This is a genomic window from Spirochaetota bacterium, from assembly GCA_030154445.1.
Classification (GTDB): Bacteria; Spirochaetota; Brevinematia; order Brevinematales; family Brevinemataceae; genus Brevinema_A.
This window is the reverse complement of the sequence record JAGUQW010000013.1, coordinates 57672-115342: the sequence shown is the minus strand read 5'-3', so window position 1 is coordinate 115342 and position 57671 is coordinate 57672. Positions and strand designations below refer to the sequence as shown.

Annotated in this window: 57 protein-coding genes, 1 tRNA gene and 1 riboswitch (2 of these 59 cut by a window edge); of the genes, 23 read left to right on the top strand and 35 right to left on the bottom strand. The window is 29.1% G+C overall.

The window, feature by feature from the left end; all coding sequences use genetic code 11:
- The 4 genes from KFW21_06805 to gatC form a co-directional block, all read right to left on the bottom strand.
- Window positions 1-1488: part of a tetratricopeptide repeat protein coding region (locus KFW21_06805; GenBank protein ID MDK2819140.1), annotated on the bottom strand (this coding region is incomplete at its 3' end). The annotated region extends 664 nt beyond the left edge of the window; the window shows 1488 of its 2152 annotated nt.
- A gap of 208 nt (window positions 1489-1696) precedes the next feature.
- Window positions 1697-1867: a 4Fe-4S binding protein gene (locus KFW21_06800; GenBank protein ID MDK2819139.1), complete on the bottom strand. Its 171-nt coding sequence runs from the start codon at window positions 1865-1867 to the stop codon at window positions 1697-1699.
- 35 nt (window positions 1868-1902) lie between these two features.
- Window positions 1903-2496 (bottom strand): methyltransferase domain-containing protein, encoded by a 594-nt coding sequence (locus KFW21_06795; protein ID MDK2819138.1) that lies wholly within the window; start codon window positions 2494-2496, stop codon window positions 1903-1905.
- Window positions 2496-2777, bottom strand: coding sequence for an Asp-tRNA(Asn)/Glu-tRNA(Gln) amidotransferase subunit GatC (gatC, locus tag KFW21_06790; protein MDK2819137.1), 282 nt, complete (start codon window positions 2775-2777; stop codon window positions 2496-2498). The genes KFW21_06795 and gatC overlap by 1 nt, the downstream gene beginning before the upstream one ends.
- Before the next feature lie 423 nt (window positions 2778-3200).
- On the opposite strand from gatC, the gene dnaA reads away from it, so the two are divergent.
- Window positions 3201-4565: a chromosomal replication initiator protein DnaA gene (dnaA, locus tag KFW21_06785; GenBank protein MDK2819136.1), complete on the top strand. Its 1365-nt coding sequence runs from the start codon at window positions 3201-3203 to the stop codon at window positions 4563-4565.
- Window positions 4566-4633: 68 nt separating this feature from the next.
- Here dnaA and truA read toward each other — a convergent pair whose 3' ends face one another.
- Complete coding sequence (truA, locus tag KFW21_06780) at window positions 4634-5395, bottom strand: tRNA pseudouridine(38-40) synthase TruA (protein ID MDK2819135.1); 762 nt, start codon at window positions 5393-5395, stop codon at window positions 4634-4636.
- Window positions 5396-5572: 177 nt separating this feature from the next.
- Between truA and KFW21_06775 the strand changes: the two genes are divergently transcribed.
- Window positions 5573-5995, top strand: a complete 423-nt coding sequence (locus KFW21_06775; GenBank protein ID MDK2819134.1) for a rhodanese-like domain-containing protein — start codon at window positions 5573-5575, stop codon at window positions 5993-5995.
- An 8-nt stretch (window positions 5996-6003) separates the two neighbouring features.
- Window positions 6004-6810, top strand: coding sequence for a ribosomal RNA small subunit methyltransferase A (rsmA, locus tag KFW21_06770; GenBank protein ID MDK2819133.1), 807 nt, complete (start codon window positions 6004-6006; stop codon window positions 6808-6810).
- On the opposite strand, the gene KFW21_06765 is transcribed toward rsmA, so the two are convergent.
- Together KFW21_06765 and KFW21_06760 are read right to left on the bottom strand one after the other, a co-directional pair.
- Entirely contained in the window at window positions 6805-7341 is a 537-nt protein-coding gene (locus KFW21_06765) for a dihydrofolate reductase (GenBank protein MDK2819132.1), read from the bottom strand. The genes rsmA and KFW21_06765 overlap by 6 nt on opposite strands.
- Before the next feature lie 96 nt (window positions 7342-7437).
- Window positions 7438-8121 (bottom strand): hypothetical protein, encoded by a 684-nt coding sequence (locus KFW21_06760; GenBank protein ID MDK2819131.1) that lies wholly within the window; start codon window positions 8119-8121, stop codon window positions 7438-7440.
- Window positions 8122-8288: 167 nt separating this feature from the next.
- Between KFW21_06760 and KFW21_06755 the strand changes: the two genes are divergently transcribed.
- Window positions 8289-8732 (top strand): hypothetical protein, encoded by a 444-nt coding sequence (locus KFW21_06755; GenBank protein ID MDK2819130.1) that lies wholly within the window; start codon window positions 8289-8291, stop codon window positions 8730-8732.
- 19 nt (window positions 8733-8751) lie between these two features.
- Here the strand turns inward: KFW21_06755 and KFW21_06750 are convergent, their stop codons facing one another.
- Entirely contained in the window at window positions 8752-9342 is a 591-nt protein-coding gene (locus KFW21_06750; protein MDK2819129.1) for a uracil-DNA glycosylase family protein, read from the bottom strand.
- 168 nt (window positions 9343-9510) lie between these two features.
- Here KFW21_06750 and KFW21_06745 point away from each other — a divergent pair, with 168 nt between their 5' ends.
- The gene (locus tag KFW21_06745) at window positions 9511-9873 is read left to right on the top strand and encodes a hypothetical protein (GenBank protein ID MDK2819128.1); all 363 of its coding nucleotides are present in this window, start codon (window positions 9511-9513) and stop codon (window positions 9871-9873) included.
- A 17-nt stretch (window positions 9874-9890) separates the two neighbouring features.
- On the opposite strand, the gene KFW21_06740 is transcribed toward KFW21_06745, so the two are convergent.
- The 8 genes from KFW21_06740 to KFW21_06705 all read right to left on the bottom strand — a co-directional run bounded on the left by KFW21_06740 (window position 9891) and on the right by KFW21_06705 (window position 16439).
- Window positions 9891-10517 (bottom strand): ribonuclease HII, encoded by a 627-nt coding sequence (locus tag KFW21_06740; protein MDK2819127.1) that lies wholly within the window; start codon window positions 10515-10517, stop codon window positions 9891-9893.
- Window positions 10518-10581: 64 nt separating this feature from the next.
- A complete protein-coding gene (rplS, locus tag KFW21_06735; GenBank protein MDK2819126.1) occupies window positions 10582-11091 on the bottom strand; it encodes a 50S ribosomal protein L19 in 510 nt (169 codons plus the stop codon).
- On the bottom strand, window positions 11063-11878 hold the full coding sequence (gene trmD / locus KFW21_06730) for a tRNA (guanosine(37)-N1)-methyltransferase TrmD (GenBank protein ID MDK2819125.1): 816 nt from the start codon (window positions 11876-11878) through the stop codon (window positions 11063-11065). Before trmD ends, rplS begins: the two co-directional genes overlap by 29 nt.
- 6 nt (window positions 11879-11884) lie before the next feature.
- Window positions 11885-12424, bottom strand: a complete 540-nt coding sequence (gene rimM, locus KFW21_06725; protein MDK2819124.1) for a 16S rRNA processing protein RimM — start codon at window positions 12422-12424, stop codon at window positions 11885-11887.
- 11 nt (window positions 12425-12435) lie between these two features.
- On the bottom strand, window positions 12436-12681 hold the full coding sequence (gene rpsP / locus KFW21_06720) for a 30S ribosomal protein S16 (GenBank protein ID MDK2819123.1): 246 nt from the start codon (window positions 12679-12681) through the stop codon (window positions 12436-12438).
- A gap of 81 nt (window positions 12682-12762) precedes the next feature.
- Entirely contained in the window at window positions 12763-13743 is a 981-nt protein-coding gene (gene mutY / locus KFW21_06715) for an A/G-specific adenine glycosylase (protein MDK2819122.1), read from the bottom strand.
- A 3-nt stretch (window positions 13744-13746) separates the two neighbouring features.
- A complete protein-coding gene (locus tag KFW21_06710; protein MDK2819121.1) occupies window positions 13747-15174 on the bottom strand; it encodes a tetratricopeptide repeat protein in 1428 nt (475 codons plus the stop codon).
- Between the two features lie 17 nt (window positions 15175-15191).
- Window positions 15192-16439 carry an HD domain-containing protein gene (locus KFW21_06705; protein ID MDK2819120.1) on the bottom strand — a complete coding sequence of 416 codons (1248 nt, stop codon included), beginning with the start codon at window positions 16437-16439 and terminating at the stop codon, window positions 15192-15194.
- Between the two features lie 177 nt (window positions 16440-16616).
- Between KFW21_06705 and KFW21_06700 the strand changes: the two genes are divergently transcribed.
- Window positions 16617-17042 carry a hypothetical protein gene (locus KFW21_06700; GenBank protein MDK2819119.1) on the top strand — a complete coding sequence of 142 codons (426 nt, stop codon included), beginning with the start codon at window positions 16617-16619 and terminating at the stop codon, window positions 17040-17042.
- A gap of 64 nt (window positions 17043-17106) precedes the next feature.
- On the opposite strand, the gene KFW21_06695 is transcribed toward KFW21_06700, so the two are convergent.
- The 4 genes from KFW21_06695 to KFW21_06680 form a co-directional block, all read right to left on the bottom strand.
- Window positions 17107-17745 carry a thioredoxin family protein gene (locus KFW21_06695; GenBank protein ID MDK2819118.1) on the bottom strand — a complete coding sequence of 213 codons (639 nt, stop codon included), beginning with the start codon at window positions 17743-17745 and terminating at the stop codon, window positions 17107-17109.
- Window positions 17746-17776: 31 nt separating this feature from the next.
- Complete coding sequence (locus KFW21_06690; protein MDK2819117.1) at window positions 17777-18748, bottom strand: FAD-dependent oxidoreductase; 972 nt, start codon at window positions 18746-18748, stop codon at window positions 17777-17779.
- Window positions 18749-18825: 77 nt separating this feature from the next.
- Entirely contained in the window at window positions 18826-19404 is a 579-nt protein-coding gene (locus tag KFW21_06685) for a peroxiredoxin (protein MDK2819116.1), read from the bottom strand.
- A gap of 59 nt (window positions 19405-19463) precedes the next feature.
- The gene (locus tag KFW21_06680) at window positions 19464-20489 is read right to left on the bottom strand and encodes a metallophosphoesterase family protein (GenBank protein MDK2819115.1); all 1026 of its coding nucleotides are present in this window, start codon (window positions 20487-20489) and stop codon (window positions 19464-19466) included.
- A 118-nt stretch (window positions 20490-20607) separates the two neighbouring features.
- Between KFW21_06680 and uvrC the strand changes: the two genes are divergently transcribed.
- The 5 genes from uvrC to KFW21_06655 all read left to right on the top strand — a co-directional run bounded on the left by uvrC (window position 20608) and on the right by KFW21_06655 (window position 26478).
- Complete coding sequence (gene uvrC, locus KFW21_06675; GenBank protein MDK2819114.1) at window positions 20608-22272, top strand: excinuclease ABC subunit UvrC; 1665 nt, start codon at window positions 20608-20610, stop codon at window positions 22270-22272.
- A gap of 280 nt (window positions 22273-22552) precedes the next feature.
- Window positions 22553-22918 carry a hypothetical protein gene (locus KFW21_06670; protein MDK2819113.1) on the top strand — a complete coding sequence of 122 codons (366 nt, stop codon included), beginning with the start codon at window positions 22553-22555 and terminating at the stop codon, window positions 22916-22918.
- Window positions 22919-22956: 38 nt separating this feature from the next.
- A riboswitch (cobalamin riboswitch) is annotated at window positions 22957-23146 on the top strand.
- 168 nt (window positions 23147-23314) lie between these two features.
- A complete protein-coding gene (locus KFW21_06665) occupies window positions 23315-25144 on the top strand; it encodes a TonB-dependent receptor (GenBank protein MDK2819112.1) in 1830 nt (609 codons plus the stop codon).
- Between the two features lie 24 nt (window positions 25145-25168).
- Window positions 25169-25738 carry a hypothetical protein gene (locus tag KFW21_06660; GenBank protein MDK2819111.1) on the top strand — a complete coding sequence of 190 codons (570 nt, stop codon included), beginning with the start codon at window positions 25169-25171 and terminating at the stop codon, window positions 25736-25738.
- Window positions 25735-26478 (top strand): hypothetical protein, encoded by a 744-nt coding sequence (locus tag KFW21_06655; GenBank protein ID MDK2819110.1) that lies wholly within the window; start codon window positions 25735-25737, stop codon window positions 26476-26478. The genes KFW21_06660 and KFW21_06655 overlap by 4 nt, the downstream gene beginning before the upstream one ends.
- 73 nt (window positions 26479-26551) lie before the next feature.
- Here the strand turns inward: KFW21_06655 and KFW21_06650 are convergent, their stop codons facing one another.
- Entirely contained in the window at window positions 26552-26926 is a 375-nt protein-coding gene (locus tag KFW21_06650) for a RidA family protein (protein MDK2819109.1), read from the bottom strand.
- Between the two features lie 228 nt (window positions 26927-27154).
- On the opposite strand from KFW21_06650, the gene KFW21_06645 reads away from it, so the two are divergent.
- On the top strand, window positions 27155-29344 hold the full coding sequence (locus KFW21_06645) for a PEGA domain-containing protein (protein ID MDK2819108.1): 2190 nt from the start codon (window positions 27155-27157) through the stop codon (window positions 29342-29344).
- Window positions 29345-29443: 99 nt separating this feature from the next.
- On the opposite strand, the gene KFW21_06640 is transcribed toward KFW21_06645, so the two are convergent.
- Both KFW21_06640 and KFW21_06635 read right to left on the bottom strand, forming a co-directional pair.
- On the bottom strand, window positions 29444-30172 hold the full coding sequence (locus tag KFW21_06640; GenBank protein ID MDK2819107.1) for a hypothetical protein: 729 nt from the start codon (window positions 30170-30172) through the stop codon (window positions 29444-29446).
- A gap of 133 nt (window positions 30173-30305) precedes the next feature.
- Window positions 30306-31166 (bottom strand): aldose 1-epimerase family protein, encoded by an 861-nt coding sequence (locus tag KFW21_06635; protein MDK2819106.1) that lies wholly within the window; start codon window positions 31164-31166, stop codon window positions 30306-30308.
- Window positions 31167-31273: 107 nt separating this feature from the next.
- Between KFW21_06635 and KFW21_06630 the strand changes: the two genes are divergently transcribed.
- The gene (locus KFW21_06630; protein ID MDK2819105.1) at window positions 31274-32221 is read left to right on the top strand and encodes a DMT family transporter; all 948 of its coding nucleotides are present in this window, start codon (window positions 31274-31276) and stop codon (window positions 32219-32221) included.
- 3 nt (window positions 32222-32224) lie between these two features.
- Window positions 32225-33031 (top strand): SDR family NAD(P)-dependent oxidoreductase, encoded by an 807-nt coding sequence (locus tag KFW21_06625; GenBank protein ID MDK2819104.1) that lies wholly within the window; start codon window positions 32225-32227, stop codon window positions 33029-33031.
- A 40-nt stretch (window positions 33032-33071) separates the two neighbouring features.
- Here the strand turns inward: KFW21_06625 and KFW21_06620 are convergent.
- Window positions 33072-33145: transfer RNA gene (locus KFW21_06620), tRNA-Ile, on the bottom strand.
- A 73-nt stretch (window positions 33146-33218) separates the two neighbouring features.
- Window positions 33219-34703: a hypothetical protein gene (locus KFW21_06615; GenBank protein MDK2819103.1), complete on the bottom strand. Its 1485-nt coding sequence runs from the start codon at window positions 34701-34703 to the stop codon at window positions 33219-33221.
- 187 nt (window positions 34704-34890) lie between these two features.
- Between KFW21_06615 and KFW21_06610 the strand changes: the two genes are divergently transcribed.
- The 5 genes from KFW21_06610 (at window position 34891) to KFW21_06590 (ending at window position 40336) form a co-directional block, all read left to right on the top strand.
- Complete coding sequence (locus KFW21_06610; GenBank protein MDK2819102.1) at window positions 34891-37107, top strand: cation-translocating P-type ATPase; 2217 nt, start codon at window positions 34891-34893, stop codon at window positions 37105-37107.
- A gap of 120 nt (window positions 37108-37227) precedes the next feature.
- A complete protein-coding gene (gene rplM, locus KFW21_06605) occupies window positions 37228-37665 on the top strand; it encodes a 50S ribosomal protein L13 (GenBank protein MDK2819101.1) in 438 nt (145 codons plus the stop codon).
- A 12-nt stretch (window positions 37666-37677) separates the two neighbouring features.
- A complete protein-coding gene (rpsI, locus tag KFW21_06600) occupies window positions 37678-38085 on the top strand; it encodes a 30S ribosomal protein S9 (GenBank protein MDK2819100.1) in 408 nt (135 codons plus the stop codon).
- Window positions 38086-38222: 137 nt separating this feature from the next.
- Window positions 38223-39446 (top strand): aromatic amino acid transporter, encoded by a 1224-nt coding sequence (locus KFW21_06595; GenBank protein ID MDK2819099.1) that lies wholly within the window; start codon window positions 38223-38225, stop codon window positions 39444-39446.
- A 125-nt stretch (window positions 39447-39571) separates the two neighbouring features.
- Window positions 39572-40336, top strand: a complete 765-nt coding sequence (locus KFW21_06590; GenBank protein ID MDK2819098.1) for a carbonic anhydrase family protein — start codon at window positions 39572-39574, stop codon at window positions 40334-40336.
- 44 nt (window positions 40337-40380) lie between these two features.
- Here the strand turns inward: KFW21_06590 and KFW21_06585 are convergent, their stop codons facing one another.
- The 9 genes from KFW21_06585 to KFW21_06545 all read right to left on the bottom strand — a co-directional run bounded on the left by KFW21_06585 (window position 40381) and on the right by KFW21_06545 (window position 48823).
- Complete coding sequence (locus KFW21_06585; GenBank protein MDK2819097.1) at window positions 40381-41646, bottom strand: hypothetical protein; 1266 nt, start codon at window positions 41644-41646, stop codon at window positions 40381-40383.
- A gap of 15 nt (window positions 41647-41661) precedes the next feature.
- Window positions 41662-41910: a hypothetical protein gene (locus tag KFW21_06580; protein ID MDK2819096.1), complete on the bottom strand. Its 249-nt coding sequence runs from the start codon at window positions 41908-41910 to the stop codon at window positions 41662-41664.
- 1 nt (window position 41911) lies between these two features.
- Window positions 41912-42775: a 16S rRNA (cytosine(1402)-N(4))-methyltransferase RsmH gene (rsmH, locus tag KFW21_06575; GenBank protein MDK2819095.1), complete on the bottom strand. Its 864-nt coding sequence runs from the start codon at window positions 42773-42775 to the stop codon at window positions 41912-41914.
- Complete coding sequence (locus KFW21_06570) at window positions 42775-45216, bottom strand: SpoIIE family protein phosphatase (GenBank protein ID MDK2819094.1); 2442 nt, start codon at window positions 45214-45216, stop codon at window positions 42775-42777. Before KFW21_06570 ends, rsmH begins: the two co-directional genes overlap by 1 nt.
- A gap of 28 nt (window positions 45217-45244) precedes the next feature.
- Window positions 45245-45571, bottom strand: a complete 327-nt coding sequence (locus tag KFW21_06565) for an STAS domain-containing protein (protein ID MDK2819093.1) — start codon at window positions 45569-45571, stop codon at window positions 45245-45247.
- A 93-nt stretch (window positions 45572-45664) separates the two neighbouring features.
- A complete protein-coding gene (locus KFW21_06560; protein ID MDK2819092.1) occupies window positions 45665-46564 on the bottom strand; it encodes a tyrosine-type recombinase/integrase in 900 nt (299 codons plus the stop codon).
- Between the two features lie 7 nt (window positions 46565-46571).
- The gene (locus tag KFW21_06555) at window positions 46572-47336 is read right to left on the bottom strand and encodes a hypothetical protein (protein MDK2819091.1); all 765 of its coding nucleotides are present in this window, start codon (window positions 47334-47336) and stop codon (window positions 46572-46574) included.
- Window positions 47337-47339: 3 nt separating this feature from the next.
- Window positions 47340-48290: a hypothetical protein gene (locus KFW21_06550; protein ID MDK2819090.1), complete on the bottom strand. Its 951-nt coding sequence runs from the start codon at window positions 48288-48290 to the stop codon at window positions 47340-47342.
- A gap of 74 nt (window positions 48291-48364) precedes the next feature.
- Complete coding sequence (locus KFW21_06545; GenBank protein ID MDK2819089.1) at window positions 48365-48823, bottom strand: hypothetical protein; 459 nt, start codon at window positions 48821-48823, stop codon at window positions 48365-48367.
- Window positions 48824-49015: 192 nt separating this feature from the next.
- On the opposite strand from KFW21_06545, the gene KFW21_06540 reads away from it, so the two are divergent.
- From KFW21_06540 to obgE, 4 genes are all read left to right on the top strand, one after another.
- The gene (locus KFW21_06540) at window positions 49016-50260 is read left to right on the top strand and encodes an EAL domain-containing protein (protein ID MDK2819088.1); all 1245 of its coding nucleotides are present in this window, start codon (window positions 49016-49018) and stop codon (window positions 50258-50260) included.
- 126 nt (window positions 50261-50386) lie between these two features.
- Window positions 50387-52870, top strand: coding sequence for a hypothetical protein (locus KFW21_06535; GenBank protein ID MDK2819087.1), 2484 nt, complete (start codon window positions 50387-50389; stop codon window positions 52868-52870).
- Between the two features lie 64 nt (window positions 52871-52934).
- Entirely contained in the window at window positions 52935-53372 is a 438-nt protein-coding gene (dut, locus tag KFW21_06530) for a dUTP diphosphatase (protein ID MDK2819086.1), read from the top strand.
- Between the two features lie 19 nt (window positions 53373-53391).
- Window positions 53392-54477 carry a GTPase ObgE gene (obgE, locus tag KFW21_06525; GenBank protein MDK2819085.1) on the top strand — a complete coding sequence of 362 codons (1086 nt, stop codon included), beginning with the start codon at window positions 53392-53394 and terminating at the stop codon, window positions 54475-54477.
- An 80-nt stretch (window positions 54478-54557) separates the two neighbouring features.
- On the opposite strand, the gene KFW21_06520 is transcribed toward obgE, so the two are convergent.
- On the bottom strand, window positions 54558-57671 hold the 3' portion of the coding sequence (locus tag KFW21_06520; GenBank protein MDK2819084.1) for a DNA translocase FtsK 4TM domain-containing protein. 1155 nt of this gene lie beyond the right edge of the window; 3114 of the gene's 4269 nt are visible here — the last part of the coding sequence; the start codon falls outside the window, past its right edge — the gene reads right to left on this strand; its stop codon occupies window positions 54558-54560.

Genomic DNA, 57671 nt, shown 5'->3' with positions numbered 1-57671 from the left:
AATATTTGTAATAAGATTGGTAATATTAATATTTGCATAATTAGTACGCCATAAAACAACAGGTTCATAAGAAACAACAGTATTTGTTTCCCATATTCTCATTACATTTGTTTGTACATTAGTTAGGAATTCACGATTCACAAATGTATAATTATTAGTTAATGTATTTGTTTCTACCACAAATACTCTATTTGTTATAACTTTTTCTGTTTGATTTGTGTATTCTTGAACAAGCATATTGGTAAGAGTTACTAATTCAATTTTAGGTCCTATATCAGATAAAGGAACTAAAAGAGAATATTGATTACTTGCTTGTACAGGTACAGGCATAGGAGGAAGAAAAGCAATTCCCTCTAAACTTGGTTCAGATACTGATGAACTAGGAAGAGAGTTCATTTGCATCATATCATTGATAGAAGGTCCTCTTGGAGTCCGTAAGCTTACTACAGGTTGAGCTTTAATAGTTGTTTCAAAACTCTCAGCAATCCAAGGTACGGATTGCATACTAACTACATTTTGTTTGTTTAAAGAAACTAGATATTGATCTGCCATACGAGATTCTGTAGATCTAGAAAAGCGTAGTCTTAATAAGCTAAATACATACAGTGCTTCTCTATATTGTTTAAGATTATAGAATGATTTGCCTGCATGTAATAGAATCAATCCTCCATTATCATAAGCCCAAGGTCTTAACTCTACTGCTTTTTCAAGAACGATTAACGCATTTTTGTATCCTCGTATAGAAATCAAAGCTTCTGTATAAAGCATATATGCCTGATACGCAGCTTCGTTATTAGGACCTTTTTTCAAGAATTCTTTAATAAGATTAATAGCTTGATTTGGTTTCTGAGCATCCAAAGCTATCATAGCTCTCAAATAAATTGAATAAGATGATTTTGATAATTTTAGAACTTCTACAGCAGCTTCAGGACTATCTAAGAGATAATAAATATCCCCTAATCTATCCAAAATTAATTCTCTATGAATAAAGTTGGGAAATCTTTCTTTAATAGTAAGTAGAATTCTTATTTTTCGTCTATAGTCTGTTTCAGAAATAGATAATACATACAGTGCATAAGGAGTATAACTAGATTCTGGATATTGTCTAATGAGATCCCTGTATAATACTCTAGCTGTTTCGTATTGTTGGTTTCTAAAAGCAATAGTTGCTCTATTATAAACAATATAAGCTTTTGTATCATTAGGAGACAAATTTAAAGGACCATCCGTTTCTTCAACAGGTATAATTAATTGTTCTGTACCAGGAATTTGACGAGAACGAGCTGGAGGAATCAATGGAGCAATGATATCTCTACCACCTAAAGATTCTGCCCCAACATCTTGTATATATGTTCTATTATTTCTTCCATTTAATATAGTATCTATAGATTGATCTAAAATAGTATTTTCACTAGGATTAATAATACCTTGTGTAAAATTAACCTGGCTAAGAAGAAATATATTTATAACAATAATTATTTTTTTCACATTGTTGCTCCATCAGATCTTCATAATATTCTTATTAAATATTTAAAGTAAAATTCTTTTTAAAAGTCGGAATATAGATATACAGATCTTAAACTATTTATTATATTTTATCAATATATTTCAAAATATTTTATAGGATAATTGAATTATTTAAAATAAAAGAACTCCTATGAAATTCATAGGAGTTCTTTATAATCCATCATTATTTTTATAGAATATGAATTGCATCTACAGGACATACTGCTACACATGATGAACAATCAATACAGATACTTCCATCAATTACACGAGCACCATCCCCTTCACTAATACAAGTTACAGGACATACAGATTCACATGATGCACAGTTAATACAAGAATCATTAATAAAATGTGGCATTAAATTCTCCTTAGTTAAAGATTTTTCTTTTTAATCTATATTTTATGAAATTTTATATAAGAAATTGGTCTTAAAGGACTCATCTTTCTATAAAATAGTGTCGGAAAGCTTTGGAATATATTTTCTTGCACCATAGGAGTAAATATACTTGTCCATTGAGGGAATTGAGTTAATATTTCTGCAACAGAATCTGCATATTCTTTGATATCAGTTACAAAAGATAATACTCCACCTTTTTTTAGAACTCTGACTAAATCAGTTACAAAAGATGGTCTAAAAAGTCTGTTTTTCCATTGTTTGTCTCTTAACCAAGGGTCTGGAAAATTAATATGAATAATATCTATAGAATTAGCTGGAAGTATACTTAAAACATCTTGACCATCATCAGCAAATAAAATAAAATTACTATTATATTCTCTAAGCAATCTTTTTTCTGTTTTTATGGCTCGTTTGCGAGAAATATCTACACCTATCCAAAAAACATCCTTATCATCAGGACAATGAGCTAACATATAATCACCATGACCACATCCCATATCAATTACTATAGTTTTGTCTTTTGGTAAATCTATGGTGGTTATTTCATCTTGAGAAGTATATATTTTTGGATGATCTGCTAAAGATAACATTATTTTTGAATCACTTGAGGTACAATAATACTATAATTATCAAGTTTGGGAATATTTTTAGCTAACTCTTCCGGAGTTAAGGTTGTGCCCACAATATCTTCTCTAAGTACTGTCGCTAATTCATAGCTTGATATATTTGCCGTGTGATTACCCAAGTCTAACTCTGTAATAGAAGCCACAAAATTTAAAATCCCTTCCATTTTGGTTTTGACCGTTTGTTTTTCTTCTTCATTCAAAGTAATATTTGCTAAACTCGCTATACGATCAATATTAAAAGACATATGACAAACTCCTAATTCTATTTATCACCATTCATATAAATATTTAGAATTATTAATAAATTATAAGATATTATAACTTTTTTCAAAAAAAAATACAATTAAAAATAAATATATTTATTTTTCAAAAAAACAACACAAATATTGAATTTTTGTGCATAAAAAACCGAAGAATTTTGTATTATGCAAATCATCTTATTATAATGATTTATACCTATTTCAAACAATCAATTGTGCAATTTTAATAAAAAACAACACATTAAAACCCAGAATCGCACAATTAGAACTCTTATATTTCAAACAGATCCAAGCTCTTGATTTTTTAGGAAAAAAATATAATAATAAGCTATCATAAAAAACAAATATCAAAACGAATATTTTTTATCATTTCAAAAAAAATATTATATATTAAGGAATTTTATTACTATGGAACTTTGGAACATCCTCCTTCAACATTTATCAAAAAATTTAGACAATGGTCTTTCAGGATCTTTACTCAAGCGTATTTACTTTAAAGAATGTCAAAATGATTATCTAATGATTCTTTTGGCAGAAGATCCTTTTACAAAAGGATGGTTTGAAAAAAGTTGTATTCCTATCTTAAAAGAATACTTATTACAAAACTCTCTCAACAAAGATTTTCGTATTGAAATGATACAAGAAGCTCGTATTATTACTTCTGAAATTATTGATTCTTATCAAGTAGATAAAATTTCTATAACACCAACTACCCAAACTACAACTCCACTAAAAACAAGCTCTATAAATCTTGCTTCTGAGTTTATATTTGATCATTTCATTCCAGGAAATTGTAATGATTTTGCTTACAAAGCCGCTCATATTGTTGTAGAAGATACCTGTTCCAAATACAATCCTCTTGTGATTGTCGGACCTATGGGAACAGGTAAAACACATTTAACACAATCTATCGTTCACAAATTTCATCACCAAAACCCAACAGCTACAGCTATTTATATAACTAGTGAAGATTTTACTAATGAATTTATTGAACATTTACAAAAGAAGAATATGCATGCTTTTCGTGAAAAATATAGACAATGTGATCTCTTAGTTATTGACGATATTCAAGGGATGCAATCTCGAGACTCTACTACAGAAGAATTAGAAAATGTTTTTAATGCTCTCATTTCTCGTGGTGTACAAATGGTATTTACTTCAGATAGACAGGTCAAAAAATTGAAAGATCTTAATCCTCGTCTTCGTACTCGTCTATCAGGAGGATTAACGGTAGATCTCAAAAATCCTGATTTTGAGACTAGAAAAGCTATTTTATTAGATATGGCTCAACGAGAAAATCATAAAGTTGACAATAAAATTATTGATCTTATTGCAGATACTATTGATCTTAATATTCGTGAATTAAAAAGCACTTTACTCAAATTATTTGCTTATGCTGATTTAAAGAAAAAAGATATCTCATTAAAACTCACCAAAGAAGTACTTAGTGATAAAATTCATATTGAAATTCCTCAAGATTTATCTGTTCCCGAAATTCAAAAAGCCGTTGCAGCCTACTATGGAATCAAAACAAGTGACATTAAATCAGATAGCAAACTTAGCTCAAAAGCACATCCTAGACAAATTGCTATGTATATTGCATCTAAACATACCAAATATACTTCTACAGAAATTGGATCATTATTCAGTAAATCTCACAGTACTGTACTGAGATCCACACAAAAAATAGAATCCGAAATGCCAAAAAATGTAAATTTAAGAAAAGATATCGATAAAATTCTTTTAGAAATATCAGAAACTCATCTTGTATAATAAAACACCCCCTTATTTGGGGGTGTTTTTCTAATTAATTTGCTGTACTTTTATAAATCAATATAAGACTAATAATGAGCTCTTTTAAAAAACAATCCTTCTGCAGGTACTGGTCTCCATTTTTTTAATGGTAATGCTTGTCCATTGAGGGAGTCTTTGATCTCATCAATAGTGATAATACCTTTTGCAACAGATAAAGATGTTCCTATTAATGTTCTTATCATTCCTCTAAGAAAACCCTCTCCTTTAATAAAAAATACAATATAATCATCTACTTGCTTTGCATAAAAATAATCTACATGCCTGATCATTGTTTTTTTTATTTTTTCTTGAGCACTATAACCATAACAAAATTGAGAAAAATCATGAGTACCTTTAAAAAGAGGTAACACTTCTTTTAATAATTCTATATCTAAGGATTCCCATTCATGAAAAACTTTTTTATGAAAACGAGGGGGTAAGATCTCTCCTATATGCATAAAATAACAATAAGTACGAGCTTTACAACAGAATGTCGCATGAAATTTATTACTCACCTCTTGTACATCATAAACTCGTATTTCAGCAGGTAATTTACTATTAAGAATACTTTTGATTTTATCTTTAGGTAAACAATCATTATGCGTTCTATAATGAGCTCTATATTGTAAAGCATGTGCACCTGAATCCGTACGCCCAGCCCCCCAAACAAATATTTTCTTTGAATATAATATAGATAACACTTCATTCAAAGTACCTTGTACGGTAGGAGCATTGATTTGTGTATGCCAACCACAAAAAGCAGATCCTTCATAGGATAGAAGTAATGAATAAGTTCTTTTTTCAGCCATTTTTCTCTCTTCTTATTTATTAATCATTTATACATTATACAAAATAACACAATATCATACAAGAATTTTCAAATAAAAAGAAAAAAATCTTGATTTCATTTCAAAAACTAGTTACAATTATACACTATACAATTATATTTTCTATAATTGTATTATAAATGTAAGGATATCAACAATATGAAAAAAAATATTTTTTACTGTTTTTTCTTTGTTTCTTGCGCAACAGAGAGGTTTTATATTAAAAACTCTTATGATATTATACAATACAAACAAATATCACCTCAAGAACTTACTCATATCTCAAAAACAATGCCAGTAAATAATTATCTTATTATTGATTTGCGAGCTCAAAGTTTGTATCAAAAAGAACATATCAACAATGCCATATCGCTTCCTTATAATAATCTTAAGAGTATTATTAATATTTCAAATATTTATAATTCTCAAATAATTTTTTATGATACTAAAAATATATATGATTTCACAATAATAAACATCATGAAAAAACTGAATATTACTAACTTTAACTTTCTTCAAGATGGTTTTAGCAAATGGACTAATGAAAATCGACCAACATCATCAACTAATAATTATATTTAGGAAAAACAATGACATACGATCCTTTTGGTATCAAAAATATTCGAGCCTTGCTCAATGATAATGGATTATATCTTTCTAAAAATAGAGGACAAAATTATCTTATTAATCGCCAAAGTGCAGAAAAAATTGTCAATATGTTACCTACTTTGAAAGAAAATGAAAAATATTTGGAAGTGGGAACAGGTCTCGGTGCTTTAACAGTATTGTTAGCCGAAAAAGGAGAAACCGTATCTTTAGAAATAGATAAGGGTGTCTACAATCTTGTCGCAAAAAATATGATTCATCCTAAGCTAACTTTACTACACAATGATTTTCTAAAATGGGATCAATATCCTAAAGATCAAGAATATGTTTTTATTTCTAATTTGCCTTATTCAATTTCGGGTGAAGCTATCAAACAATTCATTGAAAATAAAGCTTTTAAATTTGGAATATTAATGCTTCAAGCTGAATTTGCAGAGAGAATGGAAACATCAGCTGGTAATTCAAATTATGGTCCTCTTTCCGTCATTGCTCAGCATTTTCTTACCATTAAAAAATTATTTCCAGTTGGTAAAGGTAATTTTTTTCCTGAACCCAAAGTCGATTCTCTAGTAATTTCTATAGAAAAAAAAGAAACGTCTTTTAATCAAAAAGAATTCTCTATTTTTATTAAAACATGTTTTTTAGCAAAAAGAAAAACATTAGCAAATAATCTTGCGAATAGTCCTTGGGCTAATTCTATTATTACTAAAGATCCTATCTGTTCTCAAAGACCAGATGCTATTTCTCCTGAAAAATGGGCAGAATTATTTATACAAATAAAAGACTTATAATTCTACAATATAGTGAGTTTGTATCATTCCATTTTCGGTAAAACAAGATTTCATTTCAAGGAAAATAGTATTATAATTTTCTTGCGGAAACAAAGGAATCCCTTTTCCTAAAATGATTGGCACTATAGTAATACAATACTCATTAATAAGATTGTTTTTTATTAATTCTGCTGCTAAAGTCGCTCCACCTAATACCCAAATATCTTTACCTTCCTGTTTCTTTATTTCATTGACAAATGATACTAAATCAGTATCAACAAAATGTATACTGTCATATAAAGAATCTGTTTTTTGTGATGTCCAAACATAAGAAGTTTTATTTGGATAAGGCCATTGATTTGGACTTAATACATTTATAATTTGATCATAAGTATTACGCCCTATTAAAATAGTATCTACTTGTTGAAAAAATTCACTATAAAATTCATTCATTTTTTCAGATATTTGTTGTGGTAACCAATCTAAATTACCATCTATTCCTGATATATATCCATCCAAACTTTGAGCAATATATAAAATTACTTTTCTCATATTTTGTCCTTTATTTAAAAATTTAATCTAAAATATTATTAAAAAAGAGACCTATTAAAAAGTCTCTTTTTTGTATTTTATTTGATAATGATTGTATTATTTAACTGTTGATAATTGAACTGCACTAATATTTTGCTCTTTAAGAAGACTATTATTTCTTTCAATACGAAATCCTTCTTTAATTTTTGATACAAAATCAATCATCCATCTTTGTCGTTTTTGTTGAACTATTTGACTAATAATATAATCTTTTGATTGTTGAGCATTCAATCCTCTAGCTCTAAATTCTGCTCCATATTGAGCATAAGCTTGATCAATTTCTGGTTGAGAAACTGCAAACTCGTTACCATCTTCTGGCATATTTTTAGCTACATAAAGTTGAAATAAAGCTTGTTGTGCAGCATTACGAAATAATTTCATATTTTCTTGGTCTTCTAAAAAACCTTCTTCAATTGCTGTAGCAACTACAGCATATTGATTAATCATTGTTTCTAAAATTTCAGCTCTAGCAGCAGATTCATTTGCTGAGATTTGATTAAGTTGTTCTGCTGGAAGATTTTTTTTTACTTGATCATAAGCATTCGTAAAATCTGACAATGTTATTCCAAAATTTTCTATTTTAGCAAGATGATCCTTGTCTAATTTAGTAATAGTTGGCAATGCTAAAGAAAATGTAGCCTTTCCTGAGCTGTTTTGTTTCATTAATAAAGTTCCTATTAAAGTTAATATCACTCCAACAGTAAGTCCTATCACAGAACTTATTATTATATTTTTTTTCACAAGATCTCCTTTTATTATTAAGTTAGATAAAATCTATCTATATTTTTGTATATATCATAGCAATTTTTTACAAAAATATCAAATATAGAAGAGAAAATAAAAAAAATATTATATTTAATATATATTAATATATACCGATGTATACATAAATATTCTAGGAGACATTTATGAAATTTTATTTAATTCTATTTCTTTCACTCTTATCAACAAATACTTTGTTTTCTCAAAAATCTACAGACACCCCTCAAGATGTTGTTAAATTTGCTTTAACAGCCTTAACAAATGGTGATATAGATAAGCTCATTACAGTAACAGAAAATTTTGAATTGCGAAAAGCTAAAGAATTGTTAGCATCAATAGATAATAACACTACTAAAAAACAAGCACTTATTAATCAATACAAAACTCTTAAATCATGGGAAATCAAAGAGTCAAAAGAACATACTATTAATAGTAGAACAATTGCTATCGTCAGCACAAAATGGATTGTTATTCCTAATTTAGAAACAAAATCTGAAATTACTGACAACAATCAAACTATCTATGTTAATTATATGTTAGAACAATTTGATGGTAAATGGAAAATTATATCTAGAAAATCTATAAATTAAATAAAAATAACAATTCTCTTCAAAGAGGATTATTATTTATACTATCAAATACACTTTTATATATATTCGATTTGTAATTTAATGATTTGGGGTATGCCCTAGAGGAAGATGGTACTCTATATAACTGCATTTTTCTGCCTTTCCATTCAAATAATTCTTGTTCTCCAATATTAGGTAATTTAAGAATATGAAAATATTGCTGTATTATTTCTCCAGATTTCTTTCCTGTAGTAATAATAGTTTGACATTTTAAAGAGTTACTGAAAATTTTATCAAAATCTAAATAAGAAATTACTTCTAAAAATTTATCAGCTGCATTGTCTTGTAAGCGTATTACTTCATAAGCTACATCACCTACTCCTAGTTTGTATTGTTTTAGAAAATTACAGATCTTTTCTTTATTAAAATTTTTATGATTTTCATTAAGAAAATATTCTTTATTATCAAAAAAAATATTGCCAAAAATACGCCACATATCATTTTGAAAGTTAGGATAATAAAAATCCATTGTCCATTTTTCTTTTTTTGGTGGAAAACTTCCTAACATCAAAATTTCCATATTTTCAAATACAAAAGGTTCTAATTCATGTTGTTCTACATCCATATGTATCTCCTAATAATTGATTTATTTGTATAAATATTGTTACTAATTAGATTCCAAACTCTCTAACAAGTAAAATAATAGATGGTTCTATAAATTAAATATAAAAATTATTGAAATAAACTAAATAATAGTTTATTATATATAATAAGATTACACATAAAGAAGGATATTATAATGAAATTTATGATTTTACTAACAATACTTTTCAGTTCTTGTTCTTTAACAGAAATTGAAAAAAAATTTATTGATAATATACAAGGAACTTATCTTGATTCTACAAAAGAAGAGTTCATTATTGATACAAAAAATGGTGATTTTTTATATAATAGTACTCGATACACAATGATCAAAATTATTAGTGAAACAAATGCAACTTATTTATTAGATGATACTCAATATGCTGGAATAGTTTATCATCCTAAAAACAAAAAATTCGAAAAAGAACTCAAATATATATTTTCTACAAACCTTACAGAGACAGGTATTGATTTCAAAGAATCAGGAATAAGTCTTGGTATAAAAGACGCAAAAAAATAAATTTACAATCAAAAACATTATTTAAGTTTAAATCCTTCTCTATGATAAGGGCTTACTCCAAATTCTTGTAAAGCTAATCTATGTAATTTGGTGGGGTAGCCTTTATTTTTATTCCAATGATACATTGGAAATTCTTTATGTAACTCTAACATGATTTTATCACGCTCTGTTTTTGCCAAAATAGAGGCTGCTGCAATATGAAAACTTTTTTGATCCCCTTTAATTAAAGGTATTATATTTATATTAGGTAATTCTGAAAATTTTATCTTTATAGCATCCGTCAAAAGAACTTGAGTATTGATTTTTTTTTGAATTTCTAAAAAACATTTTATCATACCCCATTTTGATGCTTGATAAATATTCAATTCTTTTATTTGTGAAAGAGAAATCACTTCTATATGATAAGCTAGAGCAAGTTCTTTTATCTTAGGAGCTAATAAATCTCTTTTTTTTTCAGATATTTTTTTAGAATCAAAAATGTTGGGAATAACAATGTTTTTTTCAAATAAAACCCCAGCAACTACAAGAGGTCCTGCTAATGGTCCTCTACCAGCCTCATCTGTTCCTACGAAATAAGATTCACTAGTAACAGTCCCTAAAATATTTTGAACGATCTCTATATCATGTGAAACAGATAATTGCATTATTAATGTCCTATATTAATCAAAAAAATAACGCTGAGTATATCAGCGTTATTTTAATGAAATATTATATTTTTATTTGTTTTTTATTTTCACCTTTTTTGAGTGCTAACTCTTTAAGACGAGCTGCTTTACCAAAGAGCCCTCTTAAGAAGTATAATTTTGCACGACGAACTTTTGCACGACGAACAATTTCAATATGAGCAAGATATGGTGAATGAAAAGAAAAGACTCTTTCTACTGAAATACCAGCACTAACACGACGAACCATGAAAGTTTTACGATTCATTCCATGTTTAAAACAAAGAACAACTCCTTCATAAACTTGAACTCTTTCTTTTGTACCTTCAGTAATACGAACACTAACACGAATAGTATCACCAACTCCAAATTTTGGAAATTTTTCATCGTTATTTTGTTCTTCAAGTAATCTTAATTCAATATCATGTAATGTGTTTTTAATTTTTTTGTTATTGATAGATTTTTTCTCAACAATAGGAGTTACTTCTAACACTTCAACATTTTCTACATTTTCAGTAGTTGTATTATCAGTTGTCTTTTTTAAATCTTCGGACATCTCTATTCTCCCGTATTACTTTTTCAAAAGCATTTAATCTTTTTTGTAAAAGTATATTTTGTTTTTTTAGTTTTGTTAACGGATTTTTATTTTGAACATTGATATTACATAAAGGATAATCTCTAAGTAAATCAGGTCTTCGTAACCATGTTACGAATAATTGTTCTAAAAAACGATTGTCTTGTATTAGTTGATGATTCCCAGACCGTAAATACTCAGGAATCTCTTTATTTTCAAATTTAAGAGGTTTAGTATAATGAGGATATTCTAAAAGACCTTGTTGAAAAGATTCCTCTTCAACAGCATCCATTCTCAACACATTACCTGTCATTCTTAATACAGAGTCTATGAGAACTAAACTAGCTAATTCTCCTCCACTTAGCACATAATCACCTATAGAAATTTCTTCATTCACATAGTTATCAATAACTCGTTGATCAAGACCTTCATAGCGAGAAGCTAAAATAACAAGATGTTTTTTTTGAGAAAGTTCTTTTGCTTTTTTACTATTTAGAGGTATCCCTCTAGGAGACATATGAATAATATAAGCATCAGCATCTTCTTTTTTTACATCTGTAATTGCATTCGCAATTACATCAGCTCGGAATAACATTCCTGGACCAGGAGCAACACTTGTATCATCAACTTTCTTATAATCACCTAATCCCCAATCACGAAGATCTCTTGATATAATAGTCATCAGATTAGTTGCTCTTTTGACTATTCCATAGGAGAGAGCATCTGTAATCATTTGAGGGAAAAGTGATAAAACTGTTATTTTATCCATAACAATCTATAGTAACTCATCTAAATTATCAAAAAATACTTTTTTATCTTCAATTTTTATTGAAGATACATATCTTTCTGTGAAAGGTATTGCCAAATCTTGTTTTGTATCTTGTTGTTTAATAACAAAAAGCTCTTGTCCTGCAACTTCAAAAATATTGAAAATACTACCAATTTTTTGATCTTGATACCAAGCTTCCAAATCAATAAGATCTGTTATAAAATATTCCCCATCATCTGGAGATATCAAATATTCTTTTTTCATAAAGATAGGAACTAAACGCCAACTTTCAGCAATAGTACGATCAGTAATTTCTGTAAATATAACTTTCGCATACTCTGGATTTTCTGTGAATTTTAGAGAAGTAAAAGTTAACTCTCTAAATCCAACTTCACATTTCCTATCTTTAATATAGAATTCTTTCACATTTTTTAAATCGGATAACTCATCGATATAAAATAAAACTTTTAATTCACCTTTCACACCAAAAGGTTTTAAAATTCTACCTATTTCAACAAGATTATTAGACATTTCAGTTGCAGACATTAATTCTCCAACTATACAATAGCTCTAGCTTTTAAAACAAGCTGTGTAACTGTTTGTGATGGGATTGCACCCATTTTTATCCATTCATCAAAACGCGTAACATTAATCAGAATTTGATCTGAGCTTTCAACAGGTCTATAAGTACCTAAACTCTCAATATAAGCTCCATCACGAGCGTTTCTAGAATGTGCTACGACGACACGATAGTAAGGGGCTTTCTTCTTACCTAAACGCATTAAACGAATATTTGTTGACACAAATGTCCTCCAAAAAAAAATATCACTTCAAGTATTTTAATACATTTACACTGTTTTGTCAATGATTTTTAAAATTTTATATTATTTACAAATTTTTAAGAAAAATTTCTTGCAAGGAGATACTAGTGCATATTTTTCTAAAAAATTATTTTTATTTACCCAAACATCATCTAAAGAGCTTTTGTAATCAGCTTCGTCCAATAAACAAAATATTCTTTCTACCTTATTATTAGATATTCTATAACTTACCCTATCTATTTTTTCTCCAATTTTTGTATTCACTATAGGAAAATCATATAATCCTCTTCGTCTTGTCCCTGAAGTTATTTTTGAAATAAGATAATGGTCTTTTTTTTTAATTATTAAAGCATATTCCGTTATTAATTCAATTTTTGATTTAACTTTATCCCCAGGAAATTTCCATGGTTCTCCAGATCGATAAGCCCCACAAGGAAGTTTCAAAGGACAATCATCGCATTTAGCAGATTTAAGCGTACAAACCAAAGCTCCAAGCTCCATAATAGCTTGATTCCAAGCCCAAAATTCTTCTGTAGGAACTGTTTCTATTAACAACTGAGCCTTTGATCTTAATATTTGTTCAAAATCTTTATCTTGACGATCTAAGGTAAAAAAACGACCCAGCACTCTGTCAACATTAGTGTCGATTAGTGATACAGGCTTGTTAAAAGCAATAGAACTAACAGCCCCAGCCGTGTAAGGACCTATTCCAGGAAGTTTTTTTAATTCTTCAAATTCAGAAGGGATTTGATCTTCTTTTTGTAATAATTGAGCTGTTTTTAAAATATTTTTGGCTCTAGAATAATACCCTAAACCTGCCCATAGTAATAATACTTCATCTTCATTGGCCTTAGATAGTTTTTCCAAAGTAGGAAATCTCTCTATAAAACGCAAATAAAATTCTCTAACAGTAGCTACAGTAGTTTGCTGTAACATGATTTCAGAAATCCACACGCGATAAGGGGTAGGATTTTCTCTCCAAGGCATCTCTCTTTTATTAGTGTGAAACCATTTAAGTAGTGATAATTGTGTTTGTTTATTCATAATTTATGTAAATCTTTCCGTTTCACATTTTGTTTTTTCTATAACAATCTGGCTATCTTTAGGTGACAATTTCAAAGCCTCTACAAAGCATTTATCAGATTCTATATAATCTCTAGTCTCATGAAAAAATAATGCTGCTTGTAACCAAATATCAGGATTAAGCGGATCTTTTTCAAGAGATTTTTCAAACAAAGTTCTTGCTTCGTAGATTTTCCCTTGATTTTTAAGAATACTCCCTAACAAACTAAGTGCTTCCCCATGATCTGGGTCTTGTTCTATCAGTGCTGAAATCCATAATTGAGCATCATCATTTTTACCCCAATCAAAAAGCATGGCAGCATAATGATATCGTAACATTGGATCATTAGCATTATCTACTAATGCTTGTTCAAAAATTGCTTGAGACTCTTCGTACCTATCCATATCTGAAAATGTAACAGCAAGCAAAGTAATAGATTCAATATTATTAGGATCTAAACTCAAAGATTTTTGTAACATTTCTACAGCAGCTTCCAAACGATCTGACTCTGCTAATACAGATGCTAATTGAAAATAAGCTTGTGCATAATCAGGATAACTATTCACTAATGTCTGAGCATTATGAATAGCTTCTTCAAATTTACCATCTCTGACTAATAAATTTGAGTATGTTTGTAATGCTACCATATCAGCAGGATTTATTGCCAAAATACGCTTCAAAATAGATTCCGATTTGGAAAATTCACCCTTTCTAATTAGTAATAGTACATAGTTATTTAATACGGGTAAATCATTAGGATCTTGTACCAGAGCCTTATCATAAAACCATTCTGCTTCTTCAATACGATCTAATAAAAATAATAAATTAGCATAATTAAACTCAACACTAACATCTGATCCTAAATCTTCATTTTCGAGAAGAGCTTTTTTGAAAAACTCTTCAGCTTCATCAAAACGACCTAAATCTGCTAATAATAGTGCATAATTATTATAAATAAAAGGATCTTCTGGGATTTGTTTCATCATGAAACGATAATACCACTCTGCAGATCTAAATTTACTTTGTTCTGCTAGCTCATTTGCTTTATCCATTAATCTTTCTGATGCTAACATTTCTTGATCTAAAAATCTAACAAACAATCTATCAGCCGATTCAAATTCTCCAATTTCTACACAAAAAGTACCATATCTAAAATTCAAATTAGAATTATCTTTTTCCAAATGTAACAATCTGCTATAAATCAATTTTGTTTCTTTGTAACGACCTTGTTCTTGTAAAAAATTTGCATAACTAGATAATGCAGTAGTATGTTCCCCATCAATAGTTAGAATTTTTTGGTATATTTGTTCTGCAAATTCAATATCAGATTGAGATATTTTGTCAGCATATTCACCCCATAGAGAGATATCATCATCCTCCATCATCTCTAAAGTTTTTTTATTAAATTCCATATTTTCATCCCTCTTGCTTATTTAAAATCTAAAAACAATGATTTTAAATCTAATCCAGCTATTTGTTTTTCACTGTAAGTTTCTCTAATTCTTTCTTTTGCATTAATAAATTCAGAAGATGTCGCCCCATTACAAAGAGCCATATCAGCTTCTATATAAGCCCCTAAATGATCTGCTAAACGAACAATTGTTCCATCTCTTGGATTGAATTTATCTTTATTATATTCTGCCATTATTCCATTTTTATGTTCTACAATTTCATCATTTTGAATAGTTAGATCCGCAAATTCTTCATCAATAAAATAGAACATTTCCGCTCTTAATTTCTCAGGAATAAGCATTTTGAATTTTCTATCCATTTCTTCATGTTCAATTTTTTTTAGAAGGCTTCCCAAACCTGGAATATTTGTCTTCAACGGCGAAATAACATCTCTCGTGAACACTTCAGGAAGATCATGAAAAATTCCTGTAAAAAAATTATTATAAATGCGTTTCGGACAGGCATCCGACAGTAATGAAAAGAAATAACTCAACAGTGCTACATAAAAAGAATGTCCTAGTACAGAAGTATGTGGCTCTCTATGTAATTGTGCCCAACGCACTTGGAAACGCATTTGTCCAAACATTTTTACTAATTGAGAATAAGAAGAATAATTTTCATTCGCAAACAAATCTGTTTTGTTCTCTTCTCTAATATGTTTTGTTTCTAATTTTGCAATCAAATGCCGACGCAGTTCTATATGCTTGTTTTTGAGTAGTTCCATATCATTAGAAAGATCATCCATACCAAAACCAGTAGGATTTGCTAATTTTAACAAATCAAATTCCCAAAGCGTTGCATCAGCACGAGCAATATCAATAATTTGCCTTGTTAAAGTATTAGTATTTTCATAAGGATGATCACACCAATGAGAAAATTTGTTAATAAATTCTCTTGGTAATCCATCCAAATAAGGAAGCATTGTTTTTTTTACAAAAGTTCTCAATGCTTTGTATTGGCTATCATTAGCTTTTATTTTTGCAAATACAGGCGGTTTTATATCAGTAATAATAATTCTTTCTAAATATCGAAATACATATTGTTCTATAAGATCTTGCATATCTATCTCTTCTTCATCTTCTATAGATCGAGCCAAAAAATAAGCCAAACTAATAGAATGAGCCTGCCTATCTGCTTCTACTAATTCTGTCGGTCGGAGTTGATCATTCCAACGTTGCATTGTAAATCCATCAAATAATTTTACAATTAGACTTTTGCGTATCATCCTCACTCCTATATATCATAAATATACTATAACATATAGTATAAAATAACTTATTCTTTATTGCAAAGATCAATCGTCTATTTTAATTAATTTATATACTCAATATATTGACAATATACTAAGTAATACCTATAATAGTGTAGGTATTTAAAATGATTATACACAAGGAACTTATTTATGAAATTTATAATAAAAAAATATTTATGGATCGCTGTTTTTATACTTGGATTAGTCTCTTGCGAAGAAGCTCCTAACAATTTCTCAAAAGAAGCAAATAGTTTTCTCAATGCAATAGATAACAAAGACTATAACGGTGTAGGATCTTATTCTGATTCTACTTTTTCTGCTTTTCGTACTATTATTTCTGAATTCAAAAAAAATGGTGACCCTAGTGATCCATTAAAATTTCAAAATACTAGAAATAGTGGCGCGAGTCCCACAGATGCTGTTTATCGTTTTCGTAAAACTTCTACAGGAGAGCTTGGACAGTATGTAGGTATTATCATAGAAAATAGTGGTGACACTATGTTACGGACATCTGAGGCTGATACAGAAATTGATATCAATTGGTCTACAGCAAAACAATTTGCTACTAAAAAATAAACACAATAATAAATCAAAAAAAGCCCCTGCCTAAGCATGGGGCTTTTTTATTATCTATTTGATTTTAAGCTAATAATTGAACTAATTGATTTAAATCTTTTGCATTTTCACCAATAAGTTCTTTTACATTTTCACCAATAATAATAGTAGGAAATGCTGTTACCCCATATTTTTCAGAATATTCTTTAAAGGCTGGCCCTTCAATCATATAAGATTTGATATTATCATTTTCTATCGCAAGTCTGTGGATATTCATTACAGCCTGTGGACATTGAGGACATGTGAGTGAAATATAAGCATACAAATAAGTAGGCGTTGTAATTGCATCAATAATTTTTTTATGTTCCACAGAAAGAGCTTCTATTTTACCTGAAACTTCTAACAAAGACATCATAAAAGAATTCATTTCATAGCCCCCAGGAGTACCATAAAATCCAACCCCTTTCAAGGATTCATCTTCTCTACTTACAAATATTACTGGGGTGTCAAAAGCACCCCATTCTTTCGCTTTGTCTTTGTCTGATTCTATATCATAAGTAATTAGAGATATTTTTGAAGAAAATTCTACAAATTCTGTTACAAAAGTTTCTGTTTCTTTACTTTTTTCATTATTCCCTTTAAAGAAAATAACTTTAACAGGATTAATCATTTTTTCTAAAATTCCAGATAACTGTTTTATTTGTGCTTCATCAAACATTGGCATATTTTTATCCTATTTTTATATTTTGTTTTAATTATAGAGTTATGACATAATTATAAACAGCTAGTGCTGCTTTTGCACCTTCTCCAGCTGCAATCACTACTTGTTTGAAAGGTACTGTTGTAACATCTCCCGCTGCAAATATTCCCTGTATTTTGGTAGAACAGTCTGCATTAATTTCGATTTCACCAATCTTATTTTTAATAGAATCTGGTACAAAATTACTTGCAGGAATTAATCCTATTTCAACAAAAATACCGTCTGTTTTGATAATTTCTTCTGTATTAGTTTTAGTATTTTTTACAATTAATTTGTCTACAGCATCTGTTCCTTCAATACGCAGACAAACAGAATCATAAACTACACTAACTCTACTATCATTAAGAACTTTTTCTTTCAATACAGCATCAGAAGTTAATTCAGAAATATTTTGAACAATAACAACTTCACTAGCATAACTAAGCATATCAATAGCAGCTTCGACACCACTATTACCACCACCAACAACTACAACTTTTTTATTCTCAAAAATAGGACCATCACAAGTGGTACAATAAGCAACCCCCCGTCCAACAAATTCTTTTTCACCAGGAATACCTAGAGGGCGTGGAGATTTGCCTGTAGCAACTATAATGGATTTGGCTTGGTATGTTTTGCCATCAGTACACGAGATGTGTTTGATAAGCTCTTCGTGAGTAATATTTGTTACTTTGGTATTTTTTTTAATAGGTATATCAAACTGTTGGACATGATCATAAAAACGATTAACAAGTACAGAACTTTTGATATCTATATCTCCTATCCAATTTTCGATAGAAGAGCTAGTGATGATTTGACCACCAATATCATCTGTAATCGCAGCAACTTTTAATTTTTTACGAGCTGCATAGAGCACAGCATTCAAAGCTGCAGGACCACCGCCAATTACTAAAACATCATAAATTTCATTCTCTAAAACGGTATGTTCTGAAGATGAAAAAGACGCTAAATCTATTTGAAAATCCATATTTATCTCTCTTATTTTAATTTTAATCCAAAAATAGTATCTCTTAAATTTGATGAGATACTATTTGAGATTTATATTTATATATTTCCAAAGAAATCTTCCATACCTGCAACACTTTCTTTCATAGTTTCATCTCCTGGTTTCCAATTTGCAGGACAAACTTCACCATTTTTTTCAAAAAATAACCATGCATCAATAACTCGTAAAGTTTCTTCTACAGAACGCCCTAGAGGTTTGTCATATACTTGTTCCATACGAACAATAAAATCTTTATCAATGAAAAAAGATCCTCTTAAGGCAACTCCTTCTTCTATTAATACTCCATAATCTCGTGAAATTGATTTCGTTAAATCAGCTACAATAGGATAGACAACATCTTCGATTCCACCCTTTGCTCTTGGTGTTTTTAACCAAGCAGAATGCGACATTACAGAATCTACTGAACAAGCAAGAACTTTTACACCACGCTTTTCAAACTCAGCAATACTATCACTAAAAGCATGTAATTCGGTAGGACAAACAAATGTAAAATCTAAAGGATAAAAGAAGAAGAAAATCGGCTGTCCTTTATAATCCGATAAACGGATATCTTTGATATCCCCTTTCTCAACAGCTTGAGCTGTAAAATCTGGTGCAGGTCTATTCACTAAACTCATAAATTCCTCCATAGAATATATTAAATTATATATACTATACTATATTATATTATATTATATTATAGTATATTTTGATTTTCTTGTTGTAATCTCTCAAATAAAAACGGTGCTAATTCGTCAATTTCATGGGGAGATATATCTGTGATTTTATCTACTAGTAATCTAGTAAAAGATGCATACATCATTTGTGGAGATATTTGAGTTATTTTATCTAAATTCCAATGAATTCTAGTAACATCTATACCGTTTTTATTTAATATTTTTTTAAATCGTGCTATTAATTCTGACAATGAATACTCAGAAAAAGAAACACTTCCTTGTACAGACAAAACTACTTCACAATAAGAATTATTCGCTAATTCTTTTGTAGCAAATAATAATTTCTCTTCAATGTCTATTGATGAATCTACCACAGATAAATTCACCACACTATATTCATTATATACCACAGGCAAAATAACTCGCTCCATTTTCCATGTTTCTGTATCAATAATAGCAACAAAACGAGCTCCTTTGTCTGATTTACGAGTTTGACGCGGTGCTCCAGGATTGACAACTAAAGTTCCTCTTTCCCATTTTTCAAACCAAGTATGATAATGGCCTAATGCTACATAATTATAAATATCACAAACATCTTTAGAAGCTATAGGAAAATAAGTATTTTCATTTCTAGCATTGTAAGTACCATGAGTAATTAATATAGAAGAGGGAAATTGTGGTATATTAATATCTGATAATAATACACTGCTTTGATAAGGAACACAAACAAAATAAATATCTTCAATTTGGGCTACAGAAAAAGGCTCCTCATTAGCTACAATAACATTAGCAGCGAGTTCTGTTCTATCTTTTAGATACGCTACATCATGATTACCAGGCACAATCAAAATATCACCATAAAATTGCTCCCAAATTGGTAAGAGTGCGTTTTCCAAAACTCTACCATTTGCAGCTGCATCAAACAAATCTCCCGCAATAATAATCAAATCTACACTTTCTTTGTTTGCAACATGAATAATCGATTCTACAATAGAAAGATGTTCTTTTTTCTTTAGATGAATATCTGCCGTATGTAATATTCTCATATCATTTCCTTACAATTATATAATACCCTTGATTAATGAACAAAGATATCTTATAATTAACTAACTATCTAAGAAATGATCGGAAAAAATAAAAAAATATTGAAGAAATGTATAATATATGAATAAAAAAAATATCACAACAGAAATTACTAGTATTTTCACCCCTAATACTAAAAATAATATCCCTGAAAATCCTGGTGTTTATCTTTACAAGGATTTAAATAATACTATCCTCTATATCGGAAAAGCTAAAAATCTTCGTAAACGCGTAAATTCCTACTTTGTCAAGACTCCTGTTTTTTTGAAGACACATCTTCTTGTGCAACAAATAAAAACAATAGATATTATTGTTGTTAATAATGAAAATGAAGCGTTATTTTTGGAAGCAACACTCATCAAAAAATATCTTCCAAAATTTAATATCACCTTCAAAGATGGTAAATTTTATCCTTATATCAAAATAACCACTACTGAAGAATTCCCTCGCATCTTCATTACAAGAAACAAATATAATGATGATAATTTATATTTTGGTCCTTATATCAGTTCTAGTAATGTTCGATCTACCTTAGAAATATTACAAAAAATATTTCAATTACGGACATGCAAGATACTTCCCAAAAAAGAATGCCTTGAATATCATATGAAACGCTGTTCTGCTCCTTGTATTCAAAAAGTCACCAAACAAAAATATCTCAAATCTCTTACTGGTGCTATTGATTTTTTATCAGGTAACACAGAAAAAATTATCACAAAGCTACAAAAAAATATGAATAAAGCTGCCAAAGAATTATTATTTGAAAAAGCACAATTATACAAAGACCAACTTGACTCCCTCTATGCTTTAGATCAAAAACAACAAGTATTTCTATCCTCAGAAAAAAATATAGATATTATTGGTATCTACCACAAAATGGGGAGTTTTGGTATTGTAGTATCCTTGTTAAAACATGGTAAATTATCTGGTAAAGAAGGTTTTATTGTCAAACATAACAAAGTTAATGAAAACAAATTTACAAGTATGGAAGTATTAGAAGAGTTCATTATTCACAAATATTCTCATAATAATATTTTGCCACACCAGATATTAATTAATCAAGAATTTCAAACTATTTGTCCAGAATTAATTACATGGTTCAAAGAAGATGGGATTGATTTGGATATTCAAGTTGTCAGTGATATTGAGTCTCAAGAATATTCTCTCTTAAATCTTGCTGAAAAAAATGCTCATATCCATCTTGAACAAGCTTTGTCCGAACCTGATCTGTTACAAACATTAACAGATTTACAACAAGAATTACACCTTACTAATTTTCCAAGTATTATTGAATCTTTTGATATATCCAAGCTTGACGGCACTCTTGCTTCTGGAGTAATGGTACAGTTTCAAGGGGGAGAGCCCAACAAAGATGCTTATCGTTTGTTTAATATCAAAGCAGAAAATCAACAAGATGATTATATAGCCATGGAAGAAGCTGTCTATAGGCATTACAAAAAGCTCATCACGGACAAAAAACAACTACCGCAACTCATTGTTATTGATGGAGGGAAAGGACAACTTTCATCAGCTATAAAAGCACTAGATCAATTAGGTATTACGACAATAGATATTATTTCTATTGCCAAACAAGAAGAAGAAATTTTTCAAGTAAATCAAAAAATAGGTACAATATTAGCATCTAATTCACCTGTCTTACATCTTATACAAAGAATAAGAGATGAATCCCATCGATTTTCTCAATATCAATTACACAGACGCATGGATAAAAAAATGAAACTATAATCATATTAAATAACATTAATATTACTATACAAAAAAACCCTCCTATCAATAATACAGGAGGGTTTTTTGTATAAATAATTTATAGAAAAATTCACAACAATATTCTCTTTATTATTGCTACAAAGTAGTATAAATATATTATATTATTATATGAAAGTCAAAATTCAATAAAAATATACTTGATTAAATTTTGACAAAAATCGAAAAATTATAGAAAATAAGATACAGAATTAATGTGTTCAAGAAATTACACAGATATTTTACGCAAAAAGGAGCTACCATGCTAGAAATGTGTCTTAATTACTACGGTATATATGACAACTTACATTTTTCTTTATCATTACACAAACTTGAACAATTAGCATTTCAACAACATTCTTGTGGTTATAGTTATAGCTTATCTCCTACTTTTTCTATGTCTTATTTTGAAATTAAAAATTTATTAAATATTTATCAAGATTCTAATTACGAACATACTGTTCATGAAATATTTCGTTATGCAGCCTTTTTTGGTCTTATTTCTCATGTCATTATCTCTCCCTTCCATATTGAATGGAAATATAATTGCTTTCATCAAAGAGATCTGTTTTTTTCTAAAATGCGTTTAGAAATTCGTGAACAAAAGAAAATTTCTTCTTATTTTTAGATAAGGATTGACTTACTATCTTGATCTATTGTATAATAGATTATACATAATATAAAAGTGCTTTTATACAAAAATTGTATAAAAGTTAAAAGGGAAATCGATTAAAATTCGATGCGTTACCCGACACTGTAATTAGTCACAGCAAACACAAAATGCCATTCAATTTTTTGGAGAAGGTGTGTTTGTATGCTAAGAGCCAGGAAACCTGCTTTTATATTTGTCGACATTCTTCCTCGGGCATAAGGAAGAAAGGGCACCGAGATTTCTAGAATCTCTCTTTCCTTTCTATACAAATTAAAACCCGAAAAGTATTAATACTTTTCGGGTTTTTCATTTCTTTACGCCTGCATACAAAGTTTGTCCTACTACAAATTTAACTTTAATTGTTAATTAAAGTTGCAGGAGCACAATATATATTTATTTATTTTTTATTTCTTATTTTTTCCTACTTTTATCATTGCACAAGAAAGGAACAACTCTAATATTATTCCTGTTGAATCGACTGTTTTTCAAAATACTGTTGCAAAATATTATAAACCAGGATTGAATTTTCAAAGTTCTTCTGTCAACAATAATAATTCTCTAGCCAATCTCATAAATTCTTCCTCTGTTAGTATTGAATCTTCTGCCGTAGGAAGAATAGGCGCTATTAGAATTAATGGAGCAACAACTCCTCCTATTTTAGGAATTGATGGATTTATGATTAAGGATCCTAGTATTAATCAAGGACAATTCATCTTAGATTTACTTCCTTACGATTTTGCCCAAAGAGTTGATATTTACAAACAAAATCTAGTACCCTTAGGTATTAATGCAGGAAGTTTTATCGATTTCCGTATCCCTATTACTTTTGAAAATTATGCAACTATATTTGTCAAAGCTAGTACTACAGCTAATCTTTATACCAAAATTCAAGGGGAAAGAATATTCAAAGAGGGATCAACATTTTTTGGTTTTGTTAGTGATTTAGGATTGAAAGATTATTATTTTGCTACCGATAAAGGGGCTAATTTTGAGACTTATCCCTACTCTATTTACAAAAGATTTTCTTTTATTTCTAAAACAGTATGGAAAAATTTGGAGTTTTTACTTGCAAATACCTATACTGATAGTTTTGGAGAAACAGCAGATCCTACTTTCAAAACTTGTCAAATAAAAAGAAATAATCTCATTACAGGAATTCGTTACCAAAAAGATATTTTTTTAATAATAGCTAATTATACCTTCTATAATCAATTTATCACTACTGATGTTTTTACTAATGACTATCTTAATCATCAACTCAATGTACAAACTGGTATTTCGGATCAGATTGATAAATATAATTATCAAATTCTCTTAGCTTATGAATTTAATCAACTCAATGATGGTAAGAGAGCCTCTGCTGAAAATTATAAAGGTATCCCAAAATATGGAAATCATTTTCTTCATATTATTACAGAATTTGGTGCATCTATATTCAAAGAAAATACTAATCCTACTATTAATATGGATTTCAATCTTTCTTTAAATCAAATTGTATCTCAAAATTCTTATACTCCCGTTCCTCTACTAACAATAGGATTAAGACATAGAAACGGTGTTTATGCTTCTACACATATTAGTCGTGTTTATGTGCTTCCTGATTTTTCTACAGCTTATGGATTTGGAACTCCAAATCCTTTACCAAACCCCTTGGTAAAACCTAAAGATGGTGTGAGAACAGGTATTGAAATAGGAATTAATAAAACTAATTGGCGTGTATTCGCTAATGTTTCCTATTCTTGGCTTGATAGAGGTTTTCGTCTTACTGAAAAAAATACTGTTGTCAATTCTGACAATGTTACAGCAATTTCTACTGAAATTAGTAGTGAATACAAAATATTTATCAATACTAATGTTATAGAGATACACACAGGACTTGCTTGGACAGAAGAAAAAGATATAAGAGGATTTGCTCCAACTCCAACTCCAACATGGCAGTGGATGTCAAAAATAATAGGAAGAAATATGGATAATACTTGGCACACAACGCTTACTTACAAATTAGTAAGTAATGTTCCTAATGGTAGTGGTTTTGTAGATAAGGTACCAAGGCATTATTTGGATCTTAATATAAAATATAAAATACTTATTTTTAATCTTTTGAATTTAGCTAATCAATCTTATCGATCAATACCAAATAATATATATTCTCCTTTTAATCCAGGAATTAGAGCTGAATTTGGCATTGAGTACACTTTTTAAAGAATATTTATTGAGGAAAACATTATGAAAAATAAAATAATTACTTTGTTTGGATTTTTTCTATTAGCAAATTGTAGCCTTAGCGCTGATAATTCTCAAATAATTCGTACTATTATTACAGTAAATTCAGATCCTACTATACAAGCTCAATACAAAGACGAATGGACAGACATCACCAGTAGTATAGACAAAAATAATCCTTACGCAGGGCGGGCTAATATTTGGGGTGGAGGATTATTGTCAATGCATTTTTGGTTTGAAAAGGGAGATTTATGGGATTATATGGATAATATTGATCCAAACAAAAAATATATTCTTCACACATTAGTAAATAATCACACGCTAGGAAAAGAGAAAAATAGTTTTATCGATGGAAAAACAGCTATTATGGTTATGCCTGCATCTGCTAGTCCGAAATTAAGTGGAGCTCTTTATATAGTCAGAATATCTAATAATACAATCTACAGAACTAAGAGTGAGTGGGGATTTGCATTTATTGACGCGTGGGATGGAGAACAGGTAGACATAGGAAATCTTATTGCTATAGCTACTAATAAAAATATAAAAAATCATGTATTAAGAGGGCTATTATGAAATATTATTTAATACTATTATTCCTATTAAATTCTTGTAGTAATGCCCCTTCTTCTAACAATAAAGATTCTACAAAAACAATATTTTATCTACATCCAGATATGTTCACTGATAGAAAAGTATCTGCAACAACAAAATATACAAGCGATAATGGAAATTCAATCTCTCTTTTATGGCAAGGTTTGGCTTATGGTGATCAAATTGAGTACAATCCTGAAAACCCTATTTTTAAGATATATTATAATCATAGTATTATTTCAATATATGGAGATACAAGAATTTCATATATGGATAAAACAAAAGAAATTAGTTATGAAGTTCCTTTATACAAAAAAAGATATACTTTAAAAATACACAATCATAAAGTGATAGATATCCAAGTAGAGACTATTCTAGATCTTATACCACCAAATACCATAGGGAAATTAAATTTTGATATGTTCAAACATGATCAAAAGTTATTGTACTATTATATCAAACCTGGGCCTTCTCATCCTCCTTTTTTTGGAGGTGAGAAAACTTGTGTTATTTCAGCAAACACAGCCAAAATAATTAATATTTCTGGAGATCTTATTACGATAAGTTATAATTTTATCCCCAAGGATATTATCGTAGATAGTTCTATTTCTTACAATCCTCCTAATGATATCATTCAATATACAGTGTCTCAAGAGGGCGTACTACAAACATACAAAATTACTATTGTCGATAATAAAGTTACTCAATTCGATACAAGATAATAGTAACAATCGCAATAAAAAAGCACCTAGCGTAAGCCTAGGTGCTTTTTTACTGATTAGCTCTTAATAAAAATTATAATAATACGATAGCATCTATTTCTACCAAAACATCTTTTGGCAAACGAGATACTTCAACCGTAGCTCTAGCTGGATATGGCTCTGTAAAATATGATCCATAAACTTCGTTAATTTTTACAAAATCATCCATATTTTTAATAAAAATTCCACAACGAACAACTTTGGAAAAATTTGTTCCAGCTTCCTCTAAGATAGCTTTAATATTTTCCATACTTTGTTTTGTTTGTTCTGAAATATCAGAACTTACTTGCCCTGTAGCTGGATTTACTGGAATTTGACCTGAAACATATAGCATTCCATTTGCTACGATAGCTTGAGAATAAGGCCCTATAGCTTGAGGTGCTTTGGTAGTAGAAATTTGTTTTTTCATAAAACTCTCCTTTGAAATATATTGTTTTATCGTATTATTTATTATAATAATTTTATTATCTTATTTTAATCTATTATGGATAATTTGACAACTATTATTTTAATACTATTAATATTGATCAAAGATATCTTATAATACCACTATATTATTTGTATACATCTTTGTAAAAAACAAAACGATATGGGCTATTTGTTGATAAAATTATTATTTTACCATATAATGTGAAATATGAAAAAACTTACCACACTTATGTTAATTTCACTTTTCTTAAATGCTTGTTACAGACTTCCACAGCGTGAGGAAATAGAATATCGTAACACCCTCGAAAATGCTATTGTCAAGACATTCCCCAAAAAGGTGATTGTGATTATTCACCCTTTTGATAATCTTTCTAAAAAAGATACTAATAGAGCATATCTAGAAACAGCAATTCCAGATAACATAGAGGCTATGTTAGAATCACTTCGTTCTACATTGGCTTATATTCCTTTTGATGGGATGCCCTTTTATGTCTCTACAGAATTATCAAATTTATTTCAAAAAGTTGATCTTAAAGATGGAGAAGAGGGTGATTTTGATGAATTTAGCTCAGACACAAATAGTGATGATAAGGATGAAGATAAGAATACAAACTCTATATTCTATGACAAAGATAAAGATAAAACAGATTATGATAGATTTGAAAATTCTTATTTTACCTATCTCACCAACTATTTATTAGTAGTTCCTACACAAGAGACTCAATATAATGCTGAAACTACCACAAATACTAATTATTTTGAATTCACTACTAATAGTAAATTTGTTAGTGGTGTTATGGAAACAAATATTACTTCTAATGAAATTCTAAAAACTGTCACAAATGCTATCAAAACTAATGTTGTTGTTGTTAACAAAAATTTACTCACTCCTACCAATATGCTTCTTATGCTTTATGAAGAATTTCCAACACTAACTAACTATCTAAGTTTTTTACCTATAGAAGTGCGTAGAGCTACAGAAGCCGATATTACTGCCCTGGACGACTATAAGCTAAAGCTTAGTGATCCAAAAAAATGGAAAGCCAAACAGCTCCAAAAAAATAAAGATACAAACGAAACAACAAACATTATTGAACCTATAGAAGAAAAAAAAGAAACAGAACCTTCTCAATCTTTTGAATATATATATCATATTGGTGGGGATTTTCGTACTCGTGAAAAAAATTCTGTTATCCAACCTGTAGAGACATCCATAAGATTGCAAATATACCCTGTATACAGTACAGGTGATACTTGGTGGGAAAAGAATTTTTCTTCAAAACCTCCTTTACTAAAAACTATCTTAAAATTAAAAGATAGTTTAGATCCTACAGACAAAGAATCTTTTAAAACAGTGTTTTTACGGACTCCCTTTAAAAAACCTGACATATCTCCAAGATTACAAGACGAATTCGATACTTTTTCAACTAATTTTCGAGATACAAAACCTGCAACTCCTAGTAATCCATTAAAAACTAGACCAAGCCCATTAAGTCTACGAATTAATGTTCCTGAAAATGAAATTCCTATAGCGATGAAAGACTGGTTGAAATATTTTCATTCTATTATTATTAATAGACCCTATACTGTTCTTAGAGTAGATAGTTTTCCAACAGATTCTCTTGTTTATCTTAATGGATTTTATATAGGTTCCACTCCTCTAATTTATCCTACAGCACCTATTGGGGAACAGCGTATTTTATTTTTGAAAGAAGGATTTAATAGAGAAGAAATTTTGACAGCTATTACGCCGAATCAAACAAATTGTATTAATTATAAATTGCAAGCCTTAAATAATTCAGGAATAGTAAGTATTACAGCATCTATTCCTGATGCAGAAATTTACATAAATGCTCAATATAAAGGTAAAACTCCTTTAATTATTAGTAATTTAACCTTATACAACAAATATAGAGTAGAAATTCTCAATCCTACTGCACCATTAAGCTCCAATAGAAATTCTGTATACAAAAATATTACACTAACAGATGATAAAAAATCGATAAATATCGATGCTCAATTTAAAAGCTATGAAACTTCTTATCGGACTAAAGCCCAAACAGCATTATTAACAGCTACTTATCTTTCTTGGTTTACAACTATAGGATTACTAGGAGCTAGTTTTTATACACAAGCTCGTTCTAAAGAAGCAGATGATTTGGCAAATGCTTTTGGAGCTGTTACCTCTGGTGTAGAGCAAGAAAGATTAAATCAATATATAGCAGATAGAGATCGCTTTGCTGTCACCAGCCAAGCTACTTTATACGCTTCTATTGCAGCTGCTCTTTTATCAACGGGTATTATGAGTTGGTATTTATATAGTAAAGAAGTCTATTTGGGAATGGAAATTGATCCAGAAAAAAAAGAATGGTATGCTAATTTTAAATTGAAATTCTAGATTTAATAAAAAAAATATTTTAAATAAATAAAAGAAAAAACTCCTAACTTAATACTAGGAGTTTTTTGTATAATTAAAAAATTGATATTACAACAGATTTTAAAGATCTTCTGTATAATATAAATAACGAAAACAATTTGGACATTGAAGTAATGCAGAATCATCTACATCTTGAATAGTGTCACCACCATGATAAGACGTTGGTAATAAAATATTACATCCAGAACAAGAATCTTCTTCAATTTCAGCCATGACAACGCCTTTATTTTTGACAAGAAGTCTATTAAAATATTCTGTAAAATGAGTATCAAATTCTGAAGAAATCGAATTAATTCCTGCTTCTATAACTTCTCTTTCTTTTTTAGTCTTAGATTTAAGACTATTAATTTCTTTTTCTAATACAGCGATTTCCGTAGTATATGTAGCAATATTCGTTTCTATTATTTCAATTTCTTGAGTAATATCACCCATTTTAGATTTATCATAATAAAATTGTGCTTCAATCACTGCTCTATCTTGAGAATATCGATCCATATCTTTTTCCCAAGATTTAATCTGGCGAGACATTTTAAGATTATCTCTATCTTTTTCCATGTTATCAATCTGTGTAAGGATATGATCTAATCTTATTTCTTCTTGTGTGATTTTTTCAGACAAAGAAGTGCTAAAATCTATCAATTTGATTTTGTTATTTTGAGCAAGATCGTAATCATCTTTTAATTGTAAAAGTTTTTGTTCATTATCTTCGTAAGTTGCTACAATAACTTTTCGGTCTTTGTAAAGCTCTTGCCAACGAATTATATTTTGAATACGAGATACACGATCCATACTAGCTCCTCCAATATTTCAACACATTTGAATTATTAATTATTATTATAATTAATAATAGCATAATTGTCAAGTCAAATCACTCTTACACAATAAATCATAGTTACTACCATAAAGATGCTTACTTTATTTCTCATGCTACATCAATAGTATAGTTATATTCTTTTACTTGTTGAGATACTAGAAGAACCATTCCTTTTTTTGTAGACAACTCATTAATGGTATCTTCTTTATTATCTGCCCATCCGCACCAAGGTTCTATACAAACATATGAAGATCCAGATTTTGACCAAATAGCTAACAAAGGTAAATCATCATTCCAATTCATTGTAACAGTACGAGGACTATTTTGAAAACGAAGTACAGCTTGTCTTGATATAAGATTATCAAAAATTATCGTATTATTTTGATCAAAGGTATTTGTATCAAATACTAAAATTTTTTTTCCATGATTTTTTTCTTTAGAAATAATAAAACCATCTTCTGTATCTATAGTGGAGATCAAAAGCTCATCTTCTAACTCTATATAAGAATTTTCTAATTTATCATTCAAATTAAAAGCAGGGTGCAAACCAAATACAAAAGGCATCACCTCTAAAGACATATTAGTAATACGATGTGATATGTAAATTTTATGATTTTCTATTCTATAAAAAACATCCATTTTGAATGTAAAAGGATATATTTTTTTTGTTTCGTCATTAGCTACAAAAGTGAATTGTATCTCTTTGTCTGAAAGTTTTGTGCTTGTAAATTCATTGGTACGAATGATACCGTGATTAGGCATTGTATATTTTTGGCCATTATATAAATATTCTTTATTTTTTAATCCACCAACAATAGGAAACAAAATGGGTGCTCTTCCTGACCAAAATTCTGCATTACCTTGCCATAAATACTCATAATTAAGATCATTATCTTTAATTGATTGTAATTCAGCTCCTAAAGAACTAATAGTTACTTCTAAACCATTATCTTTAATAAGATGATTCATATATTTCTCCTTATTCTTATAATGTAATTTAACAAATAAATATCTTAAATCTTTATTTTAGTGTAAATATCGTGTATACTAAAATATCCTTAAAAAACAGGAATATTATGAATTACTCACATCTTCCAATTCTTTTTCTTATACTCACAAGTATGGCTATTCCTATATTAAGATATACAAGTTTATTATTTTCACCTATTACTAACAATAGTATACGCTTTTTATCTGGAGGTGTTTTTTTACTTATTATTGCTTTATGTCGTTATAGATCTAAACTACCATCCCTTTTCCCCAAACAAAAATATATATGGAGCTTACTGATATGCTGTTCTTTTTTGATGAGTATTAATATGGTATATTTCATCAAAGGACTATCGTTGAGCTCTGCTTTTACAGGAAGTATGTTTACTACTTTTGGGATTCCCGTAACAACATTATTTGCAATGTTATTTTTTCCAGATGAAAGAAAAAAATCATACAATATATTCTTTTTTATAGGCATGATTATTTGTATTATAGGCAGTATGATTTTTATTAATCAGAATAATAATAATATACACTCAAATAGCAACAATCAGTTCACATCGGGGACACTATTCTTGTCTATTAGTATTTGTAGTCAAATAATTCTTAATAATTTAATCAAATATCTTTCAACACAAGTACCTATTATTATTATAGCCTTATGTAATTCTTTTGGTGTTGGTATATCTTTATTAATATTAGCCACTATTACAGGAGATATACAAGAACTATCTAGTGTGGGTATAGATAAAATTATTATTTTAATTTTTGCAGGAGTATATGGTATTTTTGTTGGAATGTTAATTGGATTTTCTGTTATTAAACAAAATGGTATTACTACCTTTAATATTATACAACTTTTGACACCTATTACTACGGCTATTTTTTCTTATTTTATAATGAAAGAAAATATCTCATTTACTCAATTTTTAGGATCATCCATTATTCTTTTGGGAGCGTATTTTTGTGTGTTTGGTAAACATACTTTTAATATTTTGTTAAATAAATATAATAATAAAAATTTAGGATAAATCATGAAAAAAGTTATTATAATTACAGGAGCATCTACAGGTATTGGTAGAAATACTGCTATCAAATTGGCTAAATTAGGGCATAGTGTTTATGGATTGTCGCGTAATACTGAATTGATGGAAGATTTAAAAGCTTATGGTATTTTCCCTATGCAAGTAGATATTACATCTCCTCAAAATATAACTCAGGTGATTCAATCAATTTTAACCAAAGAATCTGATATTGATGTGCTCATTAATAATGCTGGGTATGGATTTTATGAATCATTAGAAGAATGCCCTATTAACAAAGCAAAAGAATTGTTTGATATCAATGTATTTGCCTTAATGCAAATGACACAAGCAGTGCTTCCTACCATGAGAAACTCAAAATCTGGTACTATCATTAATATTTCTTCCGTTGTGGGTAAAGTTACTTTACCCTTTATGGGTTGGTATAGTGCAACAAAACATGCTGTTGAAGGTCTCAGTGACTCTCTTCGTATGGAACTCAAAGCTTTTAATATCAAAGTTGTTATTGTTGAACCAGGGCGTATAAGATCAAAATTTGGACATACAGCATTGAGTTTATCAAATCTAAATCCAGTATCACCTTATTATAAACCTATGATCAAGTTTCAAGATCTTATAAATAACAATCCCTTTCCATCAGCTCATCCTAATTCTATCTCTAATACTATTATTAAAATCATAACTAGTCCAAATCCCAAAGCTAGGTATAGTCCCAATTTTGATGCTAAAATCATCCTATTTCTCAAAAAATGGTTTGGAGATAAGTTTATAGATTGGCTTATAAGATATCGATTATAAGATAACAACAAAGAAGCACTCCTAGGAGTGCTTCTCGTATGGGGCCCGGAGGGGATCGAACCCTCGACCCACCGATTATGAGTCGGTTGCTCTAACCATCTGAGCTACAGGCCCTTACTAAATTAATAGTATGATAGTATAACATATTTAATTAATATATGCAATACTTTTTTTCAAATTTTAATCATTATATATTATCATAGATAAAAGATATTTGAATATTATTTTGTTCCCCTTTACAAACTACAACTTGAGCACCTATTCGCCTAATTTGATTTATAATACTTTTCCATTCAAGTGTTGTATTGATATCATCAAATTCTTTATAAGGAATATCAGCTAAAGAAAATGTGAAAAAATAATTTTTTTCTATCATTACTACAGTAATAATAATTTTTTTAATTTCTGTAGTACTAGAGTAATTGTATTCTTCTACATATTTTAATAGTAATACCATTGTATTTTGCCATAAATTTGTCTCAACCAAAATATTAGGTAATTCTATACCAAACAGCTTTACAGAACAATCTGGATATGCTTTGTATACTGAAGTTAATGCTTTTCTTAAAACATCTCCCAAAGGACTTTTTGAAATATTAGATTCGATAACTCTTTCATCTGTATTATTTTCTTTTGTTGTTTGCTTCAACACAAATAATACATGTGTTACCTTTTTATAAGTTTTATTATAATAAGGTGTAAAAATGTATTCTGCTTGAAAGATACCAGCGATGCCTTTAAATTTATTAACAAAAGAAGATTTATTTCCATTGAAACAGTCATTGATAGCACACAATATATTATCATGAATAGAACTATCAAATAAATAGTGAAATATTGTATGATTTAAAATTGGTTTTTCTAGCATATTTTTGATAAATTCAGGATTGCTTTGTTCAATTTCATGTTTTTTATTAATTACAGCCATGGGGATTGCTGTATCTTCATAAAATTGATGAAAATAATCAAATTTATGAGCTTGATGATCTTTGATAAAAATATCTATAATTTTTTTTTCGATTAGAATGATTTTGCCTTCTGGATTTTTGATTCCTGTATAATAGGCTCTTTCTTCACAAATTATATTTTTGGCAGTAATAATATCTGTAAATCCATGCCAAACTTTATCGTTTTCTAAAGTTGACCAAAAATCCTTGGGAGGTATTTCTAAAATATTATTGTAATAAATCACATCAATAAATTTTCCCAGCAATTGATTTTTCTTTCTTCCATACAAACGACAAGCAGAATTTGTAATAGCATGGATAGTTTGTAGTGCAGGATCTATACAAACTATCATTTCTTCTTTTCTATTAAGAAATTTATTGTATTTTTGTTGTTGTCTGACACTAGACATAGGCCCGTTTCGTAACTTGATAATTGATATAAATAACGCTACAGATAAATTCAACAATTGAATACCTAAAAAATATGTATCACCAATAATAGATGAAATTGGAATTCGTATAGCATACAAGGTTAATAAAGTGTATCCTAATGTTGATAAAAAATTTAACACAGGATAAGAAAAAATAATTACATAGCTAATTAATGGTATAAGAGATAATAACACTACATGCATACCAATATATTGCCAAAATAAGATAATCGATAATACATACAAAACAGATAAAATGATCAACCGTAAAATAATAATCTTTCGAATATACACTGTAAATCCAACCCCTTAACTATTTTTACTAATAATATAATATATATTATTATATTAATTTTTATTATTATCAAGTTATTATAAATATATTTATATATACATTGATATTTATTCAAAATAATAGATATAATATATATCTATTCAAAACATTATTTATGTCAATTTATATATAAATTAAGGAGATCGTATGCCAAAACATAAAAAAGTTGTTTTCAACATAACGGGTATGCACTGTATAGCCTGTGCAAATCGTTTAGAAAAAAAAATAAATGCTCTTAATGGGGTTAGCCATGTTACTGTCAACTTTCTATCTAATACAGCGTCTGTATCTTTCCAGCCTTCTATAGTTAAAGAAATTGCTATTATTACTCTTGCTAGTAAAATAGGATATACATTAACTACAGAAACAACAACAATTTCTTATAAACAAGCTTTTTACAAAGAAATTTTTTTTGTTATTATAGCTTGGATTCTGACTTCTATTTTAATGATTCCTATGTTATTAGGACATCATGATAGTATGAGTACAAATTCACCTTATTTAGGTATTATTGTAGCTGGAATGACAATTTTTATACCAGGATTTTCTATTGTAAAAAATGCTATTACTTCTTTATTCGCTGGTGTTATGGGTATGGATTTTCTCATCACCTTAGGTGCGTTAGCTGCATGGGTAAGTTCTCTATTACCTTTATTTGGACTTAATATTCCTGATTATTCCGTAACGGCATCCATGCTTATTACAGTAAATCTTACAGGACGCTTTCTAGAAAATATAGCAAGAGGAACAGCTTCTAAAGCAATATCAGCTTTAGCTAATTTTAATGGCAAATACGCACATCTTATCACAAAAGATGGTACAATCACAGAAGTTTTGATACAAGATCTAAAAATCAATGACACTATCCAAATCAAATCTGGAGAAAAAATACCTACAGATGGAATAATTATAAAGGGAAGAACCTCTACAGATGAAAGTTTTCTTACAGGAGAATCACTCCCTATAGAAAAAAAACCTGGAGATTATATTTATGGGGGTTCTATTAATATTGATGGATTTATTATCATACGCGTAGAAAGAGATTCTCAAAATAATATGCTTGCTCAAACAATCAAATTAATTCAAGAAGCTCAAGACACAAAAGTTCCAATACAAGTACTAGCAGATAAAATTACAGTAATTTTTGTTCCTATTATCCTAATTATATCTTTTTTGAGTTTTGCTATTTGGTTTGCTTTTCCTGAATTTTTTCCTGAATTGTTGTCTTATTTTGGATTTTCTTACAATTCTTCTTCTCGTTTTACTTCTGCACTTTCCGCAGCAATTTCTGTGTTAGTAATCGCTTGTCCTTGTGCTTTAGGTCTGGCAACCCCTATGGCTCTTGTCAATGGCTCTACTTTAGGAGCTAAAAAAGGTATTTTGATTCGTAGAGGAAGTGCTGTACAACATCTCTGTGATATTGATATTATTGCTTTAGACAAAACAGGCACACTTACCATGGGCAAACCTAAAGTTACCAATGTAATAACATTGAATTCTAATACCTCTGAAGCTTTAGAAATTATTACGGGATTAGAGCAAAGCTCTACACATCCTATTGCACACGCTATATCAATATACGCTAAAGAACATAAGATAGAAGCCAAAATATTAGAAAATATTATTAATAGTCCTGGTCAAGGTATTTATGGAACATACAATCAAATAGATTGGTTTGCTGGATCTTTAAAAGCTACTCAAGAACAAGATATTGATATTTCTGAAGAATTACTACTAAATATGAACACTACTATTTCATTACACGAAACATTAGTTTGTTTGTCTAATATGCATACTAAAAATTGTGAGTTGATTTTGAGTTTTACAGATTCATTAAATCCTGAAGCTAAAGATTGTATCCATCATCTACAAGCAATGGGTAAAAAAATTATCATGATCACTGGAGATCGTAAAAATGCTGCCCATGCAGTCGCAAAAGAATTAAATATTACCTCTGTAATGTATGAATGTTCTCCAAAACAAAAATTAGACACTATAAAATCACTGCAAGATCAAAATTTCAAAGTATGTTTTGTAGGTGACGGTATTAATGATGCAGCTGCATTGGAACAAGCAAATGTAGGAGTTGCTATGGGAACAGGTACAGATATTGCAGCAGAATCAGGTGATATTATTCTTGTAACAGGATCATTAATTTCATTGATCACTTCTTTTAAAGTAGCAAAAGCAACATTCACTAAAATCAAACAAAATTTATTTTGGGCTTTCTTCTATAATTGCGTTGCTATTCCTGCAGCATTTTTAGGCTTATTACATCCTGTTACTGCTGAAATAGCGATGACATTTAGTTCTTTAACTGTTATAGGAAATTCTATATTATTATCAAAGAAAAAATTATCATAAAAAAAAATTAAAATTTGATTGATTTTTTTTATTTATTTTGTTATAATAAAAAAGTCCCATACTTTAGGATTCTGCACCTCCTTGCAAGACCTAAGAAAAAACTATAAAGGAATTTAACTTATGAGCTTAAAAACAACTTACACAAAAGCTCCAGAGATTTCTCGTAAATGGCATGTTATTGACGCCCAGGGTAAAGCTCTTGGTCGTATATCTGCTGTTGCAGCAAGAATTCTTCAAGGCAAACACAAAGCAACTTTCACCCCGCATGTTGATGACGGTGATTTCGTCGTAATCATTAATGCTTACCAATTCACACTTTCAGGTAGAAAAGAAAATACTAAAGTATACAGACGTCATACAGGATGGATGGGTGGACTCAAAGAACTTAGTCACAAACAAATGATGGATAAAAAACCTTGGTTTCCATTAGAAAAAGCTATTAAAGCTATGTTACCAAAAAATCGCCTTGCTCGTCGTATGTTTAAAAAACTTATTATTGTTGAAGGCTCTGAATTCAAAAATGCTAACAGTGGATTAATCATTCACAGAGATATTTAAAGGAGAAATAACATGGCAGTTATAAAAAAAGATACCCGTGTTTATGCAACAGGTCGTCGTAAGACAAGTGTTGCCCGTGTTTTTCTTTCTCCTAATGGAAAAGGAAATTTCACAGTAAATAAAAAAGACTATACAGAATATTTCCCAGAATTTTTTCGTGATCAAATTTTTGAAGTATTCACTATTACAAATACAACAAATCAATTTGATATTTTTTGTACTGTAAAAGGTGGTGGTGTTAATGGTCAAGCTGAAGCTATTCGTCATGGTTTAGCTAGAGCTCTTAACCTACTAGATAGAGATAAATATCGTCCTACCTTAAAAGATAAAGGTTTTCTTACTAGAGACGATAGAATGGTTGAGCGTAAGAAATACGGTCTCCGTAAATCTCGTAAAAAAGAACAATATTCAAAACGTTAAATATCAAAACACCTTTCATACGAAGGGTGTTTTTCTTTATGATATTTATTAATCAATATATTTTCTATTTAACCATTGATTTTTTATCCCTATAATATCATAATATATTTAATATAAAAAAAATGTAAGGGTTTATTATGTCTAAAAATATCAAAAAAGCATCTATTTTGGGTGGTTCAATGATAGTAGCGGGAACATCTATTGGTGCAGGAATGCTAGCTTTACCTACTGTTTCTGCTGGTATGTGGTTAGCTTGGGCTTCTCTTTTACTTATTTTCACTTGGTTTTGTATGTTTCGTTCTAGTCAAGCCATTTTAGAAGTTAATATGCACTTCGAAGCTGGAGTTAGTTTTCATTCTCTTGTGAAAAATACATTAGGAACAAAATGGAGTATTATTAACGGTATTTCAATTTCTTTTGTTCTGTATATTTTAATATATGCTTATATTAGTGGTGGAAGTTCCCTAGTCTCTTATCTTTTTGATGTTGGTAGAATAAATATCGATAGAAAAATAGCTAGTTTTTTATTTGCACTTACACTTATTATTTGTATCTGGGCAAGTACATGGCTCGTTGATAAATTTTCTGTTATTATGGTAATCATTATGTCAATAGCATTTTTTATTTCAATGAATGGCTTGTTACCTTCTATTAGTCTATCAAATATATTTGACACCAATAATAATATTATTTATATGTGGGCTGCAGTATCAACCTATTTGACATCTTTTTGTTTTCATGGTAATGTACCCAGTCTCGTAAAATATTTTGGTAAAGAACCAGATCGTATCAACAAATGTCTTTTATACGGAACATTAATTACTTTAGCTTGTTATAGTATTTGGATTTTTGTTGCCAGTGGAAGCGTTTCTCAAAAAGGTTTCAAAACTGTTATTAATGCTGGAGGGAATGTTGGTAGCCTAATTCAAGCTGCTAATACTGGGGCATCTAATGTATTCATCACAAGAGCTTTAGATACTTTTGCAGCTTTAGCAATAACTACTTCCTTTTTAGGAGCAGGCTTGGGTTTATTTGATTATCTTGCTGACCTTTTCAAAATTGATGATACTCCTATAGGACGAGCAAAAACTAGCCTCATCACTTTTGTCCCACCGATGATTGGTGGTATATTTTTTCCAGAAGGTTTTATCTCGGCTATTTCTTGGGCTGGATTATTCTCTATAATTTGGGCTGTTATTGTTCCTGCATTAATGGTATTAAAAGTTCGCCAACAGTATGGTGAAATAAGCTATTCTCCCTTTAAAGGGAAATTTATTCCTTATTTATTAATTATTTATGGTATTATTGCAGGTCTTTGTCATATCCTTGTGGTATTTAAAGTTCTTCCCGTATTCAAATAAAACACCCAATTTATATTATTAGAATTTTTTTTCATTTATTCAACAATGTACTATTGTTTTTTTCAAATATTAACTAAATTATTAATAATTATAATAATATAAATATTATTGCAAAAGAGGTTTTTATGAAAAAAATAATACAATGCATGTGCATTTTATTCATTGGGATGAATATTATAGAATGTGTACCATCTAACAAGAAAAAGACAAACGCTTTAAAATACCCTAAATCATGGAACTATAATAGTAATTGGGGAACAGTAAGTAAAAAATGTATGGAAGAGGATCACCAATCTCCTATTAATATTATTACAACAACAGCTATAACAAATGAAAATAAACAGGATCTTAAAATTAATTATGAACAAGTAAATATAGCTCAATTAGAAAATGTTGGATATGCTATAAACGCATTAATCGATGATTCTGCTATAATTAATTATAAAGGTTCTAATTATACTTTACGTCAATTTCACTTTCATAGTGATAGTGAACACACTATTAATGGAAAAAATGTCCCTTTAGAACTTCATTTAGTACATAAAGATGAAAACGATCAATTAACTGTTTTAGGAATTTTATTTAAAGAAGGAACTAAAAACGAAGTGTTTCAACAATTTTTAGATAGTGCTCCAACAAATAAAACAAGCATAGATTATAATCAAAGTATTAATATAGTAACTCTTGTTCCACAAAAAAAATCATTCTATAGCTATGATGGATCATTAACAACACCTGGATGTGACACTATTGTAAATTGGTTAGTATTTAGCGAACCTCTAACAGTATCTGCCGAACAAATTGCACAATTTTTAGTATTTCGTAGTGGTCAGAAAAACAACCGTGTTACTCAAAATATTGGAACTAGGGTCGTTAATTTTCATAACTAATCTCAAATAAAAAAAACACCTCATATTTTGAGGTGTTTTTTTTATTATAATTTTTTAATAATATCACGCCATTCTAAAACAATAGAATTTTCTACTTTGGAAAAACTTTTTAGATATTTGGTTACTGACTCATCTAAAAAAATTTGTTTATATTGTTGAGAATTCTCTTGAGCCATATTATACAAAGCTTTTAAACTAAGAAATTTTAATTGACTGTATGTAAAAATTTCTATTACTAAGAGTGATTCTGAATAGTATTTATATGCTTCTAAATAATTTTTTTCATCCATATAAATATCAGCTAATAATTTGGTAGCTAATTCATAATTTTTTTTGGTAGGCATTTTTTCAATAATTATGTTTAGATCTTTAATAGCTTTATTATTATTTTTTGTATGGGTCATATATATTCCAGCTCGTCTGAGATATATATCTGATAAAATAGGAGAATCTGCTGCAGGATATTTTTTAATAAAAGCTGCGATTTTTTTTAATACCACACTGTCATCAAAAGTACTGGTTAAAATAATATCTTGATAATCAGATATATATTCTGTTGATCTTACAGATGTATTCAAACCATTAAATCTTTTAATTCTTTTTTTATCTTTAGCATCTAAGGACGCCGTAATTATTGTGCCAATCAAAGCTCCTGTTCCTATACCTACACTAGACCACATTACAGTATCCCATGTAGATACATTTCCTAGACTTGCAAGCACCTCTGTACTATTATCTGCTTTTAAAAATTCTTTGTATGATTGAGCTGCTAGTACTTGAGCTGTAATAGCCATAATAGTAGATACTACTGTAATTGTTGAAAAGAAAGCAATATATGGAGTGTATGGACTTTTATAATTAATAGCTAAAGAATTTTTCTTGAAATCATGTGAAATTTGATAATTACCATAAGGTAAAGCTAATACACCATCTAACACACTGTACGGTTTTTTATTTGCATAAAAAAGAGAATCGCTTTGGTTAGGAAATTCTATATCAAAAGTGAGAGGCACTAAATTGAAAAAACAATTTTGTACTTTTGTTGATTTTTTGATTGTATTTGTACTTGAAAAGTATTCAACTTTTTCTATTATAACTTTAGTATTCGTTAAAAAATTAGTGATTTTTAAAGGTGTTTTTCCTAAATTAATAATTTTTATTGAATCTTTATTTGAAATTTCTATAGATACTTTTGCACCTAAAGGCGAAGAAGATATAAATAAATAACTAGAATACAATGGGCTATTAAAAATAATAATATAGACAAACAATAAGATATTTATATTAAGTGATTTCACTCTAGTATGCATTCTATTCTCTCTTTATTATTCAACAATAATAATATCTCTGGGAGATAATAATTTACCCATATTTTGAGATCTCTTAACTAATCTAGACCTTTCTATTTCTATTAATATTGTTAGTTCTTGTTTTCTAGCATTAAGTTGCTCTATTTCTTGGGTTAATTTTATTGTTTCTCTCATTCTTTCTCGAGATACAATACGCTGTTCTGTAAATAACAATCCATAGAACATTAGTATGGTAAGAACAAAGAAAAACCTGAATATAGACATACTAACCCTTCTTAAAAACTCGTAATTTTGCACTTCGTGCTGCAGGATTACTTTTAATTTCTTCAAATGATGGACTAAGCGTTTTTGGAATTAATAATTCTCCCAAACCTGTTTTAACATAAGATTTGAATGCATTTTTAACTAGTCTATCTTCTAAAGAATGAAATGTCAAAATACACAATACGCCACCAATAGCTAAATTATCAATAATTCCCTTTAACATATTTTCGGCAATTTCTAATTCTTCATTAACATAAATACGCAATGCTTGAAATATTTTAGTAGCTGGATGTATTTTACCATGTCTACCAATTTTATTTACCAAAAAGTCTGCTAATTCTTTAGCTGATAAAAATGGTCTTTGTTTAACTATTTCTCTTGCATAACGGCGTGAGTATCTCTCTTCACCATAATAATAAAAAATATCAGCCAAATCTTCTTCTAAAAATGTGTTAATTACTTGTTCTGCAGAAATAGGATGATCTTCTGATAATCTCATATCTAAAGAATCATCTTCAAAAGAAAAACCTCTTTCAGCTCCTTTGAAATGAAACATTGATATACCCATATCAATCAAAACACCATCAAACAATGGAAAATTTATTTGTTCTCTAATAGCACTTAAATGATCATAAGTATCACATATATAAGTAATATTAGAATATTCTTTCATTCTTTCTTGAGCTTTTTCTAAAATTATTCTATCTCTATCTAAACAAAGTAGTTGACCTTTGGGAGCTAAAGGTACCATTAATGATGAATGTCCTCCCTCACCCGTAGTGAGATCTGCAAGAATACTATTAGACTTAATATCTAAAAACTCTAGAATTTTTTCTGCTAAAATAGGTGTATGATAAATATGCATTATTTGCCCTTCTCTGTTTTAAAAAACATAGTAACTTCATTACCTGATTTATTAAACTTAACTTTATCCGTAAGTGTCTTTAATACAGTAATTCCACGACCAAAATCTTTAAGAATGTTTTCTGGATTCAAGGGATCAGGGACATGATTATAATTAAAACCAATTCCTTCATCTCTAATACGAATAACAATCAAGCCTTTCACTATTCTAAATTCAATATATACTTTTTTTTGTGTATTATATTTATTCCCATGCACAACAGCATTCAATAATGATTCATAAAAACATGTTTGTATTTTCCAATATACTGCAGGATCTAATTCAACAACTTTTTGAATATAAATACCTATTTGAGCAATTACGGTATCTACTTCTAAAATAGAAGAAGATATATATAAATGATGTTTCATTGTACGTGTCTTATCTAGACTTACTAGCATCATACTAACATCATCTTCTGGAATAGGTGAATTTCTAGAAATAAGATCTTGATATAAAACATGTAACAATTCTTTGTCATTAAGTGCTTTATTTTTGCCTATTACATACCAAATTTTTTCTAATTTTTCTTTCATCGTACCTTGTATATGTTGTAAAATTCCATCAGTGTATAAAAGAATTCTACATTTAGCAGGAAGTTGTACGGTATGTACTAAATCTTCAAAAGATACATTTAATAAACCACCCAAAGGATAACCCATCCCTTCAAGAATTTTTATTTCATTTCTTTCAATATCTTCCAAAATTGGAAAAGGATGTCCACTATTAATATATTGTAGGGTATTTTCATTAAAATCAATAATACCATAGAATAAAGTAACAAAACTTCCTTCAGGTAAAATACCAGCTAAATAAGTATTAAAATAAAACATGATTTTTGGAAGAGAATCGGCATCTCTTGGTGCAAATTCAATTAATATTTTCAATGCCGCTGTAATCAATGATGCAGATACTCCATGTCCTGAGACATCTGCAATAAGAATTCCCATCTGGTCATTTTCAAAAGGTATAATTGTAAAAAAATCGCCACTTAGTTGTCTAGACGGAATATATAAAGTATTCACACCCATTCCAGGTCTATAAATAGTTGGTAAAGTTAAAATATGTTCTTGAACACTTCTTGCTGTTTTTAATTCTTCATATAGTTCTTGAGTTTCTTTATCAAGATAAGACATGTTAGCATTATAAATATTATCATCTTCTAAAACAACTTCTACAATTGTTTTATCACCAAATATCACACCTTTAAATAATACTTGAAATTCTTGTTCGTTTTCCTTACCAATCAACGATATGTGCTGCTCTGTACCCGAAAGAATTTCTGTTACCAATCGTTGATATTCTTCTTTATCGATTATAAATAATTCAAAAATATTTTTTTGTACTGCTTCACGTACTTTATAAACATCTAATTTTTTCATAAATGCTTCATTACTATATAAAATAATACCATCTAAGGTGAACATTGCTGCACCAATTAGAGAACTTCCTGAAGTAAAACGTTTTAATGTATTAGCTTCACCTAACATTTCTTGTTTGAACTCTACACTCTCATCAAAAAATACAAAAAGACATTTGGTAACCAGAAAATTTTTATTATTAAGAGGAAACGCTTCTAATTGTATACGACGACCTTGTAATGTAAACGATTGTCCTATTCTTTTGCCATCAAATAGAAGCATAAAAACTTCTTTACCTGTTAATACAGAAAAATTGGGCACATCCCCCTGAAACATTTGATATAAAGCATCATTACCAAAAAATAATTCCCCTGCTGGGTTACAAACCCCTATTGCATAAGGAGAACCCCAAACACTTTCTTTTAATAATTCTAAGATACCTTCATTTCCACCTATCACTTCAACAAAAAAACTAACCACAGACAAAGTGTCGTTAGCAGAGCTAATTTGTTCTTGTAACAAAGGTGTCCATGGTGTATCAACAGAAATATAAACTAAAATTAAAATTCTTTTATTAAAAAAAGGAATACTATAAGAATATGCATAACAATGTGAATGGGGAATTTTTATTCTGTCTAGATTTTCAACTAAAACAAAATAAGATTTATGAAGTGATTTTTGAACTAATAATTCTAAAGTGATTTTTTCTTCTTTAGTAAGAATTATTTTATTTTTTGGAAATATAGTAATATCATTATTATTAAAGAAGAAAATTTGATAATCTTGAAGATGTTTAATTTTTGATAGAATTTGTTTACGAAGTTTTTGTATACCATCAACTGATAATAAATATTGAAAAAGATCACTAGAGAAAAGGGTTGAAAATAATTGATTTTTTTTAGAAAAATAAGAAATAATCCATAGGAATAATCCACAAAATAACATGCCAGTAACAAAACTTATTGCTACTATTGAATATTTAAAAATAACAAGTATTAGTAATGATACTATACCAATTAAAGCTACTAGTATTATTTGCATAAAAATTCCAAATATATCTTAAGTAAAACTATACTAATTCATCCAAAGAATCACAAATAGAAATAAATTCTTGCAGTTTAAATGCAATAAATAAATCTTTCATTTCTGGATGCAAGTACACGACAGCTATTTTACCACCAAGATCCGTAATTCGTTTGTAAGCTAACAGCAATTTTCCAATTCCAGAGCTACCAATAAATTGCATCTCTGAACAATCAATTGCAATATATTTCTCACCTTTATCCATTAAATCATAGATTACTTGTTTAAATTCATTTGCAACAGGGTCATTAACTAAATTTCCCTCAACTTTGATGACACTATATTGTCCATGGCGTGAGTTTTTGTATTTCAAAACGGACTCCTTTGATATATTGTAATATACTTATATCTATATATATATTATACTATATATATTATAAAAGTCAAGCCCATATATACGCATTTATCATTTTGCTCTAGGGTGAAATTGCTTGAATTTTTTTTGTAAATTAGTGATTGATATTGTAGTGTAATTTTGCGTAACAGATAAACTTGCATGCCCCAATAATTCTTGAATATGTCTTAAATTGGCTTGATTCTCTAAAAGATGCGTCGCAAAAGTATAACGAAACGCATGAGCATGAAAAGTTTTCGCTATGGTACTTGGGATCATTGAGGAAAAATTTTGAACAATTTTTCTAATCATTGCTGTTGTCAGTTTATGTCCATTTTTTGATAAAAATAGAGAACTAGACAAATTTTGATTCAATATTTTTCTGTCTTCTAACCACGATTCTATTATTTCACTAGCCTTTGGAATCAAAGGGACTATTCGTTCTTTTTTTCCTTTGCCTAATACTTTAATCGTATTATTACTCAATTTAACATCTGAATGTTGTAAGGAACATAATTCTTCAGATCGAATCCCCGTAGCGTACATCAGTATTAACATAGCTTTATTTCTTCGCTCTAAAACATTTTGTATAGGCATATTATGAAATATTTCAAATATTTCTATTTGACTTAAAGTAGTAGGAATAGTTTTTTTTAATTTGGGAGAAGAAAATAAAACAAAAGGATTCTTATCAATTATATTACTTTTTATCAAAAATATAAATAAACTCCGAAGAGAACTTAATTTTCTAGCAATAGATTTGGGTGATAATTTTAATTTACTTAGGAATTCTAACCATGATGAAATATGACAAGGCGATGCTTCAATCCAAGAAAAATCATGATGAATCGAAAACTGAACAAATGATTCGATATCTGTTTGATATGCTTTAAGCGTATTTGAAGAATATTGTTTTTCATAAATTAACACATCTAAAAAATGTCTTATATATTGATTTTCTTTTTGTAACATAAAAACTCTATGGAATTACTTGGAAATTTTTAATAAATTCTACAGGTTTGGATAAGAGGTTCTCAGCTTTAAGCCAAACATAATAAGTTTTATCTGATAAATAATCAAATGATAATTCTTGAGGATCCATAGCAAATACATAAGCTCCTGGATCTAATATTTTTTTCATTAATATTTCTTTACAAATATCACCATTTTTATTATAAATCAATAATGTAACCTCTACAGCTTTAGTAAAGATAACTCTAATTTCCAAATTATCTTTTTTTGCATCTAATAAGTTACTACTTAATGTGAAATTACTCTCTGTAATAATATCTTGTTTGACCATCTCCATACCAACTGATCTCAATTCTATATCATCACCATTTAATTCAATAATCAAATAAACTCGTTCCGTATCAATTTGCATACTGCTAATAGATTTAAATTCTGGTTCATAAAAATCAAATTCTAATAATTGATTATCTGTAAAAACATCATAAACTTTTATGTTGATAAAAGATGAAAAATGTGTCTTATTAAATCGAGTAAATAGTGAAATAAATCGATATTCTTGATCTAATATTATATCTTCAACTCTAATTCTATTTGTCATATTATTTGTATCTACAACAAAAGACATATTAGATTCTATCACTCCGATTTTGTCAGTGAGTAATAGTGAAGGTGTGTTAGAAAAAGACCAAGAAATCACTTTACTATAGTTTTTTATATCAAATAAAAAAAATGAAATAAATAAGAAAAAAATAAGTGAGAGTTTATAATTCATTTATTATTCCTTATTATTTTTTATATTTTTAGTAAAATTAACATGATTAATATGAGCTGTATCTTTTGCTCTAACATCTTTTATTACTATATCTTCTAGCTCAACCCATTGATCTATCCACTCTAAAGAATTTTCATCTTCAAAATTATTTGCTGTCATATTTTTTAAACTATTATTATAAATTTTATTATTTTCTAAATTTTTGATTTTATGATAAATAATTTGATCCAATATAATCAATAAAATAAACAATACAGGAAAAAGGAGTATAAATAAAAATTGAACTAGATATCCAATATTGAAATCACTTTTTTTATCTACTATAAATATAGTAAGAGGATATTTTAAGTTTTCAGTTATTGTATTAATATACAATCCTTTAGATTCATTGGCATACGTTTGTGGTTTATCAGAATCTTGATAAGGTTTAATATATTTTTTTATATCTTCTGACGCTAAGCTTTGAATTTTTTGGCTGTATAAAATAGTATCATTGTATAATACATACATACTAGTATCTATTTTATTCAACTCAGCCTGAAGCATTGCTAAATCAAATACAAATTTAACAATTACATTTGTAGTATCCCTCAGCTTTTTTTCGTATTCAAACTCAATAACAGATAGTGAATACAATTGCTTATATTTATAAACCATTATTTCGTCTTGATAAACAACAAAATCTCTAAAATATTTATAATGTTGTAAGTATTCACTAATAAGATACACCAAATCCTCATGATTTCTTTTTATTGATTCACCTAAGGCATATTCTGTAGAAATATCATTAAAAAAATTATTAATGATCATTTGTGGTTCTTTTAACAAATCCAAAGAACTCTGTGTAATTAAAGTTTCTATATCTATATCTGTTTCATCTTTAAAATCATGAAGAATATTTGTATATACTTGATCTATTCCGGTATACAAATTAGAAAGATATGGTATTTTCATAGATTTAAAAAAATAAAGCCCAGTTATCATTAACAAGATCAAAAAACAGCAGTACCGAGTGAGTTTATAAAATATCATATCTTCTTTCCTTCTTTAGATTCTATATTTAGTTCTTTAATTATTTTTGTCTTATTAACATAAGCTATTATATAAATACCAAAACAACCCAACACTATAATAATTAATGCTATACTAATACTTTGAAAAAACAAAAGTTGTTCCTTTAAAATAGATGAAGTTTCTTGTTCTGAAGAATTACTTATTGTATTCATTTTGAAAACGATAATTTCTTTTGTTTTTCGTCCCTGTTCTATTAGAAAAGCTTGTGTAGGCTCTTGCATAGAAGACAAATGATGAATTTCTCTTGTCATACTTTCTAATTCGTTTTTGGATTGCCACAAGATTTCTGTCAAACGTATTGTCTCTTTAGCTTGGTACATATTATCAATAACACCAGATTTTCCAAAAATAAAAATCCCTACCAACCAAATAACACCAATATATATTACTGATAAAAATATTTTTGATTTCATTATAAATTCACCTTTTATTAATTCTAATAAATTAATTAGCCTCATCAAGTAATATCGTACTTATTATTAAAAACTTAATAACAAAAAATTAGTAGATAGTATTATTATTTTCTTGAAAAAATTGATATTTTATCGTATAATACCTAAATAGAAATTATTTAAAATTTTATTTATTGTGGAGTAAAAAATATTATGAATATTTTATTAGGTCGTCAATCAATTTTGGATCGAAATCAAAATGTTATTGCTTATGAATTATTATTTCGATCTACAGATAACTCTCCGATTAATTCGGATACAGAAGCTACAGCTAATGTTATTACTACTACTTTATCAATAATGTCTATTGATAATATTCTTGGTCAAAAAAAAGGTTTTATTAATATAGGTATAGATATCTTAAGAAAAGGATTGTTAGATATTATCCCTCCAAATCGATTTGTTATTGAAATTCTAGAAACTCAAGACCCTTCTGAAGAACTGCTAAGTTTAATAAAGAAGTTTAAGAAAAAAGATTATATTTTTGCTTTAGATGATTTTATCATTAATGAAGAACAAATTGAACATTGGAGACCTATTCTTAATGAAGTAAGTATTGTTAAAGTTGATGTACTAGATACTAATCTTGAAGATCTTGAGAAAAAAACAGCACTTTTGAAACCTTTTAATATTATACTACTTGCAGAAAAAGTAGAAACAGAAGAAATGTTTCAACTTTGTAATTCACTTGGATATCAATATTTTCAAGGATTCTTTTTTACCAAACCTGTTATTTTAGAAAGTCACAATATAGCTCCTTCTATACAAGGTGTTTTTGCTGTCATCAAATTATTACAACAAGATGCTGATATTCTTGAAATAGAACAAACAATGAAACTATATCCTAAACTTATTATTTCTCTTCTCAAAGTTGTTAATTCAGCTAGTGTTGCTACTATACAAGAAATTACTTCTATTAAACAAGCTATTGCTCTTCTTGGGAAAAAAGCGTTTACTCAATGGTTATTATTATTATTATATTCTCAAAAAAGTCAAACAGATCCTAACCAAAAAATCAAAGACGATCCTCTTTTTCTTCTTGCTACCCAAAGAGGGAAACTTATGGAATATTTTCTTACCCAATCTACGCCTAATGCTTCTAAATCTCTCAAAGATGAAGCTTTCCTTGTAGGTTTATTATCACTATCAGATACTTTACTTCATGTTCCTATGGATCATATTCTTCAACAATTACATTTATCTCCTACTATTTCAAAAGCAATTATTACTCATGAAGGTTCTTTAGGTGAATTTTTACAGAGTATTAAACACTTAGAAACACAAGATTATGCTCAATTAATACCTCAAATCAATAAATTAAATATTTCTACAGATATGTTAAATGAAGCTTCACTCCTTACTTTGAAATTTGCACAAGAACTTGCAAATCAATTATAAATATAGTTAATAATAAGAAAAATCCTAACAAACTATCATTACTAATATAGTGTGAAATAATAGTTCAAATTTTTCAAAATATATAGATATAAAATCTATACTGAGTGCAATAACAAGGAGCTTTTTTTGCACAAAACTACCGCTGAACTTTTTCATCCGCAAGTCATCTCCGAAATGTCTACTATTATCCAAAATCATCATGGTAGTGAAGTTTTTTTTGTTGCTTGGGTAGATAGAAGTGGTATTGTATCCGAATTTGAAGCCATAGCATTTGGTAATGATCAAGCCGTTCCAGCTCCTCTCGCTGATGGTCTTAAAGGGGATCTTGTTATTCACAACCATCCTTCAGGAGATCTCCGAGCCTCTAACCCTGATATTAATATAGCATCTTTATTGGCGACCAAAAAGCTAGGATTTTATATTATCAACAATGATTGTTCTGAAGTTAATATTGTTTACAAACCTAAACCTCGTATATTTCTACAAGAAAAACAAATACTTTCTATTTTTCAAAAAGATGGTATTCTTGCAGAAGTGATAGGAACTTACGAAGAAAGAAAAGCTCAAGAAATGCTTGTTCAAAAAATAATCAAAGCTATTAATGATGATCAGATTCTTATGGCAGAAGCTGGAACTGGAACTGGGAAATCTTTAGCTTACCTTATTCCTACTACAATATGGGCAGTACAATCTGATAAGCGTGTTTTTGTTACAACACATACAATCAATCTTCAAAATCAGATTGCTCAAAAAGATGCAGAATTAGTATCTACCATTGTCGAAAGAATTACAGGTATCAAACCAAGATTTGCTGTTTTAGTAGGAAGATCAAATTATCTCTGTCCCAAAGCATTACACGAATTCCAAACAGAATTTGACAAAGCTATTTCTCTTTTTGATAATCCTAATAGTATTAAGAATCAATTGAATATTATTAATATTTGGTCAAAAAATACAGAACAAGGTCTTCGTTCAGAAATTCCCGAAAAAATATCTCCAGAATTATGGGAAGAGCTCTCTGCTTCTACCCCTAATTGTCCTCGTAAAGAATGCCCTTTTTATACAGATTGTTTTTATTACAAAGCTAGAATGGTTGCAGAAGCCTCTCATATTTTGATAGGAAATCATGCGTTATTATTAGCTGCGATAGATGATGAACAAGGTTTTATGCCCACTATTCCTCATTTTTCTGGTCTTGTCTTGGACGAGGCTCATAGTTTATCTATGATCACTCTCAATGCTATGGCAGAATCTTTTTCTTTTGGTTCTATTTTGTGGAGATTATCTCGTCTTTATAGACAAAAAGGAGATAAATTTTTTGGACAATTAAGCTTGCTCCGTGATAGATCTACTTTAGACAGATCCTCTGAATTATCAGAGCTATTTCATAAAAGTTCTGTAGAAGTACTTTCTATCACAGCTAGCTTAAAAGAAAGAGAACAAAAATTTAGAAATTTATTACAAGAGCATGTAGAATTATCTACAGAAATCAATCAAGAACTTTTCAATCAACCTCATTGGCAAACAGCAAAGCAGATTTTATCATTATTATTTGATGAAATTAGATTATTAGAAGCTCATCTCACCAAACTGATTGAAAGAACTCAAGAGATTATTCCTGAAAATCGTGTCATAGAAATTCTTCGTGTAGTAGATCTTCATAACAATGCTCTTCATACTATGAGACAAACTTTTGAAAAAATATTCAATAATCTCGATGCTGATACCATAGCGGTTAAACAAATGGAATTCACGAATAATGCTATTATATTTTCGGCTGGTCCAGCCTCTGTAGACGATTATTTAACACGACATATCTTTAGACCCAAAGATTTTATTATTTTTAGTTCTGCTACTTTGTCTATTAACAAAACATTCACTTTCTTTTCTGAAGGAATTGGCCTACAATATGTCGAAGAAAAAAGAATAGATAATGTGATTTTAGCAAGTCCATTTGACTATAAAAATCAAATGGAGATATTCGTTGTAAATGAGCAATATCTCAATCCTGCACGACAAGAACAAGATAAATTAGAATTAGTCCGTCAAGCTGTACTTACTGTTGGTGGTGGCACTTTATTACTATTCACTTCCTATAGAGCAATGGATAATGCATTTAGAGTTTTAGCTGATGAATTTGCTAATATAGGATTACACCCTTTAAAACAAGGGGATTATTCTCGTGACTATCTTATCAATACTATGAGATCCAAAGATTATACCGTGTTATTTGGTACTTCAAGCTTTTGGGAAGGGGTGGATGTTCAAGGAGATCATCTCCGTTTTATTGTTATTGATAAATTACCATTTGATAATCCTTTTAATCCTCTAACACAAGCTATTTCTCGTTTGTTAAATGCTCAAGGGAAAAATCCTTTTTCTGAATATTCTATACCTAGAGCTGTAATTAAATACAAACAAGGAATAGGAAGACTCATTCGTTCTCAAAAAGACAGAGGTGTTTTACTAGTACTTGATAGCAGAATATTTTCAAAATATTATGGCAAATATTTTATCCAAACAGCAAAACCATCAGAATCTCTTTATTTATCACCTAATGAAATTTTAGCTAAAATAGAAAAGTTCTTTAATGTACGCAAACCTCGTTAATAGATTTGCAAATTCAAGATAATTCACAGTATAATAATAACAAAGAATAATGACTGGAGTCCTCATGATTATCGAAATAAAAAAATTGAATCCAAAAGCTTTATTACCAACATATCAAACTAAAGATTCATCTGGAGCAGATATTTACGCCTTACTCGATCAAGCTATCTCTATTCCTCATGGACAGATCGCTATAATTCCTACAGGATTATCTGTAGCTATACCTAGTGGCTACGAAATGCAAATTCGTGCTCGCAGTGGGTTGGCATCAAAAGGGCTTCTGATCCCTAATGGACCTGGTACTATAGATGCTGATTATCGTGGAGAAATTAAAATATTATTACTTAATTTAAGTGGAGCTGATTTTGAGATAACTCCAGAAATGCGTATTGCTCAAGCAATTATTTCACCTATATTACAAGCCAACTTTACTATTGTAAAAGAACTTGCTAAAACAGAACGCGGAAATGGTGGCTTTGGAAGTACAGGGACACATAACTAAGAATTCACAAGGATAAAATATGATTTTTAAAGATGAAGTAAAAGTTTTTGCTTATTCAGGAAAAGGTGGCGATGGTGCTGTTTCCTTCCTCAAGGAAAAAAATGTTCCTCTTGGTGGTCCAGATGGTGGTGATGGTGGTGATGGTGGTAGTGTTATTTTTAGGGTAAATCCTCAGTTGCACACTCTTGCTAATTATCATAATGGTCAAAAATTTAAAGCTCAAATTGGTGAAAATGGACAAGAACAAAAATGCTATGGGAAAAAAGGTCAGAGTATTTATTTGGATGTTCCTCCTGGAACAATCGTTTCTGAAGTTTTTGAAGATGGTACGCACAAAGCTCTTGTTGATTTATCTGAAGGGGTAAATGAATACAAAGTTCTACAAGGTGGGCGTGGTGGTAAGGGTAATATTCACTTCAAAACTTCTATCAAACAAAGTCCCAATTATGCTCAAAAAGGAACTCTAGGAGAAGAGAAAACTCTATTATTAGAATTAAAACTGATTGCTCATATAGGCTTAGCTGGATTTCCTAATGCTGGAAAATCTTCTTTAGTATCTTGTCTCACCAACGCAAGACCAAAAGTAGCTGATTATCCTTTTACCACTCTCGTTCCTAATTTAGGGATGATGGTACCTGATTATTTTGGCGATGGATTACTTATTGCTGACATTCCTGGATTAATTGAAGGTGCTGCTCAAGGGCGAGGATTAGGAATTGAATTTTTAAAACATATTGAAAGAACTAAGTTGTTATTATTTGTATTAGATATCATGGAAAATCCTGAAGAAAAATTTAATATCCTCAAACAAGAATTAGCTACTTATTCTCAGCGTTTGTCCAAGCGTAATTTTGTCGTTTGTTTTAACAAAATCGATCTTATGCCTGAAATATCTGAAGATGTACAAGAATTCATGGATAGATTGAAAAAAGATAATGTTCGTATATTTATAACTAGTGCTGGTACAGGACATGGATTAGCAGAACTCAAGCAAGAATTATTTACTATTTGGCATGATCTACCTCAAGATCCAGAAGAACTTGAAGCTTATGTAGAAACACCAGTAGATAAATTTGAAGATTTTACTATTGGACTCGATTTGTAATCTTCTTCCCTATTATTTATAATATTAATAAAAAAGACAATCCTTGATAGGATTGTCTTTTTTAGTATTGTGTTTTATAGTTAATCTAAGTAACTTTGTATTTCATCTCTTGTTATATTAATACTCCAACCTTTACCAGCGCTTGGTGGTGGAGAAATAATTTTCATATCTTTCATTGATTCAATCAGTCTTGAAGCTCTATTATATCCAACTCTAAATCGACGCTGAATACCAGAAGCGGAAATTTCGCCATTATCTACAGCATAACGAAGTACTTCTTCAAACAAAAGATCACTCACAGCATCTGTACGAGAACTATCAGCATTACTCTCTTCTTGACGCGCTAATACTTCAGAAAAATCAATTGCATATTTAGGCGGACCATTTTTTTTGATAGTATTAACGGCTTTAGAGATATCTTTACTAGATGCATAAGGTGATTGAATACGAATTGGATCCATATAGTTTGGTGACATGAACAACATATCTCCTTTACCTAAGAGTGTTTCAGCACCATTTCTATCAATAATTGTTCTCGAATCTATTTTTGAACTAACTCTAAACGCTATTCTACTTGGGAAATTGGCCTTAATAACACCTGTCACAACATCAACAGACGGTCTTTGAGTTGCTAATACCAGATGTATACCTACGGCTCTTGACATAGATGCCAAACGAGAAATATGTTTCTCTGTATCTTTTGGAGATCTGAGCATAAGATTTGCAAACTCATCTACAATAATTACGATATAAGGTAATTTTTCATATCCTAATTCTCCTGTCGGAGTATTTTTAGCTAGGTTTTTGTATTCTTTGATGTTTCGAACACTTAATTCTGAAAGAAGTTTGTATCTTCTATCCATTTCTTGTACAGCCCATTCTAGTGCAGCCATTGCTTCTTCTGGTTTTGTAATAATAGGAGCTAACAAATGTGGAATACCACTATATAATTCCAATTCTACCATTTTTGGATCAACCATAATAAATTTAAGATCTTCAGGCGATAGTTTGAATAATAAGCCCATAATTAAAGCATTAACATAAACACTTTTCCCACTTCCTGTAGTACCAGCAATAAGAAGATGAGGAGTAGTAGTAAGATCTCCAACAATTTCTTCACCACCTACATCAATTCCTAAAATCAATGGTAATTCTGTTTGAGAGGCTTCAAAAATAGTACTATCAATCTGTTCTCTCAAGAGAAAACTACGACGAACTTTATTAGGAACTTCTATTCCAATAAGACTACGACCTTCAACAGGACTAATAATACGAAGATTTGATGTTCCTGCTTGTAATGCTAAATCATCTTGTAAATTCAAAATAGTTCTTAATTTTAATCCTGATGGTGGCTCTAGTTCAAAACGAGTAATTGTAGGTCCTCTATGAAAATCTACAACTTGCATATTAATATTAAAACTTTCATAAGTATCTTCTATCATTTTCATGGTATTTTCAATTTCTGTATCTTCATCGTTTTTAGATATATTATCTGTATTTGGTTCAAGATCTTCTATATTAGGAAAAATAAATGCTGGTGATATATCTTTTTCTATAATAGGATATTGTGCTGGTGGAATTAGATGTAAATCCGTTACAATAGATGGCATCAATAACGATTCTGGAGTATCTAAATTAACAATATCATGATCTACATGATTGTTTTCTATATTACTAACTTCATCATTATTATCATTAATTAATTCATTTTCTTCTTCATAATTAAGAATTATATCTTCCTGATCTTGTTCTCGATCCAATATTTGTGTGTCTATTATATTTTGTTGTACAGGAGATTCTATAAATTCAGAAATATTTATTAAATTCTCTTCTTTTTGTTCTATAGTATATGAGCTATATTCTTCTAGTAATTCTGTAGGAGCATTCTGTATTAATGGTATGGTAGTATCAGTTGATTCATCGTCTATATTAACTAAAAAGTCTTGATCTATCTCTATCTTATCTTCTAATAATACAATTTTTTCTTCATAATTATTCGTGTTTTCTATAACTTTTTTAGATGTTTCAACATAATTACTCAATCCATCTTTTTGTGATATAATATTTTTAAATTCTAAAATTTTATTACGATCAAGGACTTCCGCTTCCGAATCTTGTTCTTCATTATTTAATAAAAGATCATCATCTAATGAAGGGTGAAAAGGTTCTACGGCTTGTAGTACTTCCATAATATCTGATAATTCAACCTCACCCAAATCCATACCCAAAGGTTCAAAACCTTGTGTCAATTCGGTAATATCTGATAATTCAACCTCACCCAAATCCATTCTAATAAGAGATACGAATTCTTGCGTATTATATTCTTCTTCATTTTCAAGATTTATTTCTTCCATAGGATTTGTTTTTACTACAGCAGTAATACTATTATCTTTTATATTTTCTATCTCTTCAAAATCTTTTATATCATCTATATTAGGAATCATTAATTCTCGTATTAATTGTGCTGAATCCACCATAGTGTTATCAGGCATTTCAGCGACATCTATAGACTCTACAACAAGAGGTTCTTGAACGAGAGGTTCAAATACCGTAGATGATTCTAGTGATGATTGGTGAATTTTTAAAAAATTATCATCAGATATTACTTGAGAAACAGTATCTAAGATTCCTGATTCTTTTTGTAATGCTAAAATTTCTTGTTCAAAATCTTGAAGAATAAAATTAGATACTAGTTTTACTGGCTCTTCATCGAAATGTTTTTGTTGTTCCACTTGAACTGGAGTTTTATTATAGTATATATCTGCTAATTTTTGTTGTTGTTTTTGAAGTTTTTCTTTTAAAAGTTGAGAAGATTCTTTTTGCTTATTCATAGTTCTTTCTACACCATTGAGTAGTATGCGTTCAGATTCTGTTATCTTTAAAGCTATATTATTGATATTATCAGTAGGAGTATCAAAATGTTCAAAGGAGAGATTTTCTACTTCTTGACCATGCTCATCTAGTTCTTCTAAAATAAACGGAGTATCATTCACTATAGCACTTACAGGTGGAAAATTAGAAATATGTTGAGGGATAGTTGGTATTTCTATATTAACTTCAATTTCATCTGATAATATATTATTATTAAATGTACCACTAGCTGTATTGTTATCTAATCTTTCTTTAGTGGTCTCATTAGTAGTATCTACCGTAGAATTTGTATTTTCAGATATTATTGGTTCTTGTATTTCACT

Bases quoted from the DNA above. Each gene is read 5' to 3' on its own strand.
- KFW21_06800 (MDK2819139.1), bottom strand. From the start codon at position 1,867: ATGCCACATTTTATTAATGATTCTTGTATTAACTGTGCATCATGTGAA.
- KFW21_06795 (MDK2819138.1), bottom strand. From the start codon at position 2,496: ATGTTATCTTTAGCAGATCATCCAAAAATATATACTTCTCAAGATGAA.
- gatC (MDK2819137.1), bottom strand. From the start codon at position 2,777: ATGTCTTTTAATATTGATCGTATAGCGAGTTTAGCAAATATTACTTTG.
- dnaA (MDK2819136.1), top strand. From the start codon at position 3,201: ATGGAACTTTGGAACATCCTCCTTCAACATTTATCAAAAAATTTAGAC.
- truA (MDK2819135.1), bottom strand. From the start codon at position 5,395: ATGGCTGAAAAAAGAACTTATTCATTACTTCTATCCTATGAAGGATCT.
- KFW21_06775 (MDK2819134.1), top strand. From the start codon at position 5,573: ATGAAAAAAAATATTTTTTACTGTTTTTTCTTTGTTTCTTGCGCAACA.
- rsmA (MDK2819133.1), top strand. From the start codon at position 6,004: ATGACATACGATCCTTTTGGTATCAAAAATATTCGAGCCTTGCTCAAT.
- KFW21_06765 (MDK2819132.1), bottom strand. From the start codon at position 7,341: ATGAGAAAAGTAATTTTATATATTGCTCAAAGTTTGGATGGATATATA.
- KFW21_06755 (MDK2819130.1), top strand. From the start codon at position 8,289: ATGAAATTTTATTTAATTCTATTTCTTTCACTCTTATCAACAAATACT.
- KFW21_06745 (MDK2819128.1), top strand. From the start codon at position 9,511: ATGAAATTTATGATTTTACTAACAATACTTTTCAGTTCTTGTTCTTTA.
- KFW21_06740 (MDK2819127.1), bottom strand. From the start codon at position 10,517: ATGCAATTATCTGTTTCACATGATATAGAGATCGTTCAAAATATTTTA.
- rplS (MDK2819126.1), bottom strand. From the start codon at position 11,091: ATGTCCGAAGATTTAAAAAAGACAACTGATAATACAACTACTGAAAAT.
- trmD (MDK2819125.1), bottom strand. From the start codon at position 11,878: ATGGATAAAATAACAGTTTTATCACTTTTCCCTCAAATGATTACAGAT.
- rimM (MDK2819124.1), bottom strand. From the start codon at position 12,424: ATGTCTGCAACTGAAATGTCTAATAATCTTGTTGAAATAGGTAGAATT.
- mutY (MDK2819122.1), bottom strand. From the start codon at position 13,743: ATGAATAAACAAACACAATTATCACTACTTAAATGGTTTCACACTAAT.
- KFW21_06710 (MDK2819121.1), bottom strand. From the start codon at position 15,174: ATGGAATTTAATAAAAAAACTTTAGAGATGATGGAGGATGATGATATC.
- KFW21_06705 (MDK2819120.1), bottom strand. From the start codon at position 16,439: ATGATACGCAAAAGTCTAATTGTAAAATTATTTGATGGATTTACAATG.
- KFW21_06700 (MDK2819119.1), top strand. From the start codon at position 16,617: ATGAAATTTATAATAAAAAAATATTTATGGATCGCTGTTTTTATACTT.
- KFW21_06695 (MDK2819118.1), bottom strand. From the start codon at position 17,745: ATGCCAATGTTTGATGAAGCACAAATAAAACAGTTATCTGGAATTTTA.
- KFW21_06690 (MDK2819117.1), bottom strand. From the start codon at position 18,748: ATGGATTTTCAAATAGATTTAGCGTCTTTTTCATCTTCAGAACATACC.
- KFW21_06685 (MDK2819116.1), bottom strand. From the start codon at position 19,404: ATGAGTTTAGTGAATAGACCTGCACCAGATTTTACAGCTCAAGCTGTT.
- KFW21_06680 (MDK2819115.1), bottom strand. From the start codon at position 20,489: ATGAGAATATTACATACGGCAGATATTCATCTAAAGAAAAAAGAACAT.
- uvrC (MDK2819114.1), top strand. From the start codon at position 20,608: ATGAATAAAAAAAATATCACAACAGAAATTACTAGTATTTTCACCCCT.
- KFW21_06670 (MDK2819113.1), top strand. From the start codon at position 22,553: ATGCTAGAAATGTGTCTTAATTACTACGGTATATATGACAACTTACAT.
- KFW21_06660 (MDK2819111.1), top strand. From the start codon at position 25,169: ATGAAAAATAAAATAATTACTTTGTTTGGATTTTTTCTATTAGCAAAT.
- KFW21_06655 (MDK2819110.1), top strand. From the start codon at position 25,735: ATGAAATATTATTTAATACTATTATTCCTATTAAATTCTTGTAGTAAT.
- KFW21_06650 (MDK2819109.1), bottom strand. From the start codon at position 26,926: ATGAAAAAACAAATTTCTACTACCAAAGCACCTCAAGCTATAGGGCCT.
- KFW21_06645 (MDK2819108.1), top strand. From the start codon at position 27,155: ATGAAAAAACTTACCACACTTATGTTAATTTCACTTTTCTTAAATGCT.
- KFW21_06640 (MDK2819107.1), bottom strand. From the start codon at position 30,172: ATGGATCGTGTATCTCGTATTCAAAATATAATTCGTTGGCAAGAGCTT.
- KFW21_06635 (MDK2819106.1), bottom strand. From the start codon at position 31,166: ATGAATCATCTTATTAAAGATAATGGTTTAGAAGTAACTATTAGTTCT.
- KFW21_06630 (MDK2819105.1), top strand. From the start codon at position 31,274: ATGAATTACTCACATCTTCCAATTCTTTTTCTTATACTCACAAGTATG.
- KFW21_06625 (MDK2819104.1), top strand. From the start codon at position 32,225: ATGAAAAAAGTTATTATAATTACAGGAGCATCTACAGGTATTGGTAGA.
- KFW21_06610 (MDK2819102.1), top strand. From the start codon at position 34,891: ATGCCAAAACATAAAAAAGTTGTTTTCAACATAACGGGTATGCACTGT.
- rplM (MDK2819101.1), top strand. From the start codon at position 37,228: ATGAGCTTAAAAACAACTTACACAAAAGCTCCAGAGATTTCTCGTAAA.
- rpsI (MDK2819100.1), top strand. From the start codon at position 37,678: ATGGCAGTTATAAAAAAAGATACCCGTGTTTATGCAACAGGTCGTCGT.
- KFW21_06595 (MDK2819099.1), top strand. From the start codon at position 38,223: ATGTCTAAAAATATCAAAAAAGCATCTATTTTGGGTGGTTCAATGATA.
- KFW21_06590 (MDK2819098.1), top strand. From the start codon at position 39,572: ATGAAAAAAATAATACAATGCATGTGCATTTTATTCATTGGGATGAAT.
- KFW21_06585 (MDK2819097.1), bottom strand. From the start codon at position 41,646: ATGCATACTAGAGTGAAATCACTTAATATAAATATCTTATTGTTTGTC.
- KFW21_06580 (MDK2819096.1), bottom strand. From the start codon at position 41,910: ATGTCTATATTCAGGTTTTTCTTTGTTCTTACCATACTAATGTTCTAT.
- rsmH (MDK2819095.1), bottom strand. From the start codon at position 42,775: ATGCATATTTATCATACACCTATTTTAGCAGAAAAAATTCTAGAGTTT.
- KFW21_06570 (MDK2819094.1), bottom strand. From the start codon at position 45,216: ATGCAAATAATACTAGTAGCTTTAATTGGTATAGTATCATTACTAATA.
- KFW21_06560 (MDK2819092.1), bottom strand. From the start codon at position 46,564: ATGTTACAAAAAGAAAATCAATATATAAGACATTTTTTAGATGTGTTA.
- KFW21_06555 (MDK2819091.1), bottom strand. From the start codon at position 47,336: ATGAATTATAAACTCTCACTTATTTTTTTCTTATTTATTTCATTTTTT.
- KFW21_06550 (MDK2819090.1), bottom strand. From the start codon at position 48,290: ATGAAAATACCATATCTTTCTAATTTGTATACCGGAATAGATCAAGTA.
- KFW21_06545 (MDK2819089.1), bottom strand. From the start codon at position 48,823: ATGAAATCAAAAATATTTTTATCAGTAATATATATTGGTGTTATTTGG.
- KFW21_06540 (MDK2819088.1), top strand. From the start codon at position 49,016: ATGAATATTTTATTAGGTCGTCAATCAATTTTGGATCGAAATCAAAAT.
- dut (MDK2819086.1), top strand. From the start codon at position 52,935: ATGATTATCGAAATAAAAAAATTGAATCCAAAAGCTTTATTACCAACA.
- obgE (MDK2819085.1), top strand. From the start codon at position 53,392: ATGATTTTTAAAGATGAAGTAAAAGTTTTTGCTTATTCAGGAAAAGGT.